43 protein-coding genes and 2 pseudogenes are annotated in these 41,976 nt (G+C 69.0%); 23 read left to right on the top strand and 22 right to left on the bottom strand.

Features of this window, described 5'->3' with window-relative positions; all coding sequences use genetic code 11:
* From GZ67_RS0104430 to GZ67_RS0104420, 3 genes are all read right to left on the bottom strand, one after another.
* On the bottom strand, positions 1 to 1,669 hold a 1,669-nt coding region (locus GZ67_RS0104430; protein ID WP_029273774.1), incomplete at its 3' end, for a helicase-related protein.
* An 84-nt stretch (positions 1,670 to 1,753) separates the two neighbouring features.
* Positions 1,754 to 3,361: an SPFH domain-containing protein gene (locus tag GZ67_RS0104425; protein WP_029263790.1), complete on the bottom strand. Its 1,608-nt coding sequence runs from the start codon at positions 3,359 to 3,361 to the stop codon at positions 1,754 to 1,756.
* Positions 3,362 to 3,473: 112 nt separating this feature from the next.
* Positions 3,474 to 3,902, bottom strand: coding sequence for a MarR family winged helix-turn-helix transcriptional regulator (locus tag GZ67_RS0104420; protein WP_029263791.1), 429 nt, complete (start codon positions 3,900 to 3,902; stop codon positions 3,474 to 3,476).
* A 358-nt stretch (positions 3,903 to 4,260) separates the two neighbouring features.
* Between GZ67_RS0104420 and GZ67_RS20055 the strand changes: the two are divergent.
* Positions 4,261 to 4,731: pseudogene (locus GZ67_RS20055) on the top strand (VanZ family protein); the annotation flags it as partial.
* An 89-nt stretch (positions 4,732 to 4,820) separates the two neighbouring features.
* On the opposite strand, the gene GZ67_RS0104410 reads toward GZ67_RS20055, so the two are convergent.
* Positions 4,821 to 5,180, bottom strand: coding sequence for a hypothetical protein (locus GZ67_RS0104410; RefSeq protein ID WP_029263792.1), 360 nt, complete (start codon positions 5,178 to 5,180; stop codon positions 4,821 to 4,823).
* Positions 5,181 to 5,324: 144 nt separating this feature from the next.
* Entirely contained in the window at positions 5,325 to 5,678 is a 354-nt protein-coding gene (locus tag GZ67_RS0104405) for a nuclear transport factor 2 family protein (RefSeq protein WP_029263793.1), read from the bottom strand.
* 130 nt (positions 5,679 to 5,808) lie between these two features.
* Between GZ67_RS0104405 and GZ67_RS0104400 the strand changes: the two genes are divergently transcribed.
* Entirely contained in the window at positions 5,809 to 6,594 is a 786-nt protein-coding gene (locus tag GZ67_RS0104400) for a helix-turn-helix domain-containing protein (RefSeq protein WP_029263794.1), read from the top strand.
* 163 nt (positions 6,595 to 6,757) lie between these two features.
* Here GZ67_RS0104400 and GZ67_RS0104390 read toward each other — a convergent pair whose 3' ends face one another.
* Positions 6,758 to 7,354 carry a DUF1349 domain-containing protein gene (locus tag GZ67_RS0104390; RefSeq protein ID WP_029263795.1) on the bottom strand — a complete coding sequence of 199 codons (597 nt, stop codon included), beginning with the start codon at positions 7,352 to 7,354 and terminating at the stop codon, positions 6,758 to 6,760.
* Between the two features lie 91 nt (positions 7,355 to 7,445).
* Positions 7,446 to 8,546 carry a fatty acid desaturase family protein gene (locus GZ67_RS0104385; RefSeq protein ID WP_029263796.1) on the bottom strand — a complete coding sequence of 367 codons (1,101 nt, stop codon included), beginning with the start codon at positions 8,544 to 8,546 and terminating at the stop codon, positions 7,446 to 7,448.
* A gap of 289 nt (positions 8,547 to 8,835) precedes the next feature.
* On the opposite strand from GZ67_RS0104385, the gene GZ67_RS0104380 reads away from it, so the two are divergent.
* The 3 genes from GZ67_RS0104380 (at position 8,836) to GZ67_RS0104370 (ending at position 12,081) form a co-directional block, all read left to right on the top strand.
* Positions 8,836 to 9,486 carry a GntR family transcriptional regulator gene (locus tag GZ67_RS0104380; protein ID WP_029273773.1) on the top strand — a complete coding sequence of 217 codons (651 nt, stop codon included), beginning with the start codon at positions 8,836 to 8,838 and terminating at the stop codon, positions 9,484 to 9,486.
* 197 nt (positions 9,487 to 9,683) lie between these two features.
* Entirely contained in the window at positions 9,684 to 10,706 is a 1,023-nt protein-coding gene (locus GZ67_RS0104375) for a TerC family protein (protein ID WP_029263798.1), read from the top strand.
* Positions 10,707 to 10,800: 94 nt separating this feature from the next.
* A complete protein-coding gene (locus tag GZ67_RS0104370) occupies positions 10,801 to 12,081 on the top strand; it encodes a hemolysin family protein (RefSeq protein ID WP_029263799.1) in 1,281 nt (426 codons plus the stop codon).
* A 19-nt stretch (positions 12,082 to 12,100) separates the two neighbouring features.
* Here GZ67_RS0104370 and GZ67_RS0104365 read toward each other — a convergent pair whose 3' ends face one another.
* The 5 genes from GZ67_RS0104365 to GZ67_RS0104345 form a co-directional block, all read right to left on the bottom strand.
* Positions 12,101 to 13,009: an arginase family protein gene (locus GZ67_RS0104365; RefSeq protein WP_197021080.1), complete on the bottom strand. Its 909-nt coding sequence runs from the start codon at positions 13,007 to 13,009 to the stop codon at positions 12,101 to 12,103.
* 40 nt (positions 13,010 to 13,049) lie between these two features.
* Positions 13,050 to 13,955 (bottom strand): SDR family NAD(P)-dependent oxidoreductase, encoded by a 906-nt coding sequence (locus GZ67_RS0104360; RefSeq protein WP_029263801.1) that lies wholly within the window; start codon positions 13,953 to 13,955, stop codon positions 13,050 to 13,052.
* A 34-nt stretch (positions 13,956 to 13,989) separates the two neighbouring features.
* Positions 13,990 to 14,658 carry a cation transporter gene (locus GZ67_RS0104355; RefSeq protein ID WP_029263802.1) on the bottom strand — a complete coding sequence of 223 codons (669 nt, stop codon included), beginning with the start codon at positions 14,656 to 14,658 and terminating at the stop codon, positions 13,990 to 13,992.
* Entirely contained in the window at positions 14,658 to 14,996 is a 339-nt protein-coding gene (locus GZ67_RS0104350; RefSeq protein ID WP_029263803.1) for an ArsR/SmtB family transcription factor, read from the bottom strand. The genes GZ67_RS0104355 and GZ67_RS0104350 overlap by 1 nt, the downstream gene beginning before the upstream one ends.
* A 94-nt stretch (positions 14,997 to 15,090) precedes the next feature.
* Positions 15,091 to 15,633 carry a hypothetical protein gene (locus tag GZ67_RS0104345; RefSeq protein WP_029263804.1) on the bottom strand — a complete coding sequence of 181 codons (543 nt, stop codon included), beginning with the start codon at positions 15,631 to 15,633 and terminating at the stop codon, positions 15,091 to 15,093.
* 156 nt (positions 15,634 to 15,789) lie between these two features.
* Here GZ67_RS0104345 and GZ67_RS0104340 point away from each other — a divergent pair, with 156 nt between their 5' ends.
* From GZ67_RS0104340 to GZ67_RS0104285, 11 genes are all read left to right on the top strand, one after another.
* Entirely contained in the window at positions 15,790 to 16,989 is a 1,200-nt protein-coding gene (locus GZ67_RS0104340; RefSeq protein WP_029263805.1) for a sensor histidine kinase, read from the top strand.
* Complete coding sequence (locus GZ67_RS0104335; protein WP_029263806.1) at positions 16,986 to 17,588, top strand: response regulator transcription factor; 603 nt, start codon at positions 16,986 to 16,988, stop codon at positions 17,586 to 17,588. The genes GZ67_RS0104340 and GZ67_RS0104335 overlap by 4 nt, the downstream gene beginning before the upstream one ends.
* Before the next feature lie 225 nt (positions 17,589 to 17,813).
* Positions 17,814 to 18,578: a 23S ribosomal RNA methyltransferase Erm gene (erm, locus tag GZ67_RS0104325; protein WP_029263807.1), complete on the top strand. Its 765-nt coding sequence runs from the start codon at positions 17,814 to 17,816 to the stop codon at positions 18,576 to 18,578.
* Positions 18,579 to 18,669: 91 nt separating this feature from the next.
* Positions 18,670 to 19,176 (top strand): methylated-DNA--[protein]-cysteine S-methyltransferase, encoded by a 507-nt coding sequence (locus GZ67_RS0104320; protein WP_029263808.1) that lies wholly within the window; start codon positions 18,670 to 18,672, stop codon positions 19,174 to 19,176.
* An 89-nt stretch (positions 19,177 to 19,265) separates the two neighbouring features.
* Positions 19,266 to 20,669: a threonine synthase gene (gene thrC, locus GZ67_RS0104315; RefSeq protein WP_029263809.1), complete on the top strand. Its 1,404-nt coding sequence runs from the start codon at positions 19,266 to 19,268 to the stop codon at positions 20,667 to 20,669.
* A gap of 244 nt (positions 20,670 to 20,913) precedes the next feature.
* Positions 20,914 to 22,251: a purine-cytosine permease family protein gene (locus GZ67_RS0104310; RefSeq protein WP_029263810.1), complete on the top strand. Its 1,338-nt coding sequence runs from the start codon at positions 20,914 to 20,916 to the stop codon at positions 22,249 to 22,251.
* 40 nt (positions 22,252 to 22,291) lie between these two features.
* A complete protein-coding gene (locus tag GZ67_RS0104305; RefSeq protein ID WP_029263811.1) occupies positions 22,292 to 23,839 on the top strand; it encodes a hydantoinase/oxoprolinase N-terminal domain-containing protein in 1,548 nt (515 codons plus the stop codon).
* Between the two features lies 1 nt (position 23,840).
* Entirely contained in the window at positions 23,841 to 24,941 is a 1,101-nt protein-coding gene (locus GZ67_RS0104300) for a DUF917 domain-containing protein (protein ID WP_029273771.1), read from the top strand.
* Positions 24,938 to 26,056 (top strand): DUF917 domain-containing protein, encoded by a 1,119-nt coding sequence (locus tag GZ67_RS0104295; protein WP_029263813.1) that lies wholly within the window; start codon positions 24,938 to 24,940, stop codon positions 26,054 to 26,056. Before GZ67_RS0104300 ends, GZ67_RS0104295 begins: the two co-directional genes overlap by 4 nt.
* Before the next feature lie 10 nt (positions 26,057 to 26,066).
* Positions 26,067 to 27,095, top strand: coding sequence for an S-methyl thiohydantoin desulfurase domain-containing protein (locus GZ67_RS0104290; RefSeq protein WP_029263814.1), 1,029 nt, complete (start codon positions 26,067 to 26,069; stop codon positions 27,093 to 27,095).
* Entirely contained in the window at positions 27,092 to 28,606 is a 1,515-nt protein-coding gene (locus GZ67_RS0104285; protein ID WP_029263815.1) for a PucR family transcriptional regulator, read from the top strand. Before GZ67_RS0104290 ends, GZ67_RS0104285 begins: the two co-directional genes overlap by 4 nt.
* Positions 28,607 to 28,617: 11 nt before the next feature.
* Here the strand turns inward: GZ67_RS0104285 and GZ67_RS0104280 are convergent, their stop codons facing one another.
* From GZ67_RS0104280 to GZ67_RS0104270, 3 genes are all read right to left on the bottom strand, one after another.
* Positions 28,618 to 29,031: a VOC family protein gene (locus tag GZ67_RS0104280; RefSeq protein WP_029263816.1), complete on the bottom strand. Its 414-nt coding sequence runs from the start codon at positions 29,029 to 29,031 to the stop codon at positions 28,618 to 28,620.
* A 100-nt stretch (positions 29,032 to 29,131) separates the two neighbouring features.
* The gene (locus GZ67_RS0104275) at positions 29,132 to 29,398 is read right to left on the bottom strand and encodes a glutaredoxin domain-containing protein (protein WP_029263817.1); all 267 of its coding nucleotides are present in this window, start codon (positions 29,396 to 29,398) and stop codon (positions 29,132 to 29,134) included.
* Positions 29,399 to 29,467: 69 nt separating this feature from the next.
* The gene (locus GZ67_RS0104270; protein ID WP_029263818.1) at positions 29,468 to 30,205 is read right to left on the bottom strand and encodes an SDR family oxidoreductase; all 738 of its coding nucleotides are present in this window, start codon (positions 30,203 to 30,205) and stop codon (positions 29,468 to 29,470) included.
* 152 nt (positions 30,206 to 30,357) lie between these two features.
* Here GZ67_RS0104270 and GZ67_RS0104265 point away from each other — a divergent pair, with 152 nt between their 5' ends.
* From GZ67_RS0104265 to GZ67_RS0104255, 3 genes are all read left to right on the top strand, one after another.
* Positions 30,358 to 31,179 carry a MerR family transcriptional regulator gene (locus GZ67_RS0104265; protein WP_029263819.1) on the top strand — a complete coding sequence of 274 codons (822 nt, stop codon included), beginning with the start codon at positions 30,358 to 30,360 and terminating at the stop codon, positions 31,177 to 31,179.
* A 68-nt stretch (positions 31,180 to 31,247) separates the two neighbouring features.
* On the top strand, positions 31,248 to 32,588 hold the full coding sequence (locus tag GZ67_RS0104260) for a M20/M25/M40 family metallo-hydrolase (RefSeq protein ID WP_081859877.1): 1,341 nt from the start codon (positions 31,248 to 31,250) through the stop codon (positions 32,586 to 32,588).
* A gap of 56 nt (positions 32,589 to 32,644) precedes the next feature.
* The gene (locus GZ67_RS0104255) at positions 32,645 to 34,105 is read left to right on the top strand and encodes an MFS transporter (protein WP_029263821.1); all 1,461 of its coding nucleotides are present in this window, start codon (positions 32,645 to 32,647) and stop codon (positions 34,103 to 34,105) included.
* Positions 34,106 to 34,117: 12 nt separating this feature from the next.
* Here the strand turns inward: GZ67_RS0104255 and GZ67_RS0104250 are convergent, their stop codons facing one another.
* The 5 genes from GZ67_RS0104250 to GZ67_RS0104225 form a co-directional block, all read right to left on the bottom strand.
* Positions 34,118 to 34,372, bottom strand: coding sequence for a hypothetical protein (locus tag GZ67_RS0104250; protein ID WP_051662331.1), 255 nt, complete (start codon positions 34,370 to 34,372; stop codon positions 34,118 to 34,120).
* A 41-nt stretch (positions 34,373 to 34,413) separates the two neighbouring features.
* Positions 34,414 to 35,583, bottom strand: a complete 1,170-nt coding sequence (locus tag GZ67_RS0104245; protein WP_029263823.1) for an RtcB family protein — start codon at positions 35,581 to 35,583, stop codon at positions 34,414 to 34,416.
* A 275-nt stretch (positions 35,584 to 35,858) separates the two neighbouring features.
* Entirely contained in the window at positions 35,859 to 36,263 is a 405-nt protein-coding gene (locus GZ67_RS0104235; protein WP_029263824.1) for a VOC family protein, read from the bottom strand.
* Positions 36,264 to 36,295: 32 nt separating this feature from the next.
* Entirely contained in the window at positions 36,296 to 36,682 is a 387-nt protein-coding gene (locus GZ67_RS0104230) for an MmcQ/YjbR family DNA-binding protein (RefSeq protein WP_029263825.1), read from the bottom strand.
* Positions 36,683 to 36,773: 91 nt separating this feature from the next.
* Complete coding sequence (locus tag GZ67_RS0104225) at positions 36,774 to 37,541, bottom strand: siderophore-interacting protein (protein WP_029263826.1); 768 nt, start codon at positions 37,539 to 37,541, stop codon at positions 36,774 to 36,776.
* Positions 37,542 to 37,641: 100 nt separating this feature from the next.
* Between GZ67_RS0104225 and GZ67_RS0104220 the strand changes: the two genes are divergently transcribed.
* Genes GZ67_RS0104220 through GZ67_RS0104205 form a run of 4 tightly spaced genes read left to right on the top strand, consistent with a single transcriptional unit; the run spans position 37,642 to position 41,457 of the window.
* Positions 37,642 to 38,634, top strand: a complete 993-nt coding sequence (locus GZ67_RS0104220; protein WP_029263827.1) for a siderophore ABC transporter substrate-binding protein — start codon at positions 37,642 to 37,644, stop codon at positions 38,632 to 38,634.
* A gap of 48 nt (positions 38,635 to 38,682) precedes the next feature.
* On the top strand, positions 38,683 to 39,669 hold the full coding sequence (locus GZ67_RS0104215) for an ABC transporter permease (RefSeq protein ID WP_029263828.1): 987 nt from the start codon (positions 38,683 to 38,685) through the stop codon (positions 39,667 to 39,669).
* Positions 39,662 to 40,705 (top strand): iron chelate uptake ABC transporter family permease subunit, encoded by a 1,044-nt coding sequence (locus GZ67_RS0104210; protein WP_231481688.1) that lies wholly within the window; start codon positions 39,662 to 39,664, stop codon positions 40,703 to 40,705. The genes GZ67_RS0104215 and GZ67_RS0104210 overlap by 8 nt, the downstream gene beginning before the upstream one ends.
* Positions 40,702 to 41,457, top strand: a complete 756-nt coding sequence (locus tag GZ67_RS0104205; protein ID WP_029263830.1) for an iron ABC transporter ATP-binding protein — start codon at positions 40,702 to 40,704, stop codon at positions 41,455 to 41,457. Before GZ67_RS0104210 ends, GZ67_RS0104205 begins: the two co-directional genes overlap by 4 nt.
* A gap of 25 nt (positions 41,458 to 41,482) precedes the next feature.
* Here the strand turns inward: GZ67_RS0104205 and GZ67_RS0104200 are convergent, their stop codons facing one another.
* Both GZ67_RS0104200 and GZ67_RS0104195 read right to left on the bottom strand, forming a co-directional pair.
* The gene (locus GZ67_RS0104200) at positions 41,483 to 41,680 is read right to left on the bottom strand and encodes a hypothetical protein (protein WP_029263831.1); all 198 of its coding nucleotides are present in this window, start codon (positions 41,678 to 41,680) and stop codon (positions 41,483 to 41,485) included.
* A 23-nt stretch (positions 41,681 to 41,703) separates the two neighbouring features.
* A pseudogene (locus GZ67_RS0104195) lies at positions 41,704 to 41,976 on the bottom strand (DNA-3-methyladenine glycosylase 2 family protein); the annotation flags it as partial.

Below are 41,976 nucleotides of genomic sequence, written 5' to 3'. Positions count from 1 at the left end.
CCCCGGCCCGGGTTCCGGAGGCCAGCAGGAATGTCGCCCCTTCGGCGGTGCGCTCGACGCGATGTGCGATCCGGCCGGGGAACGCCAGCGCGATCACGAGCCCGACTCCGTCGAGGTCCGACCGGACACCCGGCGCGCCCCGGACCATGCGTTCGAGGCGGTTCGCATCGTCGCGCCATCGGCGGGCCTCCGGGCTCCGACCGCCGCGCAGCGCGATGAGGGCCTGCGCGATGTCGGCATCCGAGACGCGCAGCTCGCCGCTCACCAGCGCGACGACCTCGGCCGCGAGTCGGCTTCCGACGACCGGGCTGCCGTCGAGAAGCGCTCGGGCGAGACGAGGATCGGTCGGGATCCGTGCGAGGACGCGGCCCTCCGCGGTGGCGCGACCGTCGTCATCGATCGCGCCGAGCCCCCGAAGCACCGCGATCGCATCGGCCAGGTTCTCGGCCGGCAGCGGGTCGATCATCCGCAGTCCGATGCCGCCCGGGGCACCCCAGCAGGCGAGAAGCAGCGCGGCGTCCGCGAGGTCAATCACCGCGATCTCGGGCACGGGACGGGCGGGCGCCGCCGCGTAGGTGCGTTCGTCGACGCAGCGGATGACCGTGCCGGGGCCCTGACGGGTGCCGCGCCCCGCGCGTTGCACGCACGACGAGCGCGATGCGGCGGTGGTGACGAGGCCCGTCATGCCGCGGCCGGCGTCGCGCTGCGGATGCCGCGACAGGCAGCTGTCCACGACGAGGCGCACCCCCGGCACGGTGAGCGAGGACTCCGCGAGCGATGTCGTGACGATGATGCGCGGACGGTCGGCCGGCGCGCGGCCGCGGATCACGGCATCCTGCTCGGCCGGCGGGATCTGGCCGTGCAGCTCCCGTACATCGAAGGCATCGCTCGCAGCGCGGACGCGGCGGGCGATCTCCGACACCTCGCGGGCCCCTGGCGCGAAGACCAGCACGTCCGCCTTCGGGTCTTCGCGCACCAGGTCCCGGGCCCCGGCTGCCGTGACGGCCGCGATGTGGTCGAGGAATCCCCACGTGACTCCGCGCTCGTCGAGACGTGGCACGGGGCTCGGAGCCCACTGCACGGTGAGGGGGAAGGCGGGGACATCGTGGTCGACGATCGGCGCGGGGGAGTCGTCCGTGCCGATGACGGCGGCGATGCGCGCCGCGTCGAGGGTGGCGGACATGGCGATCACCACCAGGTCATCCCGCAGCTCGCGCACCTCCGAGAGCAGCCCGATCAGGAGGTCGGTCTCGAGCGCGCGTTCGTGTACCTCGTCGAGGATCACGGCATCCACACCGTCGAGTCCCGGGTCATCGAGCATCCGTCGAAGCAGGACTCCGGCCGTGACGAACTCGACCTGCGTCTCGGGCCCTGCCGAGCGCTCGCCGCGGACGGTGAATCCCACGCGTGAACCGAGGGGCGACCCGTCGAGGTGGGCGAGGCGTCGGGCGGCGGCGCGGACGGCGACGCGGCGGGGCTGGGTGACGATCACGCGACCGGTGCTCCGCGAGGCGAGGAGCGGGGGCACGAGGGTGGTCTTGCCCGTGCCGGGTGGGGCGGTGACGAGCACCGATCCGCTAGCATCGAGTGCCGAGGACAGCTCGTCGAGCGCGGCCGCGAACGACAGCCCCGCGCCGATGGTGGCGAGGTCGAAGGCGGCGGACATCATCCGTCCAGTCTGCCCGGTCGCAGAGACGAAACAGTGGATGCCGCGACCGAACCGGCCGCGGCATCCGCTGTCGTGAAGGTCTGGTTACTCCGTCGCGGGTGCCGGCGCCGGCGGTGCGGGCGGCGGCGGGGTGGTCGGCGTCGAGACGCGCGGCGCGGGTGCCGCAGGTGTGGCCTCCGCGACACCGGCTCCGATGCCGCGGCCGACGGCCTGACCCTGGATGATGCCGGCGAGGTCGAGCCCGGTGGCCGAGTGCACGCTCTCGAACACCGAGGCCAGGGCCTTGGCGTTGTCGGCACCGACGACGTCCGATGCGCCGTCCTGGCCCGAGCCGCCGATGATCGACACGTTGCCGATCGCCGCGTAACCCTTCGAGAACTCGGCCATGATCGACGGCAGCACCTCGAGCACGCGCTGCGAGAGGAAGGCGTCCTGGTTCGAGGCGATGGCCTTGGCCTCAGCCTCGAGAGCTGCGGCGCGGGCATCACCCTCGGCGCGGATCGCCTCGGCTTCGGCAGCAGCCTGCAGACGTCGGGCGTGTGCCTCGGCCTCGGCCTTCGAGCGCAGCGCGTCGGCCTCACCGGTGGCGCTCGCGACGGCAGCCGCGGCCTCACCGGCGGCGCGGGCTTTGTCGGCCTCGGCCTGCTGCTCGGCGATGCGGGTGCGGGCTTCGGCCTGCTTGACCTGCTCGATCGCTGCGGCCTCGGCGGCCCGCTCGCGGGTGTAGAGCTCGGCCTGAGCACGGGTCTCGGCCTCGTACCGCTGCGCGTCGGCGACGCGCTTGACGTCGGCGTCGAGCTGAGCCTGCTTGTTCTCGGCCTGCTGCTGCAGCACGGCCTGCTGCGCCTGCTCGCGGGCGAGGTTCTCGGCCTGCTCCGCCTCGGCGCGCGCGCGACCGATGCCGGCGTTCGAGTTGGCGGTGTTCGTGTCGAGCGCGGTCTGCTCGATCAGGTTGGCTTCCTGGTTCGCGATGTTCTTCTGGTTGATCGCGCGGTCGGCGTTGGTCTGCGAGATCTCGGCGGACTGACGCTTCGCCTGGATCTCGGGCGCGCCGAGCGACTGGATGTAGCCGACCTTGTCGGTGATGCCCTTGATCTGGAACGAGTCCAGGATGAGGCCCTGCTCGGCGAGCTCCTGCGAGACGTCGGCGGCGATCTGGTCGGAGAACTTCTTCCGCTCGCGCATCAGCTCGACGACCGACAGCGTCGCGACGATTCCACGGAGTGCACCTTCGAGCTGCTCGGTGGTGAACTGCTCGATCGCCTTGTCCTGGGAGGCGAAGCGCTCGGCGGCACGGCGGACCAGGATCGGGTCGGAGCCGATCTTCACGATCGCGACACCGTCGACGTTCAGGGTCACGCTGTCGAGCGACTGCGCCTCGGCGTTGAGCGATACCTGACGCGAGCGCAGCGAGATGATCTCGTGGCGCTGCGTGATCGGGTTGACGAGCGACTTGCCGTTGACGATGACGGTGACGGGCGACTCCGACATCTCGGAGCGGCTCGACCCGTCGGTCCCGATGACCGCGGTCTGCACCTTCTGCTTGCGGCCCGAGATGACGAGGGCCTCGTCGGCTCGGGCGACCTTGATCCAGCTGCGTGCGAACAGCAGCAGGATGAGCAGCAGGACGACGGCGACGACGACTGCGATACCGACGATGACGAGGATGCCGACGATTCCGGCGAACTCCATGGATGACCTCCCTGGTTCCCCCCGAGGGGGCGGTCTGACGTGCCCGCGACACAGCGGGCGTACGCAACCCACCCTGCCAGAAACGGAAGCGGGCCGTTCTCGCGGCCGCGGGTCAGCGGGTGCGGAGCTTCTCCGCGAGGTCGCGCAGCGTGCGCAGCTCGTCATCGCCGAGGCGCGACATCCGGTCGGCGATCGAGCGACCGTGCACGGTGGCGAGTGAGCGGAACGCCCGTGCTCCTTCGTCGGTCGCGCGGATCAGCGCACCGCGTCCGTCGTCGGGGTCGGCGCACTTGGCCACGAGCCCGCGCGTGACCATGCGGTCGACCAGGCGCGAGACGCTCGGCTGGCTGATCAGCATGTTCGCGGTGATGTCGCGTAGCCGCGCGGTCATGCCGGGGGAGCGGGTGACGGTGAGCAGCACGTCGTACTCGGCCTGACCCAGGTCGCTGTGCTCGAAGTCCGACATCATCTCGGTGAACAACTCGTGCTGCGCGCGGAACAGGCTCTCCCAGGCCTCCAGGGCGAGCTTGCGATCGGTCATGTTCAAAGAATAGTGGGAACAGTAAAGGGCCGGTCGGAGAGGCTCCCGACCGGCCCTTGTCCCTTGCACCAAGAGTGTCCTGCAATCACATGCGGTGTATGCCACAGCAAACATTCACCGTGTGATCACTGTATAACGGCGAGATAACGAATGCAACGGTTTGGTCACGGAAAAGTTTCGTGGCGGAGCAGGCGTCCCAGCTCATGTCCGAGGTGTTGCCCACGACCGAACTCCGCGTTGGTCATAGTTCCGTGGAAGCCGACGTCGGTACGAGATTCTTCGCTGGGCGGCCGCGTATCTGTCGCAGGCGTCACCACTCCCCAAATGATGTTCCCGCTGGTCCACGAACCGGCCGCTGAACCAACTGTGGCTCGCCGACATCACCGAGCACTGGACCGATGATGGCAAGCTGTATCTCTGCGCGATCAAAGACGTCCACTCGAACCGGATCGTCGGCTACTCCCAGAGCGGGATCACGGGATCGATGGGCCGCGTCGGAGCCTGCGCGGACAACGCCGCGATGGAGTCGTTCTTCGCGCTCCTGCAGAAGAACGTGCTCAACAAGAAGCGGTGGCACTCAAGGCAGGAACTCCGCCTCGAGATCGTCGTCGCCGGTGCGAGCCTCGCCATCGAGCTGACGCAGATGGCCGCCTCGCGGCTCGCCCTCAGCGGACACCTCGCGGACATCAATGACTGGCTGACGAACATCCTGGGCGGGATCATCGGGTACGGACTGTTCGTCCTCGCGACGCGCTCGAAGACGATCGCCGGATTCGTCCAACGGTTTCGGTGGCCGACGCGTGCGCGCGTGAGTAGCCAGCCGGTCTGATCCTCGAAGTGCCGGAAAGCCCAGCCAGACCGTCGGCACCGAGATGGTCCGCCTCGCGTTTCCGACCGGGTGGTGTGGACGTCAGGCGCTCATGGGTGCACGGCTGCTCGGATCTCTGCGGCGATCGATTCTGCATCGTCGGTACTCAGAAGGATCTCGTCGAACCCGATCGTGGCTCGGTCGACGGCGATCCGCAGCAAGCGGTGCCCGCGCTTCATCGAGACCAGTCGCCGCACCCCTGAAGGGTGCCTGAAAGTCCCCAGCTTGCGGTAACCGGAGACGACGAGGCCGGATCTCACCCCGAGTATCTCTGAGGTCCACCCCTGTTCGGTGGACACATCGCGGATCGCCGACCTCGGTATCAGTAGCTGAGGCAAGCCCGTCATCGTGGCCTCCCAGCCGGGGAACTGCACGTGCACTCCCGCTCGGTCGCATGTGATGTCGGTCATCGTGTGCTCCTTGCTACTGCGAATGGGGTCATCTTGAGAACATTATCAACCTGATAACAGTGACGAGTCAAAGTGCAGGACAGGCTTTCCCGAGCTGGCCGCGCACGCGGAGCCCTCTCCCGCTCCGCGTGCGCGGTGATGAGGTTAGGCGGGTACCTTGTCGAGGAATCCGAGGACCTGGTGGATACGGCCCTGGCCGTCGCCGACGACGACGTCGAAGCCGACTACGAGCGGTTCGGCTCCTGCGGGGCCAAGCCCCCACTGAAAGCGGGTGAGGCCGTGATGTGCGTCAGGTTCGCCGACGAGCGTGAACACGAACCCCGGGAACTGTTCCCGCACGGCGCCGATCGTGGCCGAGATCTGGTCTCGTCCACCGACATCGACCAGAGGGTCCGTGTATGTGGCGCCTTCCGTCCAATGCTCGGCGAGGAGGCGGTCACGAGCGTTCGCGTCCGAGGCGTTCCAGGTCTGCAGATACAAGTCGGTGATGGGGGTCATATCGGGGCCTTTCGGTATCGGCCGCAGCGGAGCCGCCGCGGTGAAGCCATGTTGGGCGCGGAGGGGTAGTCGCGTCGATTACCTCGGAGGTCATGGGTCGAACCACGACTGTTGGCTAGGGTCGAGAGTCATGACCGTGATCCATGCCGGCGACGTCGGGGTGCTCTTGCGCGGCTGGCGCGAGCGGAGACGGCTCAGCCAGCTGGAGCTCTCAGCTCGTGCACACGTCTCGACCCGACACCTCAGCTTCGTCGAGACCGGGAGGTCCAAGCCCACGCGAGAAATGCTCGATCGACTCTCTGCACACCTCGACATACCGCTGCGCGAGCGCAACCAGCTGCTCCTCAGTGCCGGGTTTGCGCCCGCACATCCCGAGCGGGCGATGAACGCACCGGAACTCCGTTCTGTCAGCTCGGCGTTGCGACAACTCCTCGACGCCCATGCGCAGTACCCAGCGCTGGTGCTTGACCGCTGGTGGGACGTTATGGACCGCAACGCCGCGACGGACGTGCTGCTCGAGGGATGCGCACTGCACCTCCTCGAGCCTCCCGTCAACGCCGTACGGTTGTCGCTGCACCCGGAGGGTCTCGCGCCCCGGATCCGCAACCTCGGTCAATGGCGAACCCACCTCATCGGTCAGGTCTGCGCTCGCGCCGACCGCACCGGCGACTCCCGCCTCCGTCGCCTGGCGGAGGAGGTCGCGGCCTACCCCGGCGACGACGTAGGGCGGCCGGCGGTCACGGATGTCGTCATCCCGCTCGAGCTCGAGGTCGCGGGCGAGGACCTGCGCTTTTTCAGCATGTCCGCGGCCGTGGAGTCTGCGCTCGACATCACCATCGACGAACTGCGTATCGAGTCGTTCTATCCCGCCGACGATGCCACAGCACGCTGCTTGCGCCACCGACAGCCATCGTGAGATCGGACGAACGACTGCCGAGGGGGCCTGCTCAAGGACGCCGGAGCAGAGATGCTCGGTCAGACGATCTGTGCGGAATCGCGCTGACGCCACAGTGCGTTCGTCGATGAGGAGGTCGTGGTGCCGAACAAGTCGCCGTGCTGGCCGTACATCGCGCCCGGCCTCAGGAACCGTCGCGCAGGTCGGCCGGAGCTCCCGCCGCGAAACGGATCCGGTCGAAGCGCGAGTCGCAGTCCTCTCCCATCGGCGCCTGCGACATGAAGCCCACCGTCACGGGGAGGTCGGTCTTCAGGCGGAACACCCGGACGAACTCCCACCGGTCGCCGTCGTCGGAGGCGTGGAAGGCGAACGCGTCTCCGACGCGGGAGACGCGGAGATACACGAAGTCGCTCTCGACGACCGTGGAGTTGCAGTCGTCGGAGAACTCGTTGGTCACGACGCTGACGACCATCGCCCGTCCGTCGGGCGAATACTCGAAGCAGAGCTTGGCCCAGTACTGCTCATCGCACCACAGTCCCAGCACGGCGGCGTCGAACGTCGTCCGCTCTCCGACGACGCGAACCCTGGCACTCAGCGTGAAGTCGCCATCGGTCCGAAAGCCCAGCAAGCTCGCGCCGTGCTGAGCGGGACCGCCGAGCGAGTCGTTGGTCCAATCTCCTCCCGGTGCCGCATGGAGGGTGAGCTCGCCGGTGTCGCCGTCGTAGCTCGCATCCAGTTCGCCGTTCGTCCATTCGAGCGTCGGCAGGGCAGGTATCCGCATGGTCGTTCTCCTCACGGTGATGACGTCAACATATCGCGCGTCCGGGGCTCGTCGGTGATTGCGGCCTCGCGGGCGCCCTCCGCCGCAGCGCCTACCCGACCGCCGCCCCGAAGCTGCGCTGCTCCACGAGCGGGCAGGCGAACACGTCGCGCTCGCCGAGTCCGACGCGGTTGATGTAGCGCACCACGATCGCGTACGAGGCGAAGAGGCCCACCTGGGTGTAGGGCACTCCATGGGCCCGGCAGTACTCGGCAATGAGGGGTGCGGCGCGCCGAAGGTGTGGGCGCGGCATCGACGGGAACAGGTGGTGCTCGACCTGATAGTTCAGGCCGCCCATCGCGATGTCGAGGAAGCGGCTGCCGCGGACGTTGCGACTCATCAGCACCTGCCGGCGGAGGAAGTCGAGGGTCATCTCCCTCGGTACCACCGGCATCCCCTTGTGATTGGGCGCGAAGGCGATGCCCATGTAGAAGCCGAACAGCCCCAGCTGCACCGCGAGGAAGACGAACGCGATGCCGGGGGAGAGCACGAGGAAAACCAGCACCAGGTAGCCGATCATGCGGATGCTCAGGAAGGCGATCTCCGCCCACCGCCGTTCCAGTCGCCCGCGCGCGAACATGCGCCGCACGCTCGAGGCGTGCAGCGACAGACCCTCCAGTAGCAGGATCGGGAAGAACAGCACCCCCTGGTGTCCGCGCAGCCAGGTGATGACCGGTCCGTTGTGCTGGGCTACGGCCTCGGGGGAGACGGCGATGACCGGGAGCTCGATGTCGGGGTCGGACCCCAGCTTGTTCGGGTTCGCGTGATGGCGGGTGTGCTTGTGCTGCCACCACCCGTAACTCATGCCGACGAGGAGGTCGCCGAGGATCAGGCTGATCCAGTCGTTCCAGCGCCCGGACACGAAGATCTGCCGATGTGCCGCGTCGTGCCCGAGGAAGGCGATCTGCGTGAACACGATCGCCAGAACGGCGGCTGTGAACAGCTGCCACCAGGTGTCGCCGATCCAGACGAAGGCGAGGAGGCAGACGCCCAGGACGAGCGGCGCGGCGATGAGCTTGGTCCAGTAGTAGCCGTACCGACGGTGGAGCAGTCCGCGTCCGCGGACCTGCTGCGCGAGTTCGGTGAACGCGCTCGATGTGCGTGGAGCGCCGTCGGGCGGGCGAGTGCGGATGGTCGGACGGATGCCGTCCATGATGACCTCTTCTCCACGCCGACCTCTGCGGCGGCGCGTTCTGCGACCCGAGCCTCAGCGATCCCCGGTCGTCGTCGGAAGCGGCCCTCGCTGGTGGGTTCGACGCCAGGCTACGCCGCGAACCTGCGTGCGTTCTCAGACGGCGGACGCCCCTCACGGCGGTTTCCACGGTCGTCGGCCTCTGGGATGCGATACATTGCATGGTAGGTAGAACTTCAGGCTCTACGTCGCTTTCCGTTCGAGTGGAGGAAAATTGGCACTCTCAGGTGGACCCCTCGAGCGCAGATCCATGAGTGACGAGGCATACGCCCGGTTGCAGGAAGCGATCATCAGCGGCGAGCTGCGCCCCGGTGAGCGTCTGCGGGACTACGAGCTCGCCGAGCGGCTCGGCACCTCGAAGACGCCGATCCGCCACGCGCTGGACCGCTTGGCCGATCACGGCCTGGTCGAGATGCAGCGCAACCGCTACACGCGAGTCGCGCCGATCGACCTCGATCGGGTCCGCAACGCCGTCGACCTCTTCGGCGACATCTGGATCGGCTCCGTACGCCACGTCATGCCGGTGATCCAGGATGACGACGTCGCGTACCTCACGGATCTCGCCGACGACATGTCGCGGTCGGTGAAGTCACGTGACGTGACGGGCTTCGGGACTGCGCTGCGCGCCATCGCCACCGGCTTCGCCCGCATCGAGGGCAACGCTGCGCGAGCGGTCATCATCGAACGTCTCGGACCGCAGATCCGGCGCTTCGGCGAGCACTCGCGGGACGCTTTCGAGTGGGACAAGATCGAGGCCTTCACCGTCGCCATGCGCGAAGCGATCAACGCGCGCGATGCGGTCCAGACCCGAGCAGTGCTCGTCACGCTCTTCGACGACGTGCTCCCCGCGACGATCGACCGTGCCGAAGTCGCGGGTGTGGACATCATCGACGAGGACTGAGCCCACCGGCGCGGGTATTCCAGGCGAACCCACAGGAATCGCAAAGGGTCGTCTTCTAGCCTGGAGATCCCAAGGGGAGTACTCCGATACGGTCGGGTCGTCATTACGGATGCACGTCGCATCCCGGGCCGCCGGTTCCTGTTCAGGAATGGAGAAGACTTTGGCGGTGCAGTCGTACCCCGAAGTCTGGAGCCCGTTTGGACATCACCCCCCTGATCTGGATCATCACGATCGCGGTCACGATCGCCTTCTTCGTCTATGAGTTCTTCGCGCACGTGCGCACGCCTCACGAGCCGACGATCGCGGAGTCGGCGCGCTGGTCGATCTTCTACATCAGCCTCGCGCTGCTGTTCGGCGTCGGCATCGGCGTCTTCTCCGGCTGGACGTTCGGCGGTGAGTACTTCGCCGGCTATCTGACCGAGAAGGCACTGTCGATCGACAACCTGTTCGTCTTCCTCATCGTGATGACCGGCTTCGCCGTGCCGAAGATCTATCAGCAGAAGGTGCTGATGATCGGCATCGTGATCGCGCTGATCCTGCGCGGCATCTTCATCGCCGTCGGCGCGACGCTCATCGAGAACTTCTCCTGGATCTTCTACCTGTTCGGTGCACTGCTCCTCGTGCTCGCCTACCGTCAGGCGTTCAGCAACCATGAGAGCAACCCGGCGAACGGGCGCTTCATGACGTTCGTGCGTCGGCACCTGCCCGTCAGCGACGAGTACAACGGCGACAAGCTGACCGTCGTCAAGAACGGCAAGCGCTTCGTCACGCCGATGCTGCTCACGATCATCGCGATCGGGTTCATCGACCTGGTGTTCGCCGTCGACTCGATCCCCGCGATCTACGGTCTCACCGACCAGGCCTACATCGTCTTCACCGCCAACGCCTTCGCGCTCATGGGCCTCCGACAGCTCTACTTCCTCATCGGAGGACTGCTCGAGCGGCTCGTCTACCTGGCCCAGGGACTCGCGGTCATCCTCGGGTTCATCGGCGTCAAGCTCGTCCTGCACGCGCTGCACGTCAACGAGCTGCCTTTCATCAACGGCGGTCAGGGCGTCGAGTGGGCGCCCGAGATCCCGATCTGGTTCTCGCTGCTGTTCATCGGCCTGACCATCGCGGTGGCCACGACGGCGAGTCTCATCAAGACCCGCCGTGCCCCGGACGCCGTCACCGCTTCCACCGACACCACCCCCACCATCACGCAGAAGGAGCACTCTTGAGCGCGCAGCGCTGTTCTGACTCTTCGGACTCTGACAGTACGAGCGCCCGGTTCATCCCGGGCGCTCACCCCACCACAGAGGAGGCGGCCCGCTGATGGGCGACCTCCTCTGGAACATCGCCCTCGTCTTCGCGTTCGTGCTGATCGGCGGTGTCTTCGCTGCCACGGAGATGGCGCTGGTCACGCTGCGCGAGAGCCAGATCAACGCGATCGGCCAGCGCGGGCGCCGCGGGGCGAAGGTCGCGGCCCTCGCCCGCAACCCCAACACCTTCCTCTCGGCGGTGCAGATCGGTGTGACCGTCGCCGGGTTCGCCTCGGCGGCGTACGGTGCGACATCGATCGCCCCGTCCCTGGCGCCCGTGCTCGAGTCGTGGGGCCTGGCGCCGGCTCTCGCCCTCACGATCGCGACACTCGTGCTCACGCTCGTGATCGCCTACCTGTCGCTCGTGCTCGGAGAGCTCGTGCCCAAGCGCCTCGCGATCCAGCGCAACGCGCAGTTCGCCTACGCGGTCGCGCCCGCACTCAACGGGTTCGCGACGGTCATGCGCCCGGTGATCTGGCTGCTCTCGGTGTCGACGAACGCCCTCGTCCGGCTGCTCGGTGGAGACCCGCACAAGACGAGTGACGAGATGACCGATGAGGAGGTGCGCGACATCGTGGCCAGCCATCAGGGGCTGCCGGATGACGAGCGACGCATCCTCGACGACGTGCTCTCCCTGCGGGGGCGGCAGGTCAGCGAGGTCATGCGCCCGCGCCCGGAGGTCGTCGCCCTCGACGAGGCCGCGAGCGTCGGCGAGGTGATGGCGCAGGTGCGTGATCTTCCGTTCTCGCGCTACCCCGTCTCCGAGACCTCGATCGACGACATCACCGGGTTCGTGCACGTCCGTGATCTGTTCGAGGCCGCGTCCGACGATCCGACGCGGCCGCTGCGCGCGCTCATGCGCGAGATCCCGTACATCCCCTCGTCCGCGCGTGTGCTGCCGACCCTGACCCGGATGCGTGCGGAAGGGCACCACATCGCCGTCGTCGTCGACGAGTACGGCGGCACCGACGGCCTCGTCACCCTGGAGGACCTCGTGGAGGAGGTGGTCGGCGAGATCTTCGACGAGTACGACGCCGAGGTGTTCATCTCCGCCGACGACGGACTCGACGGGCGACTCAACCTGCAGGACTTCGAGGAGGCCACAGGCCTGGCAATGCCCCGCGGCTCTTCCGACACCATCGCCGGATTCGTGACGGAGCAGCTGGGGCGACTCGCCGTCGTCGGCGACACGGTCGAGGTTCCGGGCGCGACGATCCAGGTGGCGGAGCTCGACCGGCGTCGGATCTCGCGAGTGCGGGTCACGCTCGAGCAGGTCGGGGAGCCGCAGGTCTGACCGCGCGCTCGGCTTGTGGTCAGGGCTGCTGCACGCGGCTGCCGAGTTCGCTGAGGCCTTCGGTGAGGATCTCGACCAGCAGGCGGGCATAGCGTCCGTCGGGATCGAGGTCGGGGTCGAACACCGTGATCGACGCGCCGACCGCGCCCGGTGCGAGTTCGCGCAACAGAGTCGTGAGCTCTGCCGCCCCGATCCCCCCGGGGTCGGGGCTGTCGACGGCGGGCATGATCGCGGCATCGAGCACGTCGACGTCGACCTGGAGCCAGTAGGCGGAACCCGCGACGGCGGCGGCTTCCGCGCCGACGTGGGCTCCGCCGAGGGAGAGGACGTCGGCGGAAGAGAAGACACCGCCCAGGATGCTGCGCACCTCCGGCAGATCTTCGTCATCGTCGCGGTGGCCGATGTGCGCGGTGTGCTCGGCCGCGAAGGACGGACCGAGCCCGTCGATGTCGGCGACGGTGGGCCAGTGCCTGCCGATCGCCGCGGCGAGAGCCTCTCCGGCCACGCTCGCGCACTCGTCGCTGTTGCCCGGATGCCGGAAGTCGGTGTGACCGTCGACGTGCACCAGTCCGATGCCGCCGCGGCGCACGGTCGCGAGACCCGCGCCGAGCAGGATCGCGCAGTCGCCGCCGATCACGAGCGGAGTCTCGCCCCTGTCGAGCGCCGCGCCGATGCGTGCCGCCAGACGCCGCGAATGATCGATGGTGGCGCTCTCGTTGCGTACGTGTCCCGGCGGTCTCGTGGCATCGTCGTCGACGTAGCGGCCGGCCAGGACGACGCCGGAGTCGGTCGCCCCGAGCTCGGCGAACCGGGCGAACAGGCCGGCCTCGCGCAGAGCCTCCGGTGCCTTCGCTGCGCCGGGGACGCTGCCCGGCTCGGGCGGACGCAGGCCGAGGTTGGACGGAGCCGACAGCATCGTCGTGATCATGCCTGCATCCTGAACCGGGGGTCGGACATTCGCGCGGGGATTAGGCAGGGAAGCGCACCCCGGTGATGCGCTCCGCAGCCGCCCACATTGCGGACCCGATCGCCGCGAAACGCACCTCGTCCGACGCGGTCACCCGCGCCGGCGCTCCACGGAACTCGAGCAGACCGCCGGGGCCCCAGTAGTCGCCGTTCCTCACGTCTGCGGCCGTGGCCGCGTGGACGACGGGCAGCGCGCCGCCGTCCTTGCCCTGCACGAGCAGGCGGGTCGGCGCGGACAGGGCGCGGACGACGCCGGACACCTCGGCGAGACCGGGACGCGCAGGCGTGAGCGGGTCGACCGCATAGCCCGGGTGTGCACAGACAGCCGAGCGGGAGGAGTCCGACCACCGTCGGGACAGTTCGAAGGCGAAGGCCATCAGCGCCGCCTTCGACCGCCCGTATTGCCGGAGCGAAGCGCCGGTCCACGGGGCGTCGAGGGTCGCCGGGGCGAGGGTCGCGAAGCGGTGGGCGATCGAGCCCACCGCGACGACACGGGCGTCCGGCCCGAGGCTCGACTCGAGCTGCGCCACGAGGGCGAAGTGACCGAGGAAGTTGGTGCCGACCATGAGGTCGAAACCGTCGCTCGTGCGGGCCGAGCGGTCGGCCGCCTTGACCCCGGCATTGCAGATGACCGCGTCGAGCCGTTCGCCGACGTCGGCTGCCGCTTCGGTCACGCTGTCGAGGGAGCCGAGGTCGAGCGGCAGCACGCGCAGGTCGGCGTCGGGCACCTGTGCGCGGATCGCCGTGACCGCTGTCGTCGCGCGCTCGGCGGAACGGCATCCGAGCACAACCCGCGCACCCCGTGCGGCGAGCTGCTCCGCGCACCAGTACCCGATGCCCGCGTTCGCTCCGGTGACGAGCATGGTGCGCCCGAAGTGGTCGCGGGGGAGAGGAGGGGCGGCATCCATCCCCCCAACCTAGGCCGCGCGGATGTCTCGCACCTCAGTGATCGTGGTCGTGATGCTCGTCGTCTTCGTCTTCGAGGAGCATGCCGACCGACGTCGCGCAGGCGTCGCCCCTCCACGCCTCGATTCCCTCGCGCACGGCGAAGGCCGCGATGACCAGTCCGGCGACGGCATCCGCCCACCACCACCCGAGCAGGGAGTTCGCGACCAGCCCGATCAGCACCGCGGCCGAGAGGTACGTGCAGATGAGTGTCTGCTTCGAGTCCGCGACGGCGGTGGCGGAGCCGAGCTCGCGACCCGCACGGCGCTCCGCGAACGACAGGAAGGGCATGACCGCGACGCTGACGGCGGTCAGGACGATGCCGACGGTGCTGTGCTCCGGACGTTCGACCATGACCAGCGCTGCCACCGAGGTCGCGGTGACGTAGGCCGCGAGGGCGAAGAAGGCGACCGCGATGACGCGCAGGGTCGGCTTCTCCCAGCGTTCCGGATCACGGCGGGTGAACTGCCAGGCGACCGCGCCCGCAGACAGGACCTCGATCGTGGAGTCCAGGCCGAACCCGATGAGCGCGGCCGAGGAGGCGACGGATCCGGCGGCGATCGCGACGACCGCCTCGATCAGGTTGTAGGCGATCGTGATGCCGACGATGAGGCGGATGCGGCGATGCAGGGTCTCGCGACGGGTGAGGGCGAGCGTGGCGGTCATCAGCAGGTGCAGCCTTCACCGGAGCAGCAGTCCGGTTCCACGATGAGCGTCACCCGCATGAGCATGTCGAGCGCGGGTGCGAGGTGCCGGTCTGCCAGGCGATAGCTGCTGCGGTGGCCGTCCGGCACGCTCTCGACGAGGCCGCAGCCGCGGAGGCACGCGAGATGGTTCGACATGGCCTGGCGCGAGACGCCGAGCGCTTCGGCGAGGTCGGCGGGATAGGCGGAGCCCTCCCGCAGGGTGAGCAGGACGCCGGCGCGCGTGGGGTCGGAGAGTGCGTGCCCGAGGCGAGCGACGGCGGCCGTGTGTGTGGGGGAGGAGGCGAGGGCGGTGGTCACGTGACCACTGTACAGAAGACAATGAATTCAGAAAAGACTGAACTCAAAGATGTGGGGACGCGACGAGATGTCACGCCCCCGCACCCTGACCTGCTCAGCGGATCGCGTACACCGCGCTGCCGACGATGACGGCGACGATGGTCGTCCAACCGATGATCGCGAGCGCCTGCCAGAAGAGGATGCGGGCCTTGCCGACGCCGGAGGCGGCGAGCATCGTCGCCGTGAACTGCGTCGGCAGCAGGAGCGGGCCGAGCAGGCTGACTCCCGGGACGCCGTAGCGCTCGAACGCGCGCTGGAACTTCTCGCGACGCGGGGTGCTGTGCACGGTGTCCGCGGTGCCCACCGCACCCTCTTCCGTCGTGCCGCCGCCGGCGAGGGCGACCGCCTTGGCTCGCGAGCGGTTCACGACGGCCTGCCGGGCCCCCGAACTCACCAGCACCACCACCAGGACGCACAGGAAGTTGCCCACGATCGCGGCGATCGCGGCGACCACGGGTGGGATGCCGCCGATGATGCCGATGCTCACCGCGCCCTCGCCCTCGATGAAGGGGATCGCGCCGGCGAGGGCGACGATGAGGGGCTGCACGAGCTCGGGAACCTGGGCGACCAGGTCCTGGAAGGTCTCGATGAGGTTCATGGGGGTGCTCCCTGATGTCGGTGCGAACGGTCTCTCCGCTGCGATGACCCCAGTCCACTCGACGCGAGGGCGTGGCGGCAGTGTCGGGCCGTCACCGCTTCCCGGGTGGATCGCACGCGGCATCCGTGACAACTGTCACGGCCCTATCGTGGGAGCGTGAGCAGCCGCGCCGAGCCCCTCGCCCCCGTCGAGCCGAGTCCGGGGGCGCGACAGCTGTCCCGCGGCGTCACGGCCACGTGGTGGTACACCGTGACCGCCGTGATCGCGTTCGAGCTCGCCCTGATCGCTTCGTGGACGCTCACGTCCCTCGCGGACGACCTCGAGGGTTTCGTCGGCCTCGTGGTCGGCGTCGGCGGCATCCTCTGGTGCGCGTCCACGATCCCGTTGCTGCTCGACTACCGGCACCGATTGGACGCCGAACCGGGCGTGCGCTGGATGCGTCTGCTGCTGCCGTTGCTCGTCGCCCTGATCTACGGAGTCGTCGCCGGCGTCGTGGTCGGCAGTTGGCAGCTCGCAGTGATGCCCCTCGTGCTGACGCTCGTCCTGCTGAACTGGCCGCGCGGGGTGCGGTACAAGGTGGTGATCACGGCCACGATCGCCCTCATCCTCCTCGGCGTCGCGGATTCCGCTCTCGACGTCGCCGACGACAACCCGTTCCTGATCCCCGCCGTGTACACCGTCTTCTTCCCGGTGATGCTGGTCAGTTCGCTGTGGTGGTGGGACGTACTGATCACGCTCGACCGCGCCCGCGCATCCGAGGCGAGGCTCGCCGCCACGCAGGAGCGGCTGCGGGTCGCCACCGATGTGCACGATCTGCAGGGGCACCACCTGCAGGTCATCGCTCTGCAGCTGGAACTCGCGGAGCGTCTGCTGCCGACCGACCCGGACGCGGGGATGGAGCAGCTCCGTGCCGCCCGGGTGAGCGTCGACGAGGCGCGCCAGGGGACCAGGGACCTCGCGACCCGCTTCCGTTCGGTGCCGTTGGGGGATGAGCTGGCCAACGCCCGCGACCTTCTCACCGCGGCCGGGCTCGAGGTGGAGTCCGCCATCGACGCGGATGCCGATTCCGCTCCGGCATCCGCGCTGGGCCCCGTGATCAGGGAGACGACGACGAACGTGCTGCGGCACGGCGGGGGAGCGCGGGCGCGGCTGGCGCTCCGCAGGACCGCGGATGCGTGGCGGTACGAGATCGCGAACGATGTGGTCCCCGGCGTCGACGTCGAGCACGACGGCTCCGGGCTGGAAGGTGTGCGCCGCAGGATCGAGGAGGCGCACGGCTCCCTCGAGGTGCGACGCGACGCCGACGAGTTCGTGGTGGTCGTGACGGTGCCGACGCAGGGTGAGGGTGCTCGATGATCCGCGTGCTGCTCGCCGATGACGAGGCGATGATCCGCTCCGCTCTCGCAGCGCTGCTGCGCCTGGAACCCGACATCGAGGTGGTCGCCGAATGCGCCGACGGCGAGCAGGCCGTCGCCGAAGCCCTGCGCCTGGAGCCGGACGTGTGCCTGCTCGACCTCGAGATGCCGGGACTCGACGGGGTGCAGGTCGCCGAGAAGCTGCACAGGGCGATCGCGACGCGCTGCGTGGTCGTCACCCGTCATGCGCGACCCGGCGTGCTCCGTCGCGCGCTCGCCTCCGGCGTCTCGGGCTTCCTGCCGAAGTCCCGCGGTGCCGACGAGGTCGCCGCCGTCATCCGCCGGGTGGCCGCGGGCGCTCGCTACGTGGATCCCGAGATCGCCGCCGACGCCTTGAGCGACGAGCGCTCGCCGCTCACCGACCGGGAACTCGACGTGCTGCGCGCCGGACGCCGGGGCGAGACGACCGGTCAGATCGCGCGGGCCCTCGCCCTCGCACCGGGCACCGTGCGCAACCACATCTCGGTCATTCTCGGAAAGCTCTCCGTCGGCACCCGCCAGCAGGCCGTGCTCATCGCCGAGGAGCGCGGATGGATCTGACGGCCGATATGCTGTCAGGCATGGGAACAATATGCGCTGCGCCCATGATGGGGCGCATCTACGCGATCCGCGACCGCCGCGCCTGACGGCGCGCTCGCTCTCCGCACGCATCTGCGCGCCGTCCACCGAGATGTCATCGCACCTCGGGACGGGCAGTCCTCTCTGACGCCTCTTCGCGTCCTCCCCTCCTTCGAGGTGCTCCGATTCTTCTTCTGGAGCGCACTCATGCCTCGTTCAATCCATGGCGGCCGACACGAACTCGGCCAGAACTTCCTCACCCATCGTCCGACCCTCGCCCGCATCACCGACCTCGTCGGGCGGACCTCGGGCTCGATCCTCGAGCTCGGGTGCGGTGACGGCGCACTCACCCGCTCGCTCGCAAGGTTGGAGCGACCCCTCGCGGCGATCGACGTCGACGAGCATCGGGTGCATCGTCTGCGAAAGGCGCTGCCGGGCGTGCGCATCGAGGTCGCGGATGCGACTCGCCATCCGCTCGACGCCGAGGTGGTCGTCGGCAACATCCCGTTCCATGTGACGACACCGATCCTCCGGCGACTGCTGTCCAGCGGTCGGTGGAGTCAGGCGGTGCTGCTGACGCAGTGGGAGGCGGCCCGCAAGCGGGCAGGTGTCGGCGGCGGCACCATGATGACCGCCCAGTCGGCGCCATGGTTCGAGTTCTCCCTCGAAGGGCGCGTTCCGGCCTGGGGCTTCTCGCCGCAGCCGAGCGTCGACGGCGGGGTGCTGGCCATCACCCGTCGCGGCTCACCGCTCGTCCCGGCATCCGACCGCCGGGAGTACGAGGCGTTCGTGCGGGCGATGTTCACGGGGCGAGGATCGAACCTCGCTGCGGTGGTGGCGACCGCGGCGCGAGTGCCCGTGTCCCGTGCGCGTCGATCCGTCGCGGCGGCCGGCGCCGACGACCGGCGTCTTCCCCGTGACCTCCGTCCGGAGCACTGGGCCGCGCTCTGGCGGCACCTCTCCCGCGGCTGACACGGCCGGGCCGTCTCGCAGACGCCTCTGCGCGACGGCCCGGTCTCGTCGTCGTGAGCCCGATGTCGGAGCATCCGGGTAGCCTCGACGCATGTCCGCCTTCGCCACGCTCGCGACCCCGGTCGGGGTGATCGGGGTGGTCAGCGACAGCGTGGCGATCACCCGCGTCACGTGGCGGTCCACTCCGCCTGAGGGCAGCGCGCTCCCGGCCAGCCCGACTGCTGATCCGCTGCTCGCCGAGGCACTCGCGCAGCTCGCCGCCTACTTCGCGGGCAGCCTGCGCCGCTTCGACGTGCCGGTCGACCTCGGCGTGCAGACCGTGGCGACCAGAGCAGTGCTCACAGCCCTCCACGAGACGGTCGGGCACGGCGAGACGATCACGTACGGAGGCCTCGCCGCCCGCAGCGGTACCGACGTCCCGGCCCGGGGGATCGGTTCGATCATGGGCGCGAACCCCGTCCCCCTGATCGTCCCCTGCCATCGGGTGGTGGCCGGCGACGGCCTCGGCGGATACTCGGGCGGTGACGAAGGTCGCGGGCTCGAGACCAAGCGCTGGCTGCTGGAGCACGAGGGGTCTCTGCCGACCTCGCTGTTCTGAACAGCGGCGGCGGCATCCGTCATCCCGTCATCTCACCGACGAACACCCTGCGAGAATGGACGTGCCGAGTCCCGAGCCGAGGAGCCAACGTGCAGTTCATCTCCACCCGCGGCGGCATGCAGCCGCAGTCGTTCAGCGAGACGCTGTTGGAGGGCCTCGCGCCCGACGGCGGACTGGCGGTGCCCGAGGTCATGCCGACCGTCGACGGCGAAACGCTCGAGCGCTGGCGTGCGCTGACGTACCCGCAGCTGGCGACCGAGGTGCTCGGGCTGTTCGCGACCGACATCCCGCGCGCGGATCTCGCGCGGATGACCGATGCGGCATACGCCGGCTTCCCCGACGGCGTCGTGCCGCTGCGGGCCATCGACGACGAGCTGACGCTCGTCGGACTCTCCGAGGGGCCGACGCTCGCGTTCAAGGACATGGCGATGCAGTTCCTCGGACAGGTGCTCGAGTACACGCTGGAGCGCAACGACGCCGTGCTCAACGTCCTCGGCGCGACCTCGGGCGACACCGGTTCTGCGGCCGAGCACGCCCTCCGCGGCAAGGAGCGCGTCGCGGTGTTCATGCTGTCGCCGCAGGGCCGCATGAGTGCGTTCCAGCGGGCGCAGATGTTCTCTCTCGACGACGCGAACGTGCACAACATCGCGGTCGAGGGCGTCTTCGACGACTGCCAGAACCTCGTGAAGAAGCTCGCCGGCGATCTGGACTTCAAGCGCGCACAGCACCTGGGCGCGGTGAACTCGATCAACCTCGCGCGCATCACGGCGCAGACCGTCTACTACTTCTGGGCGTGGCTGCGGGCGACGGATGCCGGCGGCTGGACCGAGCTGTCCTTCACGGTGCCCTCCGGAAACTTCGGCAACATCCTCTCCGGCTTCTTCGCCAAGCAGATGGGTCTCCCGATCCGTCGCCTCGTACTCGCCGCGAACGAGAACAACGTCCTCGACGAGTTCTTCCGCTCCGGCGTCTACCGCCCGCGCAGCGCCGCTCAGACGCTCGCGACCTCGAGCCCCTCGATGGACATCTCCAAGGCGTCGAACCTCGAGCGGTTCATCTTCGAACTCGTCGGCCGTGACCCCGCCCGCGTCGTGGGGGCCTGGGACGACCTCGAGGCCCAGGGGTACTTCGACTTCTCGGCCGATCAGGAGCGCTTCCTCGAGGAGTTCGGCATCGTCAGCGGCACCTCGACGCACGCTGACCGGCTGGCGACGATCCGCTCGGTGTACGAGACGACGGGTGAGGTCATCGACCCGCACACGGCCGACGGCGTAAAGGTCGCGCGCGAGTATGTCGAACCGGGTGTTCCGATGCTCGTGCTCGAGACGGCCAAGCCGGAGAAGTTCGCCGAGACGATCCACGAGGCCATCGGAGTCGAGCTCGGCTACGCGCCCGAGCTCCAGGAGATGCTCGACGCTCCCCAGCACGTGACCGAGATGGGTGACGACGAGCACGCGCTGCGCGCCTTCATCGAGACGAACGCGCTGCACTGATCTTCGCGGCGGTCGTCGAGACCCCCAGTTCACGTCGAGACCCCCCTCGTGCCGCTGTCGGCAGGAGGGGGTTTCGGTGTTTCCGGGGGTCTCCACGCGAGCTGTCGCGGGCGTGACGCAGAGCGGGTACGTGCGATGCGCACATCCGGGTTCGATTCTCGTGCGATATGCACATGTCGTGCGGTGTCCGAGCGTGGCTACTGTGGCGCACAACCCGTTCCCCTCCTCCTCCCGAAGGATCCTCATGGCACGCACGGCGCACGCAGACGACTTCGCGCTCTCCCGGGTGACTCCCGAGGCCCGCAAACCCTGGTTCGGCATCGCCGTGCAGCGATTCGGACAGGTCTCGGCCCTCTCGCAGTTCCTCCTCGGCGCGACCCTCGGTTACAGCATGACTTTCGGCGAGGCTGTCCTCGCCTTCCTCTTCGGCTCGCTCATCCTTGAGGTGATCATGTGCGTGGTCGGCTTCATCGGCCAGCGCGAGGGCCTCAACACCGCCCTCCTCGCACGCTGGACCGGCTTCGGCGAGATCGGCGCCTCCCTGGTCGGGCTCGCGATCGGCATCAGCCTGATCGGCTGGTTCGGCATCCAGTCCGCGATCTCGGCGCAGTCGCTCGACGCCCTCATGCCCGGCGCTCTGCCGGTCTGGGCCTGGAGCCTCATCTTCGGCCTCGCGGTCACCGCGATCGTGGCCTTCGGCTTCGTCGGGATGCAGTGGCTCGCGAACATCACCGTGCCGCTGTTCCTCATCCTCGTCGGCTGGTCGGTCATCTCCGAGCTGAGCCGTCACGACATCGGCGAACTGCTCACGGGCCCCGCGCCCGGACCCACGATGAGCGTGTGGGCCGGAACCGGCATCGTCGCGGGCGGCCTCATCGTCGGCGCGATCATCACGGGCGACATGACCCGCTTCAACCGCTCGCGCGCGGACGTCATCAAGCAGACCGTGGTCGGCGTCTCCCTCGGCGAGTTCGTGATCGGCCTCGCCGGCGTGCTGCTGGCGCACGCCGCGGCCACGGGGGACATCGTCGCGATCGTGACCTCGTCGGTCGGCTTCATCGGCCTGTTCATCGTGCTCACCGGCACCCTGAAGATCAACGACTGGAACCTGTACTCCTCCACACTGGGCCTGGTGAACTTCATCTCGACCGCGTTCGGGAAGAACCTGCACCGCGTCACCACGACCATCGTGCTGGGCGTCGTCGGATCCGTGCTCGCCGCGGTCGGCATCCTCGGACAGTTCACCGAGTTCCTGATCGTGCTGAGCGTCGCGTTCCCCCCGATCGCCGGCATCATGGTCGCCGAGTACTACATCGTGCGTCGCTGGCGTCCCGACCTCGACGCGACGCGCGACGAAGGCACCCTCCCGGCGACCGCCCCGCGCATCGTCCCCGCGACGATCGTCGTCTGGCTGGTCTCCGCGCTGGTCGGCTACTTCGTGACGTGGGGCATCCCGTCGCTTCTCAGCCTTTTCCTCTCGATGGCCCTCTACACCGTCGCGGGCAAGCTCGGCTGGGTGCGCGGCGTCGGCGTGGCCACCACACGGCAGGCCGCACCGGTCGAACAGACAGCAGCGGCCTGAGCCGCCGCAGACAGACACCCCTCACAAGAAAGCGAGCATCATGCACATCGGCATCGACGTCGGCGGCACCAACACCGACGCAGTCCTCATGGACGGCACCCGCACCCTGGCGGGGGTGAAGCACTCGACCACCCCCGACGTCACCAGCGGGATCATCCAGGCGATCGAGGACCTGCGGGCCGGACACTCGTTCGAGGGCGCCGACATCGATGCCGTCATGATCGGCACGACGCACTTCATCAACGCGCTCGTGCAGGCGAGCCGTCTCGCACCGGTCGCGGCCCTCCGGCTCGGGCTGCCCGCCACCCGTGCGCTGCCGCCCCTGATCGATTGGCCCGAGGTGCTGGTCGAAGCGACCCAGGCCCGCAGCTACCTCGCGCACGGCGGCTACGAGTTCGACGGCCGACCGATCTCACCGCTCGACCCCGACGAGATCCGGGCGCACGCCGAGGACATGAAGGCGCACGGCATCCGCTCGGTCGCCATCTCCTCGGTGTTCAGCCCCGTGAACCACGACCTCGAGGTGCGGGCGGCCGAGATCGTCGCGGAGGTGCTGGGGGCGGACGCCGCCATCTCGCTGTCGCACGAGATCGGACGCATCGGGCTCCTGGAGCGCGAGAACGCGACGATCATCAACGCCGCGCTGCGCGAACTCGCATCCGAGATCGTCGACGGGCTCACCTCGGCCGTTCGCGCCCAGGGCATCGAGGCGCCGATCTTCCTCAGCCAGAACGACGGCACGCTGATGGACGAGGAGTACGTGCGCCGCTACCCGGTCGCGACCTTCGCGTCCGGCCCGACCAACTCGATGCGCGGGGCAGCGGCCACCAGCGGCCTCGACGACTGCGCCGTGATCGACGTGGGCGGCACCACCGCCGACATCGGGTTGCTGATCAACGGCTTCCCACGCGAGACGGCGAACGAGGTCAAGGTCGCCGGCATCCGCACCAACTTCCGGATGCCCGATGTGCTCTCGCTCGGCATCGGCGGCGGCAGCATCGTCGACGAGGAGACGGCCGAGGTCGGCCCGGCTTCCGTCGGCTACAAGCTGACCACGGAGGCATTGGTCTTCGGCGGATCGACTCTGACCGCCACCGACATCGCCGTCGCGGCCGGTCGCGCGCAGGTCGGGGATGCGAGCAAGGTCGCGCACCTCGACCCGGCGTTCGTCGAGCGGGTGCTCGCGCGCATCGCCGAGCGCGTGTCCGAGGCCGTCGACCGCATGCGCACCTCGCCCGAGCCCATCGCGGTGGTCGCGGTCGGCGGCGGATCCATCCTGCTCCCCGACGAGCTTCCGCTGTTCGGCACGGTGCACCGGCCGGAGAACTACGCGGTCGCGAACGCCATCGGCGCCTCGATCGCACAGGTCGGCGGCGAGATCGACAAGGTCTACGCGATCGAACCCGGTCGCCGCGAGGAGACGCTCGCCGAGGTGCGGGCCGAGGCCGTCGACAAGGCCATCGCCGCCGGCGCCAAACCCTCGACCGTGTCGATCATCGACTTCGACGAGGTGCCCATCCCGTACCTCCCCGGCAACGCGACGCGCATCCGCGTGAAAGCCGTCGGCGACCTCGACATGGGGGCGTGACATGAGCTGGACCATCACTCCCGCACACATCGACGGACTCGCCCGCGGCGCCGCCGTTCTCGGCACCGGTGGGGGAGGAGACCCCTACATCGGCGCGCTCCTCGCCCGTCAGGCGCTGACTTCCGGCGACGTCACCGTCGTCGGTCTCGACGAGGTGCCCGACGACGCGCTGGTGCTGTTCGTCGCGATGATGGGCGCGCCGACCGTCATGGTCGAGAAGCTCCCGAGCCTGGCCGAGGTCGTGGAGCCCGTCAAGGCGCTCGCCATCCACCTCGGTCGTCCCGTCACGCACATCGCCTGCGCAGAGGTCGGCGGTGTCAACTCGACCATCCCGATCGCCGCGGCCGCCGCGCTCGGGCTGCCGCTGGTCGACGCCGACGGCATGGGGCGCGCTTTCCCCGAGCTGCAGATGGTGCTCCCGACCCTGTACGGCGTCACGGCATCGCCCCTCGCGTTCAGCGACGAGAAGGGCAACACCGGCGTGCTGCAGACGGCGGACAACTCCTGGACCGAGCGCATCGCCCGCGTGGCCTGCGTCGAGATGGGCTGCTCGGTCATGATCTCCGGGTTCTCCATGTCCGGCACGGCCGCGCGGGAGTCGCTCGTCTCCGGTTCACTGTCGCGCTGCATCGAGATCGGGCAGCGCATCGCCACGGCCCGCGACGAGAAGACCGACCCGGTCGACGCGGTCGTCGATCTCCTGAGCGGCCGCGAGCTGTTCGACGGCAAGGTCGTCGACGTGCACCGGGCCACCACGACCGGCTTCGCACGCGGGCGCGCACGCATCGACGGTGACGCCGCTGCGACGCTGACTCTCCAGTTCCAGAACGAGCACCTCGTGGCCGAGGCCGACGGGGCGGTTCTCGCGACCACTCCCGACCTGATCATGGTGCTCGACGGCGAGTCCGGCGAGCCGATCACGACCGAGGGCCTGCGCTACGGGCAGCGGGTGCGGGTGATCGCGGCTCCGGCGGATGAGCGCTGGCATTCGGAGGCTGCCCTCGCGATGGTGGGCCCCGGCTACTTCGGCTATGACATGCCGGCGCACCGTTTCGACGGCAGCATCTCCACCGGATCGGCGTCGGCGGGAGCCGCGGCATGAGCTGGCAGCTCACGGCTGCCGACCTCCCCGATCTCGCTCGCGGCGCGACGCTCCTCGGCACGGGCGGAGGCGGCGACCCCTACATCGGCAAGATGCTGGTCGAGCGGGTGCTGGGGAAGGGGAGCATCACGATCCTCGACCCGGACGAGCTCGCCGACGACCTGTTCGTGATCCCGACGGCGCAGATGGGCGCCCCGACCGTGATGATCGAGAAGATCCCGGCCGGGACGGAGCCCACGCTCGCCCTGCGCACGCTCGAGGAGCACCTCGGACGGACCGCGGACGCGACCATGCCGATCGAGTGCGGCGGCATCAACTCGATGATCCCGCTCATCGTCGCGGCCGAGACCGGGCTCCCGGTGGTGGACGCCGACGGCATGGGCCGCGCGTTCCCCGAGCTGTCCATGGAGACTTTCGCCGTGTACGGCGTGCACGGGTCGCCGCTCGCGCTCGCCGGGGAACGCGGGGAGAAGGTCGTGATCGACACCGGCGACGACGACCGGCAGATGGAGTGGCTCGCCCGCGGCATCACCATCCGCCTCGGTGGCGTCGGTCACATCGCGGAGTACGCGATGACCGGAGCCGACGTCCGGCGAACGGCCGTGCCCCGCACGATCTCGATGGCACTCGCGCTCGGCCGCGCCATCCGGGTCGCCCGAGAGGAGCACCGTTCGCCGTTCGAGGCGATCGCCGACACCCTCTCGACGACTCTCTACCCGCACCTGCGTGAGCTCTGCGTCGGCAAGGTCATCGACGTGGAACGCCGCACGACAGAGGGCTTCGCCAAGGGGCGGGCGGTCATCGCACCGCTCGGGGCGGAGGAGGGCGACACGTTCGAGATCTCCTTCCAGAACGAGAACCTCATCGCCCACCGTGGAGAGACGCTCGTGGCGATCGTGCCCGACCTCATCTGCGTCGTCGACCACGAGACCGCCGAGCCGATCACGACCGAGGGGCTCCGATACGGACAGCGCGTGCGGGTGCTGGGCATCTCCACTCCCGAGATGATGCGCACTCCCGATGCGCTCGCCGCATTCGGCCCGTCCGCATTCGGGCTCTCGGCGGAGTTCGTCCCGGTGGAGACGCTGTCCGCAGGCGAGGGCGTTTCTCCCTAGGCTGGAGCGCATGATGCTGCAGCGCGACGACCTCACGGCGCTCGCCCGCGGCTATGCGCTGCTCGGCTCGGGCGGGGGCGGCTCGACCACCATGCTCGAACTCATGCTCGCGCGGGCGACGGACTGGCCCATCGAGGTCTCCCCGGTCTCCTCCCTCGACCCCGCCACGCCCTGTCTCGGGGTCGCGTTCGTGGGGTCGACGATGCTGCTCGGGGAGCGGCTTCCGGGGGAGGAGCCGTTCACCCGCCTCCTCGACGCGGTCGAGCGCTGGGTCGGGCATCCGGTTCCCGCGGTCTGCTCGCTCGAAGGCGGGGGGATGAATGGGCTCGCACCACTGACGCTCGCCGGATCGCACGTCGTGCTCGACGCGGACTGCACCGGCCGCGCCGTGCCGGGGCTGGACCAGATGTCGCTCTTCGTCGACAGCGTGCCGGGGCTCGTCTTCGCCTGCGACACGGGTGCCGACGGAGTCGCGCTCGTCGAGGCGCATCGGGCCATCGACGCCGAGCGCGTCGTGCGATCGGCGATCATCCAGGCCGGCGGTGTCGGCTGTGCGGTGCTCGGCGGCTTCACCGTCGGCGATCTGCGGGAGCACGCGATCGGAGGCCACCTCGCGTACGCGCTCGAGCTCGGCAGGGCCTACCTCGCCGCCGCCGCTGCTCCGCTTCCCCTCCTCGCCGACGCGCTGGGGGCCGAGATGCTCGCCGAAGGACGTATCGTCTCGGTCGCGTCCTCGCTCCAGGACCCGCACGTGAACGCGGTCGAGATCAGCGGTCTCGGCGGCGCGGTGCACCGCGTGGTCACCCGATCCGAGGCGCTGGCCGTGCTCACCGACGGACTCCTCGTCGCCTCGGCCCCCACCATCATCGTGATCGTCGATGCGGTGTCCCGGGAGATCCTCGAGGTCACCGAGCTGGGTCTCGCCCGGAACGTGGCGGTCTTCGCCGTCCCCGCGCCCGAGTGGTGGAACGCGCGGCCCGACCGGCGGTCCCAGGTGGTGCCGTCGGCGTACGGTCTCGACGATCTGGACGCAGCGTGATCGAGCGGCTGCGGTTGAGCGCATTGCTCGCCCATGCGGAGAACGGCGGGCTTCGGCGAATCGCCGGCCCTGCGGATACCGCCTGGGAGGCGGTCGCCGTCGGAGCGGGGGAGGCGGAGCTGACGGACAGCGGTGCGGACCGCCTGGCGATCGTCACCTCGACGGCCCCGAGCGCGACCTGGCAGCAGGACGCGCTGCTGCGACGACTGCGGGACCGCGGTTTCACGGGACTCGCCCTCCCCGGCGCGGCCGGCTTCGATGCGGGCGCGTTCCGGCTCGCCGACCGCATCGGCCTGTGTCTGCTCGACGTCGAGCGCCCTGTGCAGCTCGCGAAGGCCTGCTGGATGCTGCTCGAGGCCCGTGACGCGCTGACGCTCAGCCAGGTGCGCAAGGTCGCCCAGTCCTTCGAGTACGCCGCCGACGACCTCGCCGACCTGCTGGGGCACATCGCGGCGAACCTCGGTGTCGGGGCCGCATTGATCGACTCGTCCGGGGTTCTCCAGGAGGCAGGGGCCCACCTCGACGAACACCTGCATGCCGCGATCGGCTTCGATTCCTGGCTCGATCAGGCGAAGGCCGGCGACTCCGCGGCGGCTTCGGTGCGCGTCGACAGTCCAGGGCGCAGCGGCCTGCGGCTCGTGCTCTTCGGTCGCGGGCTCGGAGAGGCGCAGGTGCAGTCGCTCTCGGTCGCGGCAGAGATCGCGATGCCCGCAGTCGCGGCGCGCATCCTGATCGACGAGGTGGCGGCCGTGAACGACGTCGCCGTGTCGTCAGGTCTGCTTCGGGACTTCGTCGACCTGCACGGGGCCGCCGATGCCGACGTCGAGCGTCGCATGGCGGAGCGCGGCTGGCGCACGGGCGGGCACCACATCGGCTTCCGTGTGGTGGCGAGGGGACGACTCGATTCCTTCTCGCTGCTGCGTTCGGTGAGCGCCGGTCTCTCCGCGATCGACGGCGAGGCGCATGCGACCACGGCGGGACGCGGACTCAGCGGATGGCTGTCGTTCCCGGAAGCCCCGCATCCGGATCGGGTGGAGCGCGCCGTCGCCTCGCTGCGGGAACTCCACCTCGCCGTGCTGCGCGATTTCGCGGTGGCGACCGGTGTCGGGTCGCTGCAGGCCGGGGCGGAAGGTCTGGCCACGACCCTGGACGAGGCCGGCGACGCGGCGCGCATCGCCGCATCGCGCTCCGCGACCGGGTGGTTCGTGCGTGTCGACAGCCTCGGCCTGGAGCAGCTGCTGCTCGCCTGGACCGGGAACGACACCTTCGTCCCGGCGGCGGAATCGCTGTTGGCGCCGTTGCGCGACGGCGGTGGGGAGCTGCTCACCACGCTCTCCGCCTACCTCGATCATGAGTCCGGCATCGCGGCGACGGCGAGTGCGCTCGGCCTGCACCGCAACACGGTCATGGTCCGGATCCGGCGCGTGCAGGAACTCCTCGGTATCGACATGACCGACCCCGAGGCGCGGCTGGCCCTGCACCTCGCGTGTCGAGCCGTGCAGCCGCGCTGAGCGGTGCCCGCTCACTCCTCCGGATCGCCGTGCAGCATCCACGGGATGCCGAAGCGGTCGACGAGCATCCCGAAGAGGCCGCCCCACGGCGGCACGTCCAGGGGCATCGTGATCGTGGCCCCGTCGGCCAGCTTCTCCCACACCGCACGGGTCGCGTCCTGCGAGTTGCCGCTGAGCGAGACCGAGAAGCCCTGCGGCTTCTCGTAGGGTATGCCGTCGGGAGAATCGGATGCCATGAGGACGAGTCCGCCGGGTGCATCGAGCTGGGCATGCATGACGAGATCCTTCTGGCTCGGATCCTGCACCATGTCGGGGAACTCTCCGAAGGTGTTGATCACGAGCTCACCGCCGAGCACCCCCTGATAGAACTCCATCGCCTCACGGGCTTCGGTGCGGAACGAGAGATACGGGTTGAGGGCAGGCATGAGGACTCCAGGAGGTGAGAGGTGAGACTACGGCACCGCTGACGCTCAGTCTGCGCCGCGGGCCTTGCCTCCGCAAGAGATCCGACGAGGACGGGCGGGCTCAGGCCGGGAGAGCCTTGACCGCTGCGGTGAGCACCTGGGGAACCGTGGGCACGCCCGTGGCTCGGAACACCTCGACTCCCGATGAATCGCGGATGATCACGGTCGGCGTGTGGTCGATGTCGAGTGCCTCCGCGGCGTCCGGATCCTGAGCGACATCGATCTCGGTCACCGTCGCATCCGGCAGGAAACGAGCGGCGTCGGCCAACACCGACCGAGTGCGTGCGCAGGCGCCGCAGAACGACGATGACACCAGGGTCAGCTCCATCCCCACCTCCTCGGATCCACGATGCTTCTCCCTCGTGCAACCGACGACCGCGCCGCGCTGTTCCCGGAGCTAGGACGCGAGCCACTCGTCGAACGTCTGGACGCCCAGGTCCGCATCGGGCCCGGGCAGGGCATGCCCCGCGCGCATCCCCGCCATCTGCGGCCCCGGCACGTTCAGGGCCGGTATCCACCCGCGGTACCCCTCGCGGCGGGCGAAGGCGCGAATCATGTCGGACAGGCGCTCCTCGCGCGGTCCGGCGAAGTCGCGCACGCGACCCTGCGGCGACCCGGCAGCGAGTGCGGCGAGGCGTGCGCCCACTTCGGCGGCAGCCACGGGCTGCGTCCGCGCGTTCGGGGCGAGGTGCAGCGGCCCCACCTTCGCGTTCTCGAACATCTGGCCCGCGAACTCATGGAACTGCGTCGCGCGGAGGATGGTCCACGGCACGCGTGAGGCCTCGACGACCTTCTCCTGCGCGACCTTTCCCGCGTAGTAGTCGTAGGGGATGCGATCGATCCCGACGATCGACAGCAGCACGGCGTGCGAAACCCCTGCATCCGATGCCGCCGACAGCAGGTTCCCGGTCGCGGCGGTGAAGAACTCGATCGCAGCCCTCGCCTTGAGCGTCTGGATGCTCGCCACATCGATCACCGCGTCCGCACCGGCCAGGGCAGCATCCAGACCCTTCCCGGTCACCAGGTCGACTCCCTGCGACCGGCTGAGCACGACCGCCTCATGTCCTGCGGCCCGCACCGCCTCCACGGTGTGCCGGCCCACGGTCCCGGTTCCTCCTGCGACGGCGATTCTCATGCGTGCTCCTTCGTCTTCTCGGTACATCCTTCTCCATGGCTGACCGGACAGGTGCGCGAAATGTGAGACGTCGGCGGAAACTGCTCGCTACGATTCCCCGGAGCGGATGACCGCTTGACCTTGTCCCGAGGGCAGAGAGCATCGTGAACCCTGTGAGCCACTCCATCGACCTCCTCAGCATCGGTCCCTTCTCCGAGGCCGCCCTGCTCTCGCCGAAGGCCCTGCGCCTCTACGAGAAGCGCGGGCTCCTGGTGCCGCATGCGGTGGACCCGGACAACGGGTACCGCTTCTATCGGATCGAGCAGGCGAGGACGGGACGGCTCATCTCCCTGCTGCGGACGGCGGGCATGAGCCTCGATGCGATCCAGGAGGTGCTCGCGCTGCCTGATGGTGACGCGATCGCGGCTCTGGATGCATTCCGGGAGCAGGTACGGACGTCCGCAGCCTCGACCGCCACGCTCCTCGACCAGGCGCGTGGCCATTTCAGAGGATCACCGATGAACACGAAGTCCCTCACGACCGACATCCGCCCCGAGCAGGCGGTGCTCAGTCTGCTCGTCACGACGTACGTCGGCGAGCTCGACGAACGCATCCGAGAGGCACACGAGCGGTTGAGCGCGCTGGCGGCCGAGCGCGGTCTCACCGTCCCCTCCGACGCGTTCGGCATCTTCCACGCCCCGATCACCGCCGACAGCGACGGCCCCATCGAGGTGTGCCTTCCAGTCGACCGCGTCATCCGGGACACCCCGGAGGGCATCCGGAGCCATCGACTCGGCGGCGGTGCGGCCGTCGCCGTCACGGTCGAAGGCGACGACACGGCGTTCCCCGCGATCCTCGCCGCCTACGATCGCGGCTGCGAGTGGATCGATGAGCAGAAGGCGACCAGGGTGGGGCCGCCGCGGGAGATCTGGCATGTGCTTCCGTGGGACGAGACGCGTCCGGCGCGCATGACGGTGCTCTGGCACTACGCGTAAGCGACGCCGGGCGGCACTGCGTCCGGGTGGATGCAGGCGGAGCCGGGGCGCTCGGTACGATGGCGACTGTGACCACATCGACCGTGCGCCCCGGCATCGCCGAGCGGCTTTCGCAGATGATCCGGATCCCGACGGTCTCGGCTGAGCTCGACGAGCGCGGTGCCGCGCCGTTCGAGGAGTTCGTCGCACTGATCGCCGAGCTCTATCCCCTGACGCACGCGAAGCTGCGCCTCGAGCGGCACACCGACTTCGGGCTGCTGTTCCACTGGGAGGGCACGGGCGCGGCATCGGGTGGACCGGTCGTGCTGATGGCGCACTACGACGTCGTCCCGGTCGATGAGAGCGACGCCTGGACCCATCCGCCCTTCGACGGCGTGATCGCCGACGGTTCGGTGTTCGGCCGCGGCGCCTTGGACGACAAGGGTCCGCTCATCGTCGTGCTCGAAGCGGTCGAGAATCTGCTCGCCGACGGGTTCGTTCCGCCCCGCGACGTGTATCTCTCGTTCGGCGGCAACGAGGAGACCTACGGGAAGGCGGCGGAGGAGATCGCCCGGGTCCTGCGCGAACGCGGCGTCGTGCCCTGGCTCGTGGTCGATGAGGGCGGTGCCGTCGTCGACGCGCCCCTGCCGTTCGTCCCCGGTCGGGCGGCGATGATCGGCGTCGGCGAGAAGGGCGTGATGACGCTCCGGTTGTCGGCGCGCGGCGAGGGCGGTCATGCCTCGGCTCCGCCGTCACTCACCGCTGTGCGACGCATCGGGAGGGCCGTCGACCGTCTCGGACCCGCCACCTTCCGCCCTCGCGCCTCGAAAGCGGTTCTGCGGATGCTGTCGCAGCTGGCGGCGCAGACGCCGGGGCCGGCCCGCCACCTGCTGCGGTTGCTCGGATCGGCGCCGCTGCTGACCGGGCAGGTGTTCGCGGCGCTCGGCGGTGAACCGGCGGCACTCGTGCGCACGACCGTCGCCCCGACGATGCAGTCCGGAGGGACTGCGGCCAACGTGCTGCCCTCGCAGGCGTCCGCGACCGTCAACCTCCGCATCGCGCTGGGCGAGACGACGCAGCAGACCGTGTTCCGGGTGCGCCGCCGCATCCGCGATCCGCTCGTGTCCGTCGAAGTGGTCGAGGCCAGTGAGCCGTCGCCGGAATCACTCACCGACAACGCGCAGTTCGCACTGCTCGGGGCGGCGCTCGAGGTCTCGCACCCCGGGGTGCCCGCGGTGCCCTACGTGATGATGGCCGCCACCGACTCCCGGCACTTCCATCGCTTCTCACCGGCGGTCTACCGCTTCGCTCCGCTGGACATGTCGAACGCGCAGCGCGCCTCGATCCACGGCGTCGATGAGAGCGTGGAGATCGTGGCACTGGAGCGCGGAGAGCGATTCCATCGCGCGCTTCTCGAACGGCTAGGGTGATCTCACCCTCCTCCCGCCCCGAGCGGGAGCACCCGAAACAAGAAGCAGGAGACGCGATGACGCGCACCCGCACTCTGGGCACCCTCGCCGTCGTCGTCGGCTTCCTCGCGTTCGTGGAGTTCACGAGCGGTGTGCTGCAGGGCTACTACACGCCCATGCTCAGCGACATCGCCCGGCACCTCGGCATCCACGACGCCGACGTGAACTGGCTCGAGGGCGCGCAGCTCATGCTGTCGGCGCTCGTCGTCCCGGCGTTCGCGAAGCTCGGCGACATGGTCGGGCACAAGCGGATGCTGCTGATCTCGACCGCCGTCACCGCCGCGGCGGCCCTGGTGCTGCCGTTCACGGACTCCTTCGGCGTGTTCCTCGCGGCCTGGGCGCTCATGGGTTTCTACGTCGTCTGGCTCCCGCTCGAGATCGCCCTGATCTGGTCACGGTCGCGTCGCATGGAAGGACGCTCCTCGATCACGGCCAAGGCGGCCGGTCTCCTGGTCGCCGCCCTCGAAGGTGGTGCGATCATCGGCGCTCTCGTGGGCGGCGCGCTGATCGACGTCCTGCCGCTCACGGTCGTCCTCCTGGTTCCGGCTGTGCTCATCGTGGTGTGCTTCTTCGTGATCCTGTTCGGGGTCAAGGAATCTCCCGAGCCGACCGGCGGCATCTTCGACACGGTCGGCCTCGTGCTGATCTCCCTGGCCCTCGTCTGCTTCACCGGCGGACTCAGCCTGCTCCGCCTCGAGGGCGGTATCGTGAATCCGTGGTCCTGGGCCGTGGTCGTCTTCGGTGTGCTGCTGGTGATCCCGTTCGTGCTCTGGGAGCTGCGCTGCGACGACCCGCTCATCGACGTGCGCATGTTCCGCTCGCCCGCGCTCGGACCGGTGTTCCTCACCGCAGGGCTCTTCGGAGTCAGCGTGCTCGGTGCTCAGGCGCCGCTGTCGACGTTCGCGCGGACCGATCCGTCGGTCTACGGTTACGGTCTCGGCACGAGCGGGTTCGCGACCTCGCTCATCATCGGCGTGTACCTCGTGGCGATGATCGCGGGTGCGCTCCTGTTCCCGACCATCGCACGATGGGCGACTCCACGGGTCACGCTGATGGGCGCTTCGATGCTGGTGGGGCTTGGCTTCCTGTTGTTCCTGCCGTTCCATGAGACCTACGGTCAGGTCATCACGAACATGGTCGTCGTGGGCCTCGGTTCCGGTGCGCTGGTCGCCGCTCTTCCCGCTGCCGCCGCATCGGCCGCGCCCGCGACGCAGACCGGTGTCGCGACGGGGCTCACCAACTCGGTGAAGACCGTGGGCGGGGCGATCGCCTCGTGCGTTTTCGGCATCGCGCTGCTGCACGGTGTCGCCACGACCGCCGGCGCGACCGAGGGGACGGCCGGTTCGCTGGCGGGGTACTTCACCGTCTGGATCGTCTGCGGTGTCACCGCACTTGTCGCAGCCGTCATCCTCGTGTTCGTGCCGAAGGCCGCGTTCACCGACCGGTCCGTCGACGCGGAGGTCGCCCCGGTCGTCTGACGTCGGTTCTGATCATTCCCGATCGAGACCGAACGTCCGCTTCACGATGGCCTGCACGTCGCCGTCGAGACCGTCGATGCGCGTGTTGACGGCGTCGAACCGCGCGTCCACGGCGTCGAAGCGGGCATTCATCTCGTTGCGGAGCCCGCCGATCTCACTGCGGACGACATGGATGAACAGGGTCGAGACCACGGTGAGGGTGACGTTTTCGAGCGTGCCCGGGGAGGAGTAGTCGAGCCGCTCTGACGAGGGCGACGAGGATGCCATCGGAGCCGGGCGGCGCGATCTCCGCCGCCCGGCTCCTTGTCTCAATCGCCCTTCACGTTGACGAGCTGCCGCAGCGTGTGCCGGATCGATACGAGGCTCGCGGCATCCGCCATCACCCGGTCGATCGGCTTGTACGCCTGCGGGATCTCGTCGACGAAGGCGTCCGTGTCACGGAACTCGATGCCCGTCATCGCCTCCCGCAGCTGGTCGTGGGTGAACGCCCGCCTCGCGGCCGACCGGGAGTACTCCCGACCCGCCCCGTGCGGCGAGGAGTTCAGCGACTGCGGGTCGCCGAGCCCCTCGACCACGTAGGAGGCAGTGCCCATCGATCCGGGGATGAGCCCCGGCCGACCGGCGTCCGCCTGGATCGCGCCCTTCCGTGACACCCACACCTGCTTGCCGTAGTGCTTCTCCGACTCGGTGAAGTTGTGGTGGCAGTTGATGCGCTCCTGCTCGTCGACCGCGGTGCCGAGGAACTCGGACACCTGCCGGATGACCCGGTCCATCATCTCCTCCCGGTTCAGCAGGGCGAAGTGCTGTGCCCACCGCAGCTCCCGGATGTACCGGGTGAACTCCTCGGTGCCCTCGACCAGGTACGCCAGGTCGGGGTCGGGGAGGTCGATCCACCACTGCTTGCATAGCCGCTGCGCGATCGAGATGTGCTTCATGGCGATCTTGTTGCCGACGCCTCGGGAGCCCGAGTGCAGGAACAGCCACACCCGGTCGAGTTCGTCGACCGACACCTCGATGAAGTGGTTGCCCGAACCGAGCGTGCCCAGCTGCAGGCGCCAGTTGCCGGCGTAGCTCGCGGGGTCGAAGCCGTTGTTCTCGGCGAGCTGCTCGAGCTTGGCGATGCGCGGCTCGGCGGTCGCGACGACCTTGCGGTTGTATCGGCCGGCCGACAGCGGGATGGCGCGTTCGATCTGCTCCCGAAGCTCGGCGAGGTCGCGACCCTCGAGGTCGTTCCTCGTGAACTGGGTGCGGACGGCGATCATGCCGCAGCCGATGTCGACGCCGACGGCTGCGGGGATGATCGCGCCGAGCGTCGGGATGACCGAGCCGACCGTCGCCCCCTTGCCGAGGTGCGCATCCGGCATCAGCGCCAGGTGCGGGTGGATGAACGGCATGCGGGCCGTGGTGTGCGCCTGAGCGAGTGTCTTCTCGTCGATCAGCGACGCCCACGACAGCAGCCGTGCGGAGAGCCTCTCCATGATTCCTTTCCTTGTGGTGGTGGTCAGCCACAGGTCAGGGTGCTCTCCGAACGGAAAACGCCCCGGACCTGACGGTGCGGGGCGTTGCGAGAGCGGATGCTGTCACACGGCGCGCGCCGGAGGGTACGACTCGTTGCGGTCATTGCGCTTCGACTGAAGCTGCAACACCGCTCCGATGGGAAGGTTCCGCTGGGCGGTCATCCGTCGACTCCTCGGCTGGCGTGCTGGGCCGATCGGCACAGCTTTGCCACATTAGGGGGCGACACGCCCGGGAGTCAAGCCGTCTCGCGCGGCGGATTGTGCATGAATTCGATGCGGATGCCGTCGGCGTCCTCGACGAATGAGGCGTAGTAGCGCTCGGAGTAGCGGGGATACCCCTTGGGGTCACGCACGGCGGTCCAGCCCGCATCCAGCGCGATCGCGTGCAGGCGTTCGACCTCGTCGCGCGTCGGAACGGCGAAGGCGATGTGCTGCCAGCCGACCTTGCCGTGCCGGTGCGGGGCGGAGTCCTCGTCCCAGGTGTACAGGATGATCTCGGTCTCTTCGCCGTTGTGCCACGAGATCGAATGGTCGTCTTCGCCGCCGCTCTGATAGCCCAGGGCGGTGAGGACCGGATGGAACTGCGCTCGGCCGCGCTCGAGGTCGTCCACGGTGATGCCCAGATGATCCAGAAGTGCCATGCGGCCCAGTCTTCCAGAAACGCCCCACGGCGTCAGGGAGCGATCTTCCCGAATGTGGCGGGGTCGACGGGCCGTTGGCGACGAGGGAGGTTCTCCACGACGAGGAGGTACGACTCGGTCACCAGCTCCCGGAGGAGGTCCTGGGGCAGCTTGCCGCCGGGGCGGAGCGAGATCCAGTGCTTCTTGTTCATGTGATAGCCGGGGATGATGTCATCGAACTGGCGGCGGAGCGCGTCGCCGTCTTCGGGCGCCGCCTTGAGGGTCACCATGGCCTCGCCCGTGGCCGAAGTGAGCAGCATGAACACCTTGTCGCGCACCTTGAACACATCCCATTCGGGGCCGAAAGGATGCTCGAGTCGAGACCCCGGCAGTTCATCGGCGCGGTCCCGCGCGCACTGCTGCAGGCGGTCACCTTTCATGAGCACTCCTCTTCCGAAACGGTGCCAAACGACGGTACGCACCACCGTACGGCCTCCCACCGACAGTGGAGGCCACGGAGCCGGCACGGGCTCAGTGCGGTGCGTGGTACTCGGCTTCGCCGCGCTTCCAGTAGCCCTTCACGATGGCGTTCGCGGTGTCGACGCCCCATCGGCCGAGGAGCGCCCGGCCCGGCTTGACGATCGACTGCTCGGCGGCGATGAAGACGAACGGGTCGGAGCCCACGGCATCTTCGGCGGTCAGGCGCTCGAGGAAGGCGATGAGTTCGGAGCCGGAAGGAGCATCGCCGCGGTGCAGCCACTCGACCTCGACCGGCGCTTCGATGTCGAACTCGCGGCCCTGATTGACGGTCTCCACCACGATGCGTGCCGGGGTTCCCTCGGGGATCAGCGCGGCGAAGCGGCGGATCGCGGGGATCGCCGTCTCGTCGCCGACGAGCAGCCATCCACCGGGCTCGCCGACCAGCACGGCCGACCCGCGGGGGCCGCCGACGCCGATGGACGAACCGAGCGGAGCCGTCGCCGCCCACGGCGCCGCGACGCCCTGATCGCCGTGCACGGCGAACTCGACGTCGAGCCAGTCGTCGCCCCAGTCCAGCGGCGTGTACTCACGGCTCGGAGAACCACGCAGCTCCTCGACGGAGCCGACCGGCCCCGCCGGGAAGAACAGCCGCATGTGGTCGTCCGAGCCCAGCGACTCGAAGCCGGCGAGGTCGGAGCCGGTCAGCCGCACCCGCACGAAGTCCGGAGCCAGCCATTCGCGGGCGCTCAGAGTCACGGTGCGGAAGCGCAGCTCGAGGCCGCGACGCTCGATCGAGAAGCCGGATTTCGTATCGCTCATGAAGTAAGGCTAACCTAAATAAATCGAGGGAAGGGCACCCTAACCTCGACGTCCCGGCGCCATCGTGTGCGCACAGATCCCGCAGAACAGGAGTCTCTCCATGTCCGTGCCCAGAACCCTCACCGCCACGAGCGCCGCGCTCGTCGGCCTCCTCGCCCTCGCCGGCTGCGCTTCCGGCAGCACGGCTGAACCTGCGAAGGACGAACCCGCGGCGGCATCCGTCACGATCGAGGACAACACCGGCACGCACGAGATCGCGACCCCTCCGGCCTCCATCGTCGCCCTCGACAACCGCACCTTCCAGACGCTCTCGGACTGGGGAGTCGAGCTCTCGGCCGGCGCCGTCGCGCTCATGCCGGAGACCGTGTCGTACGTGAAGGACGACGGCATCGTCGACATCGGCCTGCACAGCGAACCCGACCTCGAGGCCGTCGTCGCGGTCGAACCCGACCTCATCATCAGCGGCCAGCGCTTCACCCAGCACAACGCGGCCATCGCCGACCTCGTCCCGGACGCGACGATCATCGATCTCGAGCCCCGCGAGGGCGAGCCCTTCGACGAGGAGCTCAAGCGCCAGGTCACCGTTCTCGGCGAGATCTTCGGCAAGCAGGACGAGGCGAAGAAGCTGGTGGACGACTTCGACGCGGCCGTCGAGCGAGCCCAGGCCGCCTACGACGACGCCGACACCGTCATGGCCGTGAACACCTCCGGCGGCGAGATCGGGTACCTCGCCCCGACCGTCGGCCGCTCGCTCGGCCCGATCTACGACATCCTCGGCCTGACGCCGGCGCTCGAGGTCGAGGACGCGACCGACGATCACCAGGGCGACGACATCTCGGTCGAGGCGATCGCGGCTTCGAACCCCGACTGGATCCTCGTGCTCGACCGCGACGCCGTGTTCGCTGCGGAGACCCCCGACTACGTGCAGGCGGCCGAGATCCTGGAGAGTTCCGAGGCGCTCGCCGGTGTCACGGCGGTGAAGGACGAGCAGATCGTCTACATGCCCACCGACACCTACTTGAACGAGGGAATCCAGACGTACACGACGTTCCTCGAGGACTTCGCCGACGCCCTCGAGGCAGCGAAGAACTGAGGTAACGCGGCGGCATCCGGATGATTCGGGTGCCGCCGCACCGTCATCATGGTCTCCACCGACATCACCCCGCCGCCCCGGTACGCCGGGCGGCTCTTCGACGGCACGCTGCTCATCGGCGTGCTCGTCGTCGTCGTGCTCCTCGTCATCTCGCTGTTCACCGGCGTGTACGACATCGCCGGAGCCGACGACGGCGCGGAGATGTTCCAGATCACGCGCGTGCCCCGCACGATCGCCCTCGTCCTCTCGGGCGCGGCGATGGCGATGGCAGGCCTCGTGATGCAGCTGCTCACCCAGAACCGTTTCGTCGAGCCGACGACGACCGGAACCACCGAGTGGGCGGGGCTCGGACTCCTCATGGTCATGATCCTCGTCCCGCAGCCGTCGCTCCCGCTGCGGATGGCGGGAGCAGTGCTCGCGGCGTTCGTCGGCACGATGGTGTTCTTCGCCTTCCTGCGCCGCGTCGCCCTCAAGTCCTCGCTCATCGTCCCGATCGTCGGCATCATGCTCGGCGCGGTCGTCGGCGCCCTGTCGACGTATCTCGCACTGGCGACCAACTCGCTGCAGATCCTGGGCGTGTGGTTCGCCGGCAGCTTCACCTCGGTGATGCGCGGCCAGTACGAGATGCTGTGGATCGTGGCGATCATCGGCGTGATCGTCTTCCTCGTCGCCGATCGGCTGACCATCGCCGGACTCGGCGAAGAGGTGGCCACGAACGTCGGCGTGAACTACAACCGGATCATCCTGCTCGGCACCGTCCTCATCGCGATCACCACGGGCGTGGTCACGGTCGTCGTCGGCAACCTGCCCTTCCTCGGACTGATCGTGCCCAACATCGTCTCGATGGTGCGCGGCGACGACCTGCGCAGCAACCTGCCCTGGGTGTGCCTGCTCGGCATCGCGATCGTCACGGTGTGCGACATCATCGGGCGCACGATCATCATGCCGTTCGAGGTACCGGTGTCGCTGATCCTCGGCGTCGTCGGGGCCGTGGTGTTCGTGCTGCTTCTGCTGAGGCAGCGTCGACGTGGTTAGCGGCGTGATAGGCGAGGCGACGACCTCCGGCCCGCTTCGGTCCGCCGGCTCGTTCACGACCCCACGTGCTCGCCGTCGCTACTTCCTCGTGCTCGGCATCCTTCTCGTCCTGGCAGCAGGCTCCGGCTTCGGCCTGCTCGCCTGGGGCAACCCGATGCCGCCCGGATCGACGGGGTTCTGGCGCATCGCCCAGCACCGTGCGACCGATGTGACGGTGATGGCGCTCGTTGCGGTCGCGCAGGCCATCGCCACGGTGAGCTTCCAGACGGTCACCAACAACCGCATCATCACGCCGTCGATCATGGGCTTCGAGTCGCTCTACCGCGTCGTGCAGACCTCGACCGTGTACCTGTTCGGGGTGGCCGGGCTCGTGGCGATCCAGGGCGTCGGCCAGTTCGCGATCCAGGTCGCGATCATGGTCGGGCTCGCGGTCGCGCTCTACGGCTGGTTGCTTTCCGGGCGCTACGGCAACCTGCAGATCATGCTCCTGGTGGGCATCGTGATCGGTGGGGGACTGGGCGCGATCGCCACGTTCATGCAGCGACTGCTCACCCCGAGCGAGTTCGACGTGCTCGCCGCCCGGCTGTTCGGCAACGTCTCCAACGCCGATCCCTCCTACCTCCCGTTGGCGGTCCCGCTCGTCATCGCGGCATCCGCGCTGCTCTGGCTGCGGTCCCGCCGGCTGAACCTGATGGCCTTGGGTCCGGATGCCGCGCGCTCCCTCGGCGTCGACCATCGCCGCGAGCTCTTCCTCGTGCTCTTCCTGGTGGCCGTGCTGATGGCGACCTCGACCGCGCTCGTCGGTCCGATGACGTTCCTTGGATTCCTGGTGGCGACGCTGGCGTATCAGTTCGCCGACACGCACGACCATCGGCTCATCTTTCCCGTCGCGGTGCTCACGGCGTTCACCATTCTCGCGGGCGCGTACTTCGTGATGAAGAACGTCTTCTACGCGCAGGGGATGGTGTCGATCCTGATCGAGCTCGTCGGCGGCACCGTGTTCCTCATCGTCATCCTCAGAAAGGGCAGACTGTGATCGCACTCGACGGCGTCCGCCGTGACTACAGCAGCGAGGTCGCGATCGGCCCCGTCGACCTCGAGATCCCCGCCGGCGGCATCACCGCGCTCATCGGCCCTAACGGCGCCGGCAAGTCGACCCTGCTGACGATGATCGGTCGGTTGAACGGCATGGACGCCGGTGCGATCGAGATCGCCGGGCTCGACGTCGCCTCCACCAAATCGAAGGACCTCGCGAAGGTCGTGTCGATCCTGCGCCAGGAGAACCACTTCGTCACCCGGCTCACCGCGCGGCAGCTGGTCGGCTTCGGACGCTTCCCGCACTCGAAGGGGCGGCTGACCCGGGCGGACGAGGAGATCATCAGCCGGGCGATCGACTTCCTCGATCTCGGGCCCCTCGAGGGGCGCTATCTCGACGAGCTCTCCGGCGGGCAACGCCAGCGCGCCTACGTCGCGATGGTCTTGGCGCAGGACACCGAGTTCGTGCTGTTGGACGAGCCGCTGAACAACCTCGACATGCGGCACGCGGTGCAGATGATGAAACACCTGCGCCGGGCTGCGGAGGAACTCGGACGCACGATCGTCATCGTGCTGCACGACATCAACTTCGCCGGGCACTACTCCGACCACATCTGCGCCATGAAAGACGGAGCGGTGGTGGAGTTCGGCTCCCCGGCCGAGATCATGACCGACGAGGTGCTCACCCGGGTGTTCGACACCCCGGTGCGCGTCGTCGACGGTCCGTCGGGGCCGCTCGCCGTCTACTACTGAGCGGACGGATGCGGTGCCAGGGACCTCAGAGCTCGATGCCGTGGTCCTCGTCGTTGACCCCGGCGTTGTTGCCGCGGCGCGACTCGTAGCCGAGGAACCATCCCAGCCAGACGATGGCAGCGAGGAGCACACCGAGCCAGACGTTCTGGAAGATCAGCCCGACCACCACGCCGACGATCAGCAGGCCGACGGTGATGGAGATGCGCATCGCTCTACGGGACATGGCCCCAGCATAGGCCGACGGAGTCAGCGGCCGCGATGGTCCTCGGGAGCGAGGCGGGGGCCGCGGCGCGGTTCCTGGACCCCGCTGGCGAAGATGAGGCGGATGACGCGCTGCCGCTGACCGGCCCAGGGCTCGAGGAGCTCGAGCATCCCGTCGTCGTCGGTGCGCTTCCCGGTGAGCGCATGTCCCACCTCGTGCGCCAGGTGGTAGTCGCCGACGCTGACGGCATCGGGGTCTCCCAGCGCGCGGATGCGGGTCTCGGCCGACGTCCAGACGCCGACGCCCGGCAGGCTGGT

It is taken from the genome of Microbacterium sp. Cr-K20 (assembly GCF_000708325.1).
Lineage (GTDB): Bacteria > Actinomycetota > Actinomycetes > Actinomycetales > Microbacteriaceae > Microbacterium.
The sequence above is the reverse complement of the archived record's forward strand: the minus strand, read 5'-3'. Positions and strand labels throughout refer to the sequence as shown.

Bases quoted from the DNA above. Each gene is read 5' to 3' on its own strand.
- GZ67_RS0104425 (WP_029263790.1), bottom strand. From the start codon at position 3,361: ATGGAGTTCGCCGGAATCGTCGGCATCCTCGTCATCGTCGGTATCGCA.
- GZ67_RS0104420 (WP_029263791.1), bottom strand. From the start codon at position 3,902: ATGACCGATCGCAAGCTCGCCCTGGAGGCCTGGGAGAGCCTGTTCCGC.
- GZ67_RS0104410 (WP_029263792.1), bottom strand. From the start codon at position 5,180: ATGACCGACATCACATGCGACCGAGCGGGAGTGCACGTGCAGTTCCCC.
- GZ67_RS0104405 (WP_029263793.1), bottom strand. From the start codon at position 5,678: ATGACCCCCATCACCGACTTGTATCTGCAGACCTGGAACGCCTCGGAC.
- GZ67_RS0104400 (WP_029263794.1), top strand. From the start codon at position 5,809: ATGACCGTGATCCATGCCGGCGACGTCGGGGTGCTCTTGCGCGGCTGG.
- GZ67_RS0104390 (WP_029263795.1), bottom strand. From the start codon at position 7,354: ATGCGGATACCTGCCCTGCCGACGCTCGAATGGACGAACGGCGAACTG.
- GZ67_RS0104385 (WP_029263796.1), bottom strand. From the start codon at position 8,546: ATGGACGGCATCCGTCCGACCATCCGCACTCGCCCGCCCGACGGCGCT.
- GZ67_RS0104380 (WP_029273773.1), top strand. From the start codon at position 8,836: ATGAGTGACGAGGCATACGCCCGGTTGCAGGAAGCGATCATCAGCGGC.
- GZ67_RS0104370 (WP_029263799.1), top strand. From the start codon at position 10,801: ATGGGCGACCTCCTCTGGAACATCGCCCTCGTCTTCGCGTTCGTGCTG.
- GZ67_RS0104365 (WP_197021080.1), bottom strand. From the start codon at position 13,009: ATGATCACGACGATGCTGTCGGCTCCGTCCAACCTCGGCCTGCGTCCG.
- GZ67_RS0104360 (WP_029263801.1), bottom strand. From the start codon at position 13,955: ATGGATGCCGCCCCTCCTCTCCCCCGCGACCACTTCGGGCGCACCATG.
- GZ67_RS0104355 (WP_029263802.1), bottom strand. From the start codon at position 14,658: ATGACCGCCACGCTCGCCCTCACCCGTCGCGAGACCCTGCATCGCCGC.
- GZ67_RS0104345 (WP_029263804.1), bottom strand. From the start codon at position 15,633: ATGAACCTCATCGAGACCTTCCAGGACCTGGTCGCCCAGGTTCCCGAG.
- GZ67_RS0104335 (WP_029263806.1), top strand. From the start codon at position 16,986: ATGATCCGCGTGCTGCTCGCCGATGACGAGGCGATGATCCGCTCCGCT.
- erm (WP_029263807.1), top strand. From the start codon at position 17,814: ATGCCTCGTTCAATCCATGGCGGCCGACACGAACTCGGCCAGAACTTC.
- GZ67_RS0104320 (WP_029263808.1), top strand. From the start codon at position 18,670: ATGTCCGCCTTCGCCACGCTCGCGACCCCGGTCGGGGTGATCGGGGTG.
- GZ67_RS0104310 (WP_029263810.1), top strand. From the start codon at position 20,914: ATGGCACGCACGGCGCACGCAGACGACTTCGCGCTCTCCCGGGTGACT.
- GZ67_RS0104305 (WP_029263811.1), top strand. From the start codon at position 22,292: ATGCACATCGGCATCGACGTCGGCGGCACCAACACCGACGCAGTCCTC.
- GZ67_RS0104300 (WP_029273771.1), top strand. From the start codon at position 23,841: ATGAGCTGGACCATCACTCCCGCACACATCGACGGACTCGCCCGCGGC.
- GZ67_RS0104295 (WP_029263813.1), top strand. From the start codon at position 24,938: ATGAGCTGGCAGCTCACGGCTGCCGACCTCCCCGATCTCGCTCGCGGC.
- GZ67_RS0104290 (WP_029263814.1), top strand. From the start codon at position 26,067: ATGATGCTGCAGCGCGACGACCTCACGGCGCTCGCCCGCGGCTATGCG.
- GZ67_RS0104280 (WP_029263816.1), bottom strand. From the start codon at position 29,031: ATGCCTGCCCTCAACCCGTATCTCTCGTTCCGCACCGAAGCCCGTGAG.
- GZ67_RS0104275 (WP_029263817.1), bottom strand. From the start codon at position 29,398: ATGGAGCTGACCCTGGTGTCATCGTCGTTCTGCGGCGCCTGCGCACGC.
- GZ67_RS0104270 (WP_029263818.1), bottom strand. From the start codon at position 30,205: ATGAGAATCGCCGTCGCAGGAGGAACCGGGACCGTGGGCCGGCACACC.
- GZ67_RS0104255 (WP_029263821.1), top strand. From the start codon at position 32,645: ATGACGCGCACCCGCACTCTGGGCACCCTCGCCGTCGTCGTCGGCTTC.
- GZ67_RS0104250 (WP_051662331.1), bottom strand. From the start codon at position 34,372: ATGGCATCCTCGTCGCCCTCGTCAGAGCGGCTCGACTACTCCTCCCCG.
- GZ67_RS0104245 (WP_029263823.1), bottom strand. From the start codon at position 35,583: ATGGAGAGGCTCTCCGCACGGCTGCTGTCGTGGGCGTCGCTGATCGAC.
- GZ67_RS0104235 (WP_029263824.1), bottom strand. From the start codon at position 36,263: ATGGCACTTCTGGATCATCTGGGCATCACCGTGGACGACCTCGAGCGC.
- GZ67_RS0104230 (WP_029263825.1), bottom strand. From the start codon at position 36,682: ATGAAAGGTGACCGCCTGCAGCAGTGCGCGCGGGACCGCGCCGATGAA.
- GZ67_RS0104225 (WP_029263826.1), bottom strand. From the start codon at position 37,541: ATGAGCGATACGAAATCCGGCTTCTCGATCGAGCGTCGCGGCCTCGAG.
- GZ67_RS0104220 (WP_029263827.1), top strand. From the start codon at position 37,642: ATGTCCGTGCCCAGAACCCTCACCGCCACGAGCGCCGCGCTCGTCGGC.
- GZ67_RS0104215 (WP_029263828.1), top strand. From the start codon at position 38,683: ATGGTCTCCACCGACATCACCCCGCCGCCCCGGTACGCCGGGCGGCTC.
- GZ67_RS0104200 (WP_029263831.1), bottom strand. From the start codon at position 41,680: ATGTCCCGTAGAGCGATGCGCATCTCCATCACCGTCGGCCTGCTGATC.